At 61.6% G+C, this 47,260-nt stretch carries 42 protein-coding genes and 2 tRNA genes; 19 read left to right on the top strand and 25 right to left on the bottom strand.

The features are described 5' to 3' along the window. Nucleotides 1-233: 233 nt before the first annotated feature. Nucleotides 234-1,433: a tyrosine--tRNA ligase gene (gene tyrS / locus IE061_RS17340; RefSeq protein WP_039181301.1), complete on the bottom strand. Its 1,200-nt coding sequence runs from the start codon at nt 1,431-1,433 to the stop codon at nt 234-236. Nucleotides 1,434-1,548: 115 nt separating this feature from the next. Between tyrS and IE061_RS17335 the strand changes: the two genes are divergently transcribed. Next, entirely contained in the window at nt 1,549-2,691 is a 1,143-nt protein-coding gene (locus tag IE061_RS17335; RefSeq protein WP_193462162.1) for an anhydro-N-acetylmuramic acid kinase, read from the top strand. Between the two features lie 10 nt (nt 2,692-2,701). On the opposite strand, the gene IE061_RS17330 is transcribed toward IE061_RS17335, so the two are convergent. Next, nucleotides 2,702-3,742 carry a type IV pilus twitching motility protein PilT gene (locus IE061_RS17330; RefSeq protein ID WP_193462161.1) on the bottom strand — a complete coding sequence of 347 codons (1,041 nt, stop codon included), beginning with the start codon at nt 3,740-3,742 and terminating at the stop codon, nt 2,702-2,704. 34 nt (nt 3,743-3,776) lie between these two features. Here IE061_RS17330 and IE061_RS17325 point away from each other — a divergent pair, with 34 nt between their 5' ends. The 6 genes from IE061_RS17325 to IE061_RS17300 all read left to right on the top strand — a co-directional run bounded on the left by IE061_RS17325 (nt 3,777) and on the right by IE061_RS17300 (nt 8,376). Continuing rightward, the gene (locus IE061_RS17325) at nt 3,777-4,475 is read left to right on the top strand and encodes a YggS family pyridoxal phosphate-dependent enzyme (RefSeq protein ID WP_193462160.1); all 699 of its coding nucleotides are present in this window, start codon (nt 3,777-3,779) and stop codon (nt 4,473-4,475) included. A gap of 67 nt (nt 4,476-4,542) precedes the next feature. Next, nucleotides 4,543-5,370, top strand: a complete 828-nt coding sequence (gene proC, locus IE061_RS17320; protein ID WP_193462159.1) for a pyrroline-5-carboxylate reductase — start codon at nt 4,543-4,545, stop codon at nt 5,368-5,370. 87 nt (nt 5,371-5,457) lie between these two features. After that, nucleotides 5,458-6,051, top strand: coding sequence for a YggT family protein (locus tag IE061_RS17315; protein WP_144984243.1), 594 nt, complete (start codon nt 5,458-5,460; stop codon nt 6,049-6,051). 55 nt (nt 6,052-6,106) lie between these two features. Then, the gene (metX, locus tag IE061_RS17310; protein WP_039181315.1) at nt 6,107-7,303 is read left to right on the top strand and encodes a homoserine O-succinyltransferase MetX; all 1,197 of its coding nucleotides are present in this window, start codon (nt 6,107-6,109) and stop codon (nt 7,301-7,303) included. After that, on the top strand, nt 7,303-7,902 hold the full coding sequence (gene metW, locus IE061_RS17305; protein WP_016915945.1) for a methionine biosynthesis protein MetW: 600 nt from the start codon (nt 7,303-7,305) through the stop codon (nt 7,900-7,902). Before metX ends, metW begins: the two co-directional genes overlap by 1 nt. A 12-nt stretch (nt 7,903-7,914) precedes the next feature. Next, nucleotides 7,915-8,376 carry a DUF4426 domain-containing protein gene (locus IE061_RS17300; protein ID WP_193462158.1) on the top strand — a complete coding sequence of 154 codons (462 nt, stop codon included), beginning with the start codon at nt 7,915-7,917 and terminating at the stop codon, nt 8,374-8,376. On the opposite strand, the gene sfsA is transcribed toward IE061_RS17300, so the two are convergent. Beyond that, on the bottom strand, nt 8,373-9,101 hold the full coding sequence (sfsA, locus tag IE061_RS17295) for a DNA/RNA nuclease SfsA (protein ID WP_193462157.1): 729 nt from the start codon (nt 9,099-9,101) through the stop codon (nt 8,373-8,375). The two genes, IE061_RS17300 and sfsA, sit on opposite strands and share 4 nt — an antisense overlap. After that, nucleotides 9,098-10,258: an aminotransferase class I/II-fold pyridoxal phosphate-dependent enzyme gene (locus IE061_RS17290; RefSeq protein WP_144984255.1), complete on the bottom strand. Its 1,161-nt coding sequence runs from the start codon at nt 10,256-10,258 to the stop codon at nt 9,098-9,100. The genes sfsA and IE061_RS17290 overlap by 4 nt, the downstream gene beginning before the upstream one ends. 201 nt (nt 10,259-10,459) lie before the next feature. Here IE061_RS17290 and dksA point away from each other — a divergent pair, with 201 nt between their 5' ends. From dksA to IE061_RS17235, 11 genes are all read left to right on the top strand, one after another. Next, on the top strand, nt 10,460-10,897 hold the full coding sequence (gene dksA / locus IE061_RS17285) for an RNA polymerase-binding protein DksA (protein WP_016915941.1): 438 nt from the start codon (nt 10,460-10,462) through the stop codon (nt 10,895-10,897). Between the two features lie 120 nt (nt 10,898-11,017). Beyond that, a complete protein-coding gene (gene gluQRS / locus IE061_RS17280; protein WP_193462156.1) occupies nt 11,018-11,917 on the top strand; it encodes a tRNA glutamyl-Q(34) synthetase GluQRS in 900 nt (299 codons plus the stop codon). Nucleotide 11,918: 1 nt separating this feature from the next. Then, on the top strand, nt 11,919-12,095 hold the full coding sequence (locus IE061_RS17275) for a hypothetical protein (RefSeq protein WP_016915939.1): 177 nt from the start codon (nt 11,919-11,921) through the stop codon (nt 12,093-12,095). Further along, on the top strand, nt 12,085-15,030 hold the full coding sequence (locus IE061_RS17270) for an ATP-binding protein (RefSeq protein ID WP_193462155.1): 2,946 nt from the start codon (nt 12,085-12,087) through the stop codon (nt 15,028-15,030). Before IE061_RS17275 ends, IE061_RS17270 begins: the two co-directional genes overlap by 11 nt. After that, nucleotides 15,008-16,393 (top strand): sigma-54-dependent transcriptional regulator, encoded by a 1,386-nt coding sequence (locus IE061_RS17265; protein ID WP_193462154.1) that lies wholly within the window; start codon nt 15,008-15,010, stop codon nt 16,391-16,393. Before IE061_RS17270 ends, IE061_RS17265 begins: the two co-directional genes overlap by 23 nt. Before the next feature lie 820 nt (nt 16,394-17,213). Further along, a complete protein-coding gene (gene pcnB / locus IE061_RS17260) occupies nt 17,214-18,599 on the top strand; it encodes a polynucleotide adenylyltransferase PcnB (RefSeq protein WP_193462153.1) in 1,386 nt (461 codons plus the stop codon). Further along, nucleotides 18,596-19,120 (top strand): 2-amino-4-hydroxy-6-hydroxymethyldihydropteridine diphosphokinase, encoded by a 525-nt coding sequence (gene folK / locus IE061_RS17255; RefSeq protein ID WP_193462152.1) that lies wholly within the window; start codon nt 18,596-18,598, stop codon nt 19,118-19,120. The genes pcnB and folK overlap by 4 nt, the downstream gene beginning before the upstream one ends. Nucleotides 19,121-19,267: 147 nt before the next feature. Next, complete coding sequence (panB, locus tag IE061_RS17250; protein ID WP_096923345.1) at nt 19,268-20,059, top strand: 3-methyl-2-oxobutanoate hydroxymethyltransferase; 792 nt, start codon at nt 19,268-19,270, stop codon at nt 20,057-20,059. Between the two features lie 21 nt (nt 20,060-20,080). Further along, a complete protein-coding gene (gene panC / locus IE061_RS17245) occupies nt 20,081-20,941 on the top strand; it encodes a pantoate--beta-alanine ligase (protein WP_193462151.1) in 861 nt (286 codons plus the stop codon). Between the two features lie 32 nt (nt 20,942-20,973). Next, entirely contained in the window at nt 20,974-21,354 is a 381-nt protein-coding gene (panD, locus tag IE061_RS17240) for an aspartate 1-decarboxylase (protein WP_016915932.1), read from the top strand. A 255-nt stretch (nt 21,355-21,609) separates the two neighbouring features. After that, complete coding sequence (locus IE061_RS17235) at nt 21,610-22,788, top strand: acetyl-CoA C-acetyltransferase (protein ID WP_016915931.1); 1,179 nt, start codon at nt 21,610-21,612, stop codon at nt 22,786-22,788. Between the two features lie 63 nt (nt 22,789-22,851). On the opposite strand, the gene IE061_RS17230 is transcribed toward IE061_RS17235, so the two are convergent. From IE061_RS17230 to rlmE, 16 genes are all read right to left on the bottom strand, one after another. Continuing rightward, nucleotides 22,852-24,021: an MFS transporter gene (locus IE061_RS17230; protein ID WP_193462150.1), complete on the bottom strand. Its 1,170-nt coding sequence runs from the start codon at nt 24,019-24,021 to the stop codon at nt 22,852-22,854. Nucleotides 24,022-24,140: 119 nt separating this feature from the next. Continuing rightward, nucleotides 24,141-26,303 (bottom strand): polyribonucleotide nucleotidyltransferase, encoded by a 2,163-nt coding sequence (pnp, locus tag IE061_RS17225; protein ID WP_081193556.1) that lies wholly within the window; start codon nt 26,301-26,303, stop codon nt 24,141-24,143. Between the two features lie 137 nt (nt 26,304-26,440). After that, entirely contained in the window at nt 26,441-26,710 is a 270-nt protein-coding gene (gene rpsO, locus IE061_RS17220; protein WP_016915928.1) for a 30S ribosomal protein S15, read from the bottom strand. A 118-nt stretch (nt 26,711-26,828) separates the two neighbouring features. Next, nucleotides 26,829-27,749 (bottom strand): tRNA pseudouridine(55) synthase TruB, encoded by a 921-nt coding sequence (gene truB, locus IE061_RS17215; RefSeq protein WP_016915927.1) that lies wholly within the window; start codon nt 27,747-27,749, stop codon nt 26,829-26,831. Beyond that, the gene (gene rbfA / locus IE061_RS17210) at nt 27,749-28,162 is read right to left on the bottom strand and encodes a 30S ribosome-binding factor RbfA (protein WP_016915926.1); all 414 of its coding nucleotides are present in this window, start codon (nt 28,160-28,162) and stop codon (nt 27,749-27,751) included. Before rbfA ends, truB begins: the two co-directional genes overlap by 1 nt. Nucleotides 28,163-28,179: 17 nt before the next feature. After that, nucleotides 28,180-30,720, bottom strand: coding sequence for a translation initiation factor IF-2 (infB, locus tag IE061_RS17205; protein ID WP_193462149.1), 2,541 nt, complete (start codon nt 30,718-30,720; stop codon nt 28,180-28,182). 27 nt (nt 30,721-30,747) lie between these two features. Further along, nucleotides 30,748-32,262, bottom strand: coding sequence for a transcription termination factor NusA (nusA, locus tag IE061_RS17200; protein ID WP_039181366.1), 1,515 nt, complete (start codon nt 32,260-32,262; stop codon nt 30,748-30,750). A 68-nt stretch (nt 32,263-32,330) separates the two neighbouring features. After that, nucleotides 32,331-32,792, bottom strand: coding sequence for a ribosome maturation factor RimP (gene rimP / locus IE061_RS17195; protein WP_081138051.1), 462 nt, complete (start codon nt 32,790-32,792; stop codon nt 32,331-32,333). Between the two features lie 283 nt (nt 32,793-33,075). Further along, a tRNA-Met gene (locus tag IE061_RS17190) sits at nt 33,076-33,152 on the bottom strand. Between the two features lie 123 nt (nt 33,153-33,275). Beyond that, a tRNA-Leu gene (locus tag IE061_RS17185) sits at nt 33,276-33,362 on the bottom strand. A 30-nt stretch (nt 33,363-33,392) separates the two neighbouring features. Continuing rightward, nucleotides 33,393-33,752: a preprotein translocase subunit SecG gene (gene secG, locus IE061_RS17180; protein WP_016915922.1), complete on the bottom strand. Its 360-nt coding sequence runs from the start codon at nt 33,750-33,752 to the stop codon at nt 33,393-33,395. Between the two features lie 4 nt (nt 33,753-33,756). Then, the gene (gene tpiA, locus IE061_RS17175; protein WP_193462148.1) at nt 33,757-34,506 is read right to left on the bottom strand and encodes a triose-phosphate isomerase; all 750 of its coding nucleotides are present in this window, start codon (nt 34,504-34,506) and stop codon (nt 33,757-33,759) included. A 77-nt stretch (nt 34,507-34,583) separates the two neighbouring features. Further along, nucleotides 34,584-35,948: a phosphoglucosamine mutase gene (glmM, locus tag IE061_RS17170; protein ID WP_193462147.1), complete on the bottom strand. Its 1,365-nt coding sequence runs from the start codon at nt 35,946-35,948 to the stop codon at nt 34,584-34,586. A gap of 1 nt (nt 35,949) precedes the next feature. Then, nucleotides 35,950-36,861, bottom strand: coding sequence for a dihydropteroate synthase (gene folP / locus IE061_RS17165; protein WP_189464100.1), 912 nt, complete (start codon nt 36,859-36,861; stop codon nt 35,950-35,952). Between the two features lie 99 nt (nt 36,862-36,960). Continuing rightward, on the bottom strand, nt 36,961-38,955 hold the full coding sequence (gene ftsH, locus IE061_RS17160; protein ID WP_193462146.1) for an ATP-dependent zinc metalloprotease FtsH: 1,995 nt from the start codon (nt 38,953-38,955) through the stop codon (nt 36,961-36,963). A gap of 213 nt (nt 38,956-39,168) precedes the next feature. After that, nucleotides 39,169-39,816 carry a 23S rRNA (uridine(2552)-2'-O)-methyltransferase RlmE gene (gene rlmE, locus IE061_RS17155; protein ID WP_016915917.1) on the bottom strand — a complete coding sequence of 216 codons (648 nt, stop codon included), beginning with the start codon at nt 39,814-39,816 and terminating at the stop codon, nt 39,169-39,171. 114 nt (nt 39,817-39,930) lie between these two features. Between rlmE and yhbY the strand changes: the two genes are divergently transcribed. Then, nucleotides 39,931-40,257, top strand: a complete 327-nt coding sequence (gene yhbY / locus IE061_RS17150) for a ribosome assembly RNA-binding protein YhbY (protein WP_016915916.1) — start codon at nt 39,931-39,933, stop codon at nt 40,255-40,257. A gap of 145 nt (nt 40,258-40,402) precedes the next feature. Here yhbY and greA read toward each other — a convergent pair whose 3' ends face one another. The 5 genes from greA to IE061_RS17125 form a co-directional block, all read right to left on the bottom strand. Further along, the gene (greA, locus tag IE061_RS17145) at nt 40,403-40,879 is read right to left on the bottom strand and encodes a transcription elongation factor GreA (protein ID WP_039181387.1); all 477 of its coding nucleotides are present in this window, start codon (nt 40,877-40,879) and stop codon (nt 40,403-40,405) included. Beyond that, a complete protein-coding gene (gene carB / locus IE061_RS17140) occupies nt 40,876-44,106 on the bottom strand; it encodes a carbamoyl-phosphate synthase large subunit (RefSeq protein ID WP_193462145.1) in 3,231 nt (1,076 codons plus the stop codon). The genes greA and carB overlap by 4 nt, the downstream gene beginning before the upstream one ends. 75 nt (nt 44,107-44,181) lie before the next feature. Next, the gene (carA, locus tag IE061_RS17135; RefSeq protein WP_193462163.1) at nt 44,182-45,327 is read right to left on the bottom strand and encodes a glutamine-hydrolyzing carbamoyl-phosphate synthase small subunit; all 1,146 of its coding nucleotides are present in this window, start codon (nt 45,325-45,327) and stop codon (nt 44,182-44,184) included. 387 nt (nt 45,328-45,714) lie between these two features. Further along, entirely contained in the window at nt 45,715-46,521 is an 807-nt protein-coding gene (gene dapB, locus IE061_RS17130; RefSeq protein WP_193462144.1) for a 4-hydroxy-tetrahydrodipicolinate reductase, read from the bottom strand. A gap of 113 nt (nt 46,522-46,634) precedes the next feature. Further along, nucleotides 46,635-46,916 carry a DUF2218 domain-containing protein gene (locus tag IE061_RS17125; protein ID WP_193462143.1) on the bottom strand — a complete coding sequence of 94 codons (282 nt, stop codon included), beginning with the start codon at nt 46,914-46,916 and terminating at the stop codon, nt 46,635-46,637. Between the last annotated feature and the right edge of the window lie 344 nt (nt 46,917-47,260).

Raw genomic sequence — 47,260 nt, 5'->3', positions numbered from 1 at the left:
CCTCAGCGAGGAAGGCGTATTCTACGCATTCCGTGGTGTTTGTCAAGGGCTGTTTTCAGCGAGTGAAGCGAGCGATCAATCCAGCCAACAGATGACGCTAACTTCCTGACAAACCGAAGGTTTTTCAACCTTCTTCACCGCTGGTAACGCTTAGCGTCCCCGGCAGCGGATGCGTACTTTACGGATTCGCTGCCGGGTTGGCAAGGGCTATTTTGAAAAAGTTTTCAAAAAGTTCAAGCAAGCGTCACACGGGCGTAACGTTTCTTGCCGGCCTGGATGACGTACACCTTACCGGTGGCCAGCATGGCATCTTGAGCAACGACCTCGCCATCGACCTTGACGCTGCCATTTTTCAGCATGTCCTTGGCCTGGGCGCTGTTCTTTGTCAGGCCGGAGCGATTCAGAACAGCGGCGATGGGCGCTTGCTCGCTGCCTTCGAAATCCACCGTCACTTCCGGAAGGTCTTCCGGCAGCTCACCCTCGGCCAGCTGGTTGCCCGCCGACTTGTGCGCATTCGCGGCTGCTTCATCACCGTGGTAACGGGCGATGAGCTCACGCGCCAGCTCCATCTTCACATCCCGAGGATTGGCACCCTGCTCCACGCTGAGCTTCAGCGCGGCGATCTCTTCGTTGGTTTTCAACGAGAGCAATTCAAAGTAGCGCCACATCAAGCTGTCAGGCATGGAGACCAGCTTGTTGAACATCGACCCAGGCGCTTCGTCCACGCCGACGTAGTTGCCCAGCGATTTGGACATCTTCTGGACGCCGTCCAGCCCTTCCAGCAGCGGCATGGTAATGACGACCTGTGGCTCCTGGCCAAAATGCTTCTGGATTTCACGCCCCATCAGCAAGTTGAACTTCTGGTCGGTACCGCCCAGCTCGATGTCGGCTTCCAGCGCAACCGAATCGTAGCCCTGCACCAGCGGGTAGAGAAACTCATGGATGGCGATGGGCTGATTGGCCTTGTAACGCTTCTCGAAGTCGTCACGCTCCAGCATGCGGGCCACGGTGCTTTGGGCGGCCAGCTCGATCATCTTCGCGGCGGTCAGCTCACCGAACCATTCAGCATTGAAACGGACTTCGGTCTTTTCAGGATCGAGGATCTTGAAAACCTGCTCTTTATAGGTTTCCGCATTCGCTTTGACATCGGCTTCGGTCAGCGGCTTGCGGGTGACGTTCTTGCCGGTGGGATCACCGATCCGACCGGTGAAGTCACCAATCAGGAAGATCACCGTGTGCCCCAGGTCCTGGAACTGGCGCATTTTGGTGAGCAGCACGCTGTGGCCGAGGTGCAGGTCGGGGGCGGTAGGATCGAATCCAGCCTTGATGCGCAGCTTGCGGCCCGACGCCAGTTTCTTGCGCAGCTCGTCTTCTACCAGGATTTCATGCGTACCTCGCGACAGCAGCGCTAACGCCTGATCCACCTCACTCATTGCCTCTCTCCATGTACTATATGCCGTATATAGGCGATTAACCGTGATAGCGGGCGATATTACCACGCCCCAAGGCACTGGTTGAGCCTTCACCCCGTTTTGGATGCATGGCGATATGAAAACTTCACCTCTCGCGTTACCGACCTTGTATGTCGGGCTGATGTCGGGCACCAGCCTGGACGGCATCGATGCCGCCCTCGTCGAAATAACGCCCCATACCCCTCCGACCCTGATCGGCACCACGGCGGTTGCCATGCCCGATGCGCTGCATGGGCAGCTGCTGCATTTATGCCACTCGTCGTCGGTGACGTTTGCCGAGCTGGCCGCTGCCGAAGATGCCTTCTGCCGCTTGCAAGCACGGGCCGTCAACACCCTGTTGGCAGAGCATGGCGTCGCTCACCACCAGATAGCGGCCATCGGCAGCCACGGCCAGACCATCGAACATGCCCCCGAGGGGCACCAGGGCGGGCCACGCTATACCTGGCAACTGGACAACCCGAGCCTGCTGGCAGAACTGACCGGCTGCGCCGTCGTGGCGGATTTTCGCCGTCGTGACCTGGCCGCAGGAGGCCAGGCGGCGCCCCTGGCTCCGGCGTTTCATCAGGCACTGTTCGGAGCACGGGCAGGTGAACAGCTGGTGCTCAACCTGGGCGGCTTTGCCAACCTTACCTGGCTATCGAGCCAACCGGGGCAGGCGGTGGTGGGGTTCGATACGGGGCCGGCCAATGTGCTGCTGGATGCCTGGTTTGGCCAGCATCATGTCGGCCGATTTGACCAACAGGGTGCCTGGGCAGCCAGTGGCTGCGTGGACACCGCCCTGCTGGAGCGACTGCTGCAAGAGCCCTTCTTTCAGCAGCCACCGCCACGCAGCACGGGCCGTGAGCTCTTTCACCTGGATTGGCTACAGCGCCACCTCACCGGCCACGAAGCGCCCTGTGACATTCAGGCAACGCTGGCGGAACTCACGGTGGCCAGTATCGCGCAAGGCATCGCCCAACTGCCGCTGGGCGATCAAAAAGCGACCCTGCTGGTCTGCGGAGGAGGCGCCCATAACGGCCATTTGATGGAGAGGCTGGCGGCTCGCCTACCGCACATGGCGCTGGTATCACCGGCCACGCTGGGCTGGCCAGAAGACTGGATCGAAGCGGGTGCCTTTGCCTGGCTGGCCCATCAGCGCCTGCATGGGCTCCCCGGCAACCTGCCTTCCGTGACGGGTGCCAGCGGCCCGCGTGTACTGGGCGGTATTTACGCCGCCTGATTCCGCGCCGCTACTCCTTGACCGACAGCGTTCCCTTGGCTCGGGCCTGAGCATCGCCCAGTGTGACCACCCCCTCCTTGACCAACCGCGCCAAGGAGGCATCCAGCGTTTGCATGCCCAGCGCGCCACCGGTCTGAATGGCGGAGTAGATCTGAGCCACCTTGTCTTCGCGGATCAGGTTGCGCACCGCTGCCGTGGCAATCAGAATTTCGTGAGCGGCCACACGTCCGCCCCCCTGTCGCTTGAGGAGCGTCTGCGAGATGACCGCCTGCAGCGACTCGGACAGCATCGAGCGCACCATGGACTTCTCTTCCCCGGGGAACACGTCGATGATCCGGTCGATGGTCTTGGCCGCCGACGTGGTATGCAGGGTGCCAAACACCAGATGGCCGGTTTCGGCGGCGGTCAGCGCCAGCCGAATCGTCTCCAGGTCCCGCAGCTCGCCCACCAGAATCACGTCCGGGTCTTCCCGCAGCGCACTGCGCAGTGCGCCAGCAAAGCTGTGGGTGTCACGATGCACCTCGCGCTGATTGATCAGGCAGCGCTTGCTGGTATGCACAAACTCCACCGGGTCTTCGATGGTCAGGATATGCTCGAAGCGGTGGTCATTGATGTAATCGATCATGGCCGCCAGCGTCGTGCTCTTGCCCGACCCCGTTGGCCCTGTCACCAGCACCAATCCCCGCGGCAGCATGGCAAGACGCTCGAACACCTCACCCATGCCCAGGGTCTGCATCGACAGCACTTCATTGGGAATGGTACGGAACACCGCCCCGGCCCCCCGCGCCTGATTGAAGGCATTGACCCTGAAACGCGCAACGCCGGGCACCTCGTAAGAGAAGTCGGCTTCCAGATGCTCTTCATAGTCGCGGCGCTGACGATCGTTCATGATGTCGTAGATCAATCGCCGAACGTCACTGTTTTCCATGGCGGGCACATTAAGCCGACGGATATCGCCATCAACACGTATCATGGGAGGCAAGCCTGCAGAAAGATGCAGGTCGGACGCATTCTGCTTTGCCGAGAATGCCAGCAGTTCGGTAATATCCATCTCTCTTTTCCCAGCTGCGGTAAGGTGTTTGAGTATGACAGACAACGCGCTTCCCGAGTCACTGGCCGCTGCGCGCGAACGCCTGGGCCAGGCGCTCGTCCAGGCCGGGCGACCCGCGAACGGTGCAACGCTGCTGGCGGTGAGCAAAACCAAGCCCGCCAGCAGCGTGCGCCTGGCCTGGCAGCACGGCCAGCGGGCGTTTGGCGAAAACTACCTGCAGGAAGCGCTGGACAAGCAGGCGCAGTTGGCCGACCTGGAAGACATTGTCTGGCACTTCATTGGCCCGTTGCAATCCAACAAGACCCGGCCCGTGGCGGAACAGTTTGCTTGGGTGCACAGCGTCGACCGCCTCAAGATTGCCAAGCGCCTGAGCGAACAGCGCCCGGCCCACCTGCCACCGCTGAATGTCTGCCTGCAGGTCAATATCAGTCGCGAAGCCAGCAAATCCGGGGTACTGCCGGAAGATGCGCTGGCCCTGGCCCGGGAAATCGCGCCCCTGCCCAGCCTCGCCTTGCGGGGCCTCATGGCGATTCCTGCCCCGGCGGAAACGCAGGAAGCGCAGCGCAAACCGTTGGCTGAGCTACGGGCGCTGCTGGAAACGCTGCAGGCAGCCCTGCCCGACGCCCCTCTGGATACGCTCTCGATGGGCATGAGCGATGACCTCGAAGCCGCGATTCTGGAAGGTGCCACGCTGGTACGGCTGGGCACCGCCATTTTTGGCGCTCGGAGTTGACGGCAACCACCCGAACACGGCTTATTTTCTGCTGCACGTCGCAGCCATTTGCGAAAAAGGATCCCCCATGGCGAACAAGATCACCTTCATTGGCGCAGGCAACATGGCCAGCGCCATTATCGGCGGCCTGATCGACAGCGGTGTCGCGCCTGGCGACATCACCGCCACGGCCCCCAACGAGAGCGAGCTTTCAGCCCTGGCCTCGCGCCTGGGCATTCATACCCATACCGATAACAACGCGGCGGTGAGTGGCGCTGACGTGGTCGTCCTGGCCGTCAAGCCGCAAATCATGCGCGGCGTTTGTGAGGCCCTGCGCGATAGCGTCCAGCAGCAGGCACCGCTGGTCGTCTCGATTGCGGCAGGTCTGGACGCTGACACCATCGACCAGTGGCTCGGGGGTGGTAACGCCCTGGTACGCTGCATGCCCAACACGCCGTCCCTGGTCGGCATGGGCGCCAGCGGCCTCTACGCCAATCAGGCCGTCAGCGAGGCCCAGCGCGAACTGGCCACACAGATGATGGAAGCCGTGGGTATCGTCGAGTGGGTCGAAGAAGAGCACCTGCTGAATGCCGTCACCGCCGTGTCCGGCAGTGCACCGGCCTATTTCTTCCTGATGTTCGAAGCCATGGAAGCAGCCGCCGTGGCACAGGGGCTTTCGGCCGCCACGGCGCGCCGGCTGGCCATCCAGACCGCGCTGGGTGCCGCCACCATGGCCAAGCGCAGCGATAAAGACCCCGCCACGCTGAAAAAGAACGTGATGTCGCCGGGCGGCACCACCGAGCGAGCCATTGCCCACATGGAAGAGGCCGAACTGAGAACCATCATCGCCGATGCCATGCAAGCGTGCGCTCAGCGTGCCGATGCCATGGCCAAAGAGCTCAGCCAACACACATAATGCCTGCGTTACACACAGGATGACGTGCCTGATACGCCTTTAGCGTTTATTTTGCACACCAATACCAAGATCGAAGGAGAGGCAGCAATGGGAAGCCAACTGGGCAGCGCGGGGCTGATGCTCGTCAACACACTGATCAATATCTATCTGTTTCTGTTGATGCTGCGTTTCTTGCTGCAGGCGTCACGGGCCGATTACTACAACCCCCTGAGCCAGTCGGTGGTCAAGATCACCCAGCCGGTGGTAGGGCTGTTCCAGGGCTTCCTGGGCCCCGTGGCAGGTCGCTTCGACCTGGCCACCCTTGCGGCAGGGTTCGTCTTGAAGGTCGTCAGCATCGTGGCCATCTTCATGGTCATTGGTCTGGGCATGCCGCCGATTCCCGGCCTGTTGATTGCTGGGGTAGCGGCCCTGGCCAATGCCATCCTGAAGATTTACTTCTTTGCCATGATCGTCATGATCATCCTGAGCTGGGTGGCTCCCAATGCCAGTCATCCAGGCGCACTGCTGGTCATGCAGCTGGTAGAGCCCATCATGGCTCCCGTGCGCAAGGTCATCCCGCCGCTGGGCATGATCGACCTGTCGCCCATCGTGGTGTTCATCGCCATCAACCTGGTCGATGGGCTGGTGGTTGGCGCGCTGATCCGCGCGGCGGGAATCTCGGGCGCGCTGGTCGGCCTCTGAGGCTGGTCGTCGCGTCTTTTTGAGCAGGATTCATTTTGCAGGACTAGCGCTTTCGATGCCTGATTCAGACACTCTTGCTTTTGCTGACCGACCAGCGGACTCCGTGGGTCTGGTCACACCACACGTTGCTAAATTTGACACGCCGCTGCCGCTCGCCTGCGGCAAGACGCTGCCGGAATACGAGCTGATCTATGAAACCTACGGCACGCTCAACGCCGAGCGCTCCAACGCGGTACTGATCTGTCACGCGCTCTCCGGCCACCACCATGCGGCGGGCTACCACTCTGCCGAGGACCGCAAGCCCGGCTGGTGGGATGCCCATATCGGCCCGGGCAAATCCATCGACACCAACCGTTTCTTCGTGGTGTCGCTGAACAACCTAGGCGGCTGCCACGGCAGTACCGGCCCCGTCAGCCATAACCCAGACACCGGTCGCCAGTGGGGGCCTGACTTCCCCGTGATCACGGTCAACGACTGGGTGGCCAGTCAGGCGCGCCTGGCCGACCACCTGGGCATCGAGCGCTGGGCCGCGGCCGTGGGTGGCAGCCTGGGCGGCATGCAGGTGCTGCAGTGGAGCATCACGTACCCGGAGCGGGTGGCCAATGCGGTTATCATTGCCGCCACGCCCCGCCTGTCGGCCCAGAACATCGCCTTCAACGAGGTGGCTCGTCAGGCCATTCGCTCCGACCCGGAGTTCTTCGATGGCTGGTACGCAGAGCACGACACGGTGCCCAGGCGGGGCCTGAAGCTGGCGCGGATGGTCGGTCATATCACTTACCTCTCCGAAGACGCCATGGGCAGCAAGTTTGGCCGCGACCTGCGCAGCGACGACCTGAATTTCGGCTTCGATGTCGAGTTCCAGGTGGAGTCCTACCTGCGTTATCAGGGCGATACCTTCTCCACCGCCTTCGATGCCAATACCTATCTGCTGATGACCAAGGCGCTGGACTACTTCGACCCTGCCGCCCGCCACGGGGGCGACCTTGCCCAGGCGCTGGCCCCGGCCCAATGCCCTTTCCTGATCGTCAGCTTCACCACCGACTGGCGCTTCCCGCCCTCGCGTTCCCGTGAGCTGGTGGATGCCCTGACCCAGGCGGGCAAATCGGTCAGCTATGCCAATATCGACTCCCCTCACGGCCACGACGCCTTCCTGCTGCCTGAACCCCGCTACCACGCGCTGTTCAGTGCCTTCATGGGTCGCGTCGCTCGCGAGCTGAAGATCGACGCCGTCGCCAAGAAGGAGGCTCGTTAATGCGTACCGATCTGGAATTGATCTATGACTGGGTGCCCCACGGCGCCCGTATCCTCGACCTGGCCTGCGGCGACGGCACGCTGCTGGAGCGGCTGGCCAACGAGAAACAGGTCTCCGGTTACGGGCTGGAGATCGACCCGGAGGGCATCACCCAGTGTGTGGCCAAGGGGGTCAGCGTGATCGAACACAACCTGGACGACGGCCTGGCCAGCTTCGGCGACAACAGCTACGACCAGGTCATCATGACGCAGGCCTTGCAGGCACTGCGCCGCCCGGACAAGATGCTCGATGAGATGCTGCGGGTGGCGGAGGAAGGCATCATTACCTTCCCCAACTTTGCCTACTGGCGTCACCGCGTCCACCTAGGGGTGCGCGGTTACATGCCGGTATCGAAGTCGCTGCCCCACGCCTGGTACGACACGCCCAACATTCACCTGTCGACCTTCAATGACTTCGAGCATCTCTGTGGCGAGAAGGGGCTGGTGATCGTGGACCGCGCCGTGGGCGTAGGCGACCACAAAGGGCACTGGACATCCAAATGGTGGCCGAATCTGTTTGGCGAAATTGCCATTTTCAGGGTTCGCCGCCGCCCATCGTAGAGGAGAACCGCCATGGCGATGGCAAGACTGCGCCGCAGCCTCGCGCTGCTGACACTATCGGGTCTGCTGCTGATGTCGACCCAGGCCACGGCAGAACAGTGGGTCGAAGTGGGCGATTATGAAATTCACTACAGCGCCATCGCCACGCGGCACCTGAGCCCTGAAGTCGCTCAAGCCCACCGTATCCAGCGCAGCGCCGGGCACGGGCTGGTCAACGTGGCCGTGCGCCAGCGCCAGCCCGATGGCACGACGCGCCCAATCATGGCCAACGTCCAGGGCAGCGTCGGAGGACTGAATGACGCCGGGGAGTCTCTCGGCTTTCGCAATGTCCGCGACGGCGATGCCACCTACCACATTGCGCTGTTCACCCTGCGCCATGACGAACCCATGCGCTTCGACCTGGAAGTGCGCCACGACCGCAATGCGCCCCCGCAGCCGGTCAGCTTTATCCAGCGTTTCTACATCGAGCGTTAGGCCCGCACCGTCAGCGCCCGGTTCAAACGTGCAGTGAACGGCGCTGCGTCGCGCCACTCGAGACGAATGCCGTAGGCCAGCACATCGACGCCCGCCGCCATGGCCTCGGCCAGCGCGGTCGCATAAACGGAGTCGATGTGGGCCGCGGGAGCCACGTCCTCGATCCCTTCATGGGCGACGCAAAACAGCAGCACCGCCCGTTCGCCCTGCTGGGCCAGCGCCGTCAGGTGATGCAAATGCCGCGTGCCACGCTCACTGACCGAATCCGGGAAATAGCCGTGGCCATCGTCCTCCTTGAGCGTTACCTGCTTGACCTCGACATAGGCCGCCCCCTTCACCGGGTCGTCGAGGCGAAAATCGAGCCGCGCATCGGCTACTTTTACCTCACGCGTCAGCGTGGCGTAGCCTGCCAGAGGGGGGATGTCTCCCGCCTGTATGGCCGACTCGACCAACCGATTGGCCCGCCCGGTGTGCACCGAGGCCAGCGCCAGCGCGCCGTCCGGCTGGGGCAGCGCAATCCACTCCCAGGTCCAGGCCAGCTTGCGTTTGGGGTTGTCGCTGGGCGATAGCCATACCCGAGCCCCCGGCACGTTGACCGCCTTCATCGAACCGGTATTGGGGCAGTGCGCCACCACCTCTTCGCCGCTGTCCAGCCGCACATCGGCCAGAAAACGCTTGTAGCGGCGCAGCAGCGTACCCGGCACCAGCGTGGGGTAGTGCATCATAAGCGACCTACGAAGCGGGCCAGGCGCTCCATGGCTTCCTGAAGCCTGGGCACTTCATTGGTGAACGCGATTCGCACATGGTGCTCTCCGCCCTGGACGGCAAAGTCGATCCCCGGAGTGATGGCCACGTTCTCCTCTTGCAGCAGGCGTTCGCAAAAGGCCTGGCTGTCGCGGCTGTAGCGAGAAATATCCAACCATACATAAAACGCCCCCTGGGGTGGCAGGTCCGGCGCCAGCCCCAGCGCCGCCAGGCCATCCAGCAACACCTGACGCCGCTGCTTGAGGGTGGCCCGACGGGTTTCGAGAATATCGCGACACTCCGGCGTGAAGGCCGCCAGCGCCGCATACTGGGAGGGCGTCGGCGCAGCCAGAAACACGTTCTGCGCCAGCCGCGTGAGTGGCTCGACCGCCTGCTCGGGCGCCACCAGCCACCCCAGCCGCCAGCCCGTCATGCCGAAGTACTTGGAAAAGCTGTTCACCACAAACGCATTCTCCGACAGCGACAGAGCCGACAGCGGGGCATCGTCGTAATTCAGCCCCTGATAGATTTCGTCGACGATGAGATCGCCGCCCTTGGCGGCCACCGTCTGCATGACCTCCCTTAGCGCGGTAGCGCTGAGCGTATGCCCGGTGGGGTTGGAAGGCGTGGCCAGCATCGCCAGCCGCGTATCGGGCTGCCAGTGACGTTCGACCAGCGGTGCGGTCAGTTGCCAGCCGCTGTCACGGCCCACCGGTACGCTGTCGATGTGGGCACCGGCCAGCGCCATGAAGTGGCGATTGCACGGGTAATTGGGGTCGGCCATCAGCACGCGCTGACCGCTTTCCACCAGCAGCTGGCTGGCCAGCAGCAGAGCACCGGACGCGCCGGGGGTCACCAGAATCCGCGCCGGGTCCACCGTTGCCCCAAAGTGCTGGGCATAATGGTCGGCAATCGCTTCACGCAGTGAGGCCAGCCCCGCCGCCGGTGTATAGCGTGTACGGCCTTCCGCCAGCGCCTGCTGCCCTGCCGCCACGATGGGGGCTGGCGTGGCAAAATCGGGCTCTCCTACCTCCAGGTGGATGACATCATGACCCGCCGCCTCACGCGCCTGCGCCATTTCCAATAAGTGCATCACGCGAAAAGGTGCGACGTGTTCCACACGCGTATTCCAGGCCATAACGGTTCCTTTTCCTAGCAGTAGTCAAAACATGACCCATGGCGTACAAGATGTAGGACCATGGTCGAAAACGGACTATTATGCTTGCATCGCATCTAATTTTCAGCTAAACAAGCACCCCTTTGGCGTGCGATCGTGACACACGCACATGGTCGATCAGCAGTCACAACGTTCAGTAGTCACAACGTAAGGGGCACTCCCATGCCAGTAGCGGAAAAGAAATCGGAAGCGTCCAAGTCCTTCATCCCGTACGAGCCGGCACCGGGTGAAGAGTATATGAACGAGAAGCAGCTCGCGCACTTCCGCCAGCTGCTTCTGGACTGGAAACAGGACCTCATGGAAGAGGTGGATCGTACCGTACGCCACCTGCAGGAAGACGCCAATAACTACGCCGACCCCGCCGACCGCGCGACCCAGGAAGAAGGCTTCAGCCTGGAATTGCGCACTCGGGATCGTGAGCGCAAGTTGCTAAAAAAGATCAACGAAACCATCGAAAAGATCGATGAAGACGACTATGGCTTCTGCGAGGCCTGCGGGGTCGAGATCGGTATTCGCCGCCTCGAAGCACGCCCGACGGCCACGCTGTGCGTCGACTGCAAAACGCTGGCCGAGCTGAAAGAGAAGCAGCTGGGCGGTTGACACCGCGGCCACCGCAACATGAGTGACGGCCGCTGACGGGCACCCTTGAGGTGCCCGTTTTTGTTTGTCATCTTGTGTCTTTCCACGCTTGTGCTCTTTGATTGCCAGAAACGGGTTGCCATGACCGCTACCGCTTCCTATCGCGGGCGTTTTGCCCCTACGCCCTCCGGCCCTTTGCATCTTGGCTCACTGGTGGCCGCCCTGGGTAGCTATCTGGACGCCCGTGCCGCCGGTGGCCAGTGGCTGGTGCGCATAGAAGACATCGACCCGCCACGCTGCCCAGACGGCGCCGACCTCACTATCCTGCAGCAGCTGGAAAGGTTCGGCTTGTATTGGGACGAAGCGGTCTGCTGGCAGCACACCCGCTCAGACGCCTATCAGCGGGCGCTGGAGCAGCTGATCACCCAGCGCCTCGCCTACCCCTGCAGCTGTTCGAGAAAGCAGTGGCAGGATTTCGACGTCTATCCTGGCTGGTGCCGAGACGGCGTGCGCGACGCAACCAAACCTATTGCCTGGCGGCTGCGCAGCGACCTCGGCCAGCGCCCTGTCGTCTGGCAGGACCGCCTGTTTGGTCGCCAGCAGTTCGACCCGGCGGCGCTGGGCGACGTGGTGCTCAAGCGCAAGGATGCCTTGTGGGCCTATCAGCTGGCGGTCGTGGTCGATGATGCAGACCAGGCCATCACCGATATCGTGCGCGGCTACGACCTGCTCGACAACACCCCCTGGCAGCGCCAGCTGCAAGCGGCACTGGGCTATGCCACGCCGCGCTACTTGCACCTGCCGCTGGTGGTATCTGCGGATGGTCAGAAGCTCTCCAAGCAGAACCTGGCCCCGCCGCTGGCCGATGCACCAGACGCCGTGCGCCGCCAGCTGCACCAGGCGCTCACGCTGCTCGACCAGGCGCCCCCGGCAACCCTGGCAAGCGAGCCAGTCGACACTCAGCTGCAGTGGGCCATTGCCCACTGGTCGCCCGAGCGCCTGACGCCCCACGCCCATCGGCCCACGCCCGAGGAGCCCTGACATGTACGTTTACCGCATCATGCTGTTTCTGGTGTTTGGCGGCTATCTGCTATCGCCTCTGTTCATGAACGGCTGGGGCGACCCGGACACGGCCTGGTATCGCCCTTTCGCCATCTGGGGTGGCCTGATCGCCCTGACCCTATGGCTCGAACAGAAGAGGAAGCTGGATGAGCGTTGAGCTAGCGGGGGTTACCCTGCTGGGCCTGGGCTATCTTGGCCTGCTGCTGGCCTGCGGCATGGCCGTCGAGCGCGGCTGGGTCCCTATCCGGGTCACGCGTCACCCCATGGTCTACACCCTGGCGCTAGGGGTCTATGCCAGCGCCTGGGCGGTCTACGGCAGCGTCGAGATGGCTTCCAAAGCCGGTTTCGGCTACCTGGCCTACTACCTGGGCGCAGCCGGTGCCTTCTTGCTGGCACCGGTACTGCTGGTGCCCATCCAGCGCATCACCCGCACTTACCAGCTCTCCTCTCTGGCCGACCTGTTTGCGTTCCGCTATCGGTCACGCTGGGCCGGTACGCTGGTCACGCTGCTGAGCCTGGCGGCCGTCCTGCCCTTGCTGGGCATTCAGGTGCAGACCCTCAGCGACACCATTGCGCTGCTCTCGGGCAGCCATTACAGCGGGGCCGTCACGCTGCTGCTCTGTGCCGCTATCGCTGCCTGCGCGGTGCGGTTTGGCGCCCGCCACAGCCACCGCCAGCGCCACGATACGCTGCTGACCGTGATTGCCTTCGAATCGGTGATCAAGCTGCTGGCCATGCTGGGGCTTGGCGTGATTGCGCTGTGGTGGGTGTTCGATGGCCCCCAGGACCTGCAGCGCTGGCTGGAAGGCCCGGGGGCCGCCGTGCAGGCCGCTACCCCGCAGCTGGACGCGCCCCAATGGAGAACCCTGCTGCTGCTGTTTTTTGCCGCCGCCTTCCTGATGCCGCACCTGTTTCAGATCACCTTCGCCGAAAGCCTCTCACGGCACACCCTGCTTCAGGCCAGCTGGTCATTGCCGCTGTTTCTGCTGCTGATGGCGCTGCCCGTCCCGCTGATCTTATGGGCAGCCCAATCGACTCAGCCCGACGTTCCCGTCGCGGCCTACGCCGCCTATCTGATGACCGAGCACTGGTGGGTCGGTGCGCTGGCTTTCATCGGCGGCCTGGCCGCAGCCAGCGGTACCATGATGATGATTGCGCTGGCGCTGTCAGGCATGGTGCTGAATCACCTGGTGCTCGTAGCCCGGCCGCCGGAAGCGCGCAGCGACCTCTATGGCTGGCTGCTGTGGCTACGTCGCGCGCTGGTGGTCGCGGTGATTGCCGGAGGCTGGCTGTTCGCCGAAAGCCTGGGCCGCTATCACTCCCTCACCAGCCTGGGGCTGGCCGCCTTCGTGGGCATGGCCCAGTGCCTGCCGGGCATGCTGGCACTGCTCTACTGGCCCGGCGCCAATCGCAAGGGCACCCTGGCGGGATTGGTCGGCGGCATCGTCATCTGGCTGTGGGGGCTGTGGCTGCCCCTGCTGCTCAACACCCCGCTGCCCGCCCTGCCCTTCACCCCGCTGATGAGCGCCGATGACCCTGCCTGGTTCAGCGTCACGCTGATCTCGCTGGCCATCAATATCGTTCTGCTGATGGTGGTATCGCTGTTCACGCGCATGTCCGAAGGCGAAAGCTCGTCTGCCGAGGCCTGCTCGGTGGACGCGGTCATCCGTTCCAAGCGCCTGCCGCTGGAGGCCGCCACCGCCGGTGATTTCACCGCACACCTGGCCCAGGCGCTGGGCGAGGAAGCCGCTGGCCGTGAGGTCAGTCGCGCCCTGAAGGCGCTCAACCTGACACATCAGGAGCGCCGCCCCTACGCACTGCGCCGCCTGCGTGATCGTATCCAGGCCAACTTGTCCGGGCTCATGGGGCCTTCGGTGGCGCGCGACATCGTGGACCGCTACCTGCCCTATCGCCACGACGATGCGCCGGTCACCGACGACATTCACTTCGTCGAAAGCCGCCTGGAAGCCTACCGTTCACGGCTGACCGGGCTGGCCCGCGAACTGGACGGTTTGCGCCGCCACCACCGCCAGACGCTGGCGTATCTCCCCGTCGGGCTTTGCGTACTGGGTGACGACGACGAACTCCTGATGTGGAATCAGGCGCTGTCGCAGCTCTCGGGTATCAGTGGAGACAGCGTGATCGGCTCACGCCGCGACAGCCTGCCCGCACCCTGGCCGGAACTGCTGGGCAGCGTACTGGAAGCAGACCAGACCCCGCTTTACAAACAGGCCGTCTCACTGCACGGCAAGGATTACTTTCTCACCCTGCATAAAGCGGTTCTGAGTGGCCATGACAGCCGTGGCGGCAGCGTAGTGCTGGTCGAAGACCACACCGAAATGAAGTGGCTGGAAGAGGAACTCGTGCACGCCGCGCGCCTGGCCTCGATTGGCCAACTGGCTGCCGGCGTGGCCCATGAGATCGGCAATCCGATTACCGGCATCTCATCGTTGGCCCAAAACCTGCGCTACGACACCGAAGACCCAGCACTGCTGGAAACCGCCGACCAGATCCAACAGCTGACCCAACGCGTAACCCGCATCGTCAACTCGCTGGTCGGCTTTGCCCATGGCGGCCGAGCGGCCCTGCCCCAGCCCGCCGCTCCGGTCGCCCTGGCCAGCGTCAGCGACGATGCCTTGCACTTGATCCATCTGGCCCGCTCAGGGGAGGATGTGCGCTTTACCAATGCGTGCGCGGATGACATTGTGGTGCGTGGTGACGCCCAGCGACTGACCCAGGTGATGGTCAACCTGCTGAGCAATGCCAAGGATGCCTGTGCCCCGCAAGGCAGCGTGGTGATCGAGGCTGGCCACCAGGCCAACCACGCCTGGTGGCGCGTGACCGACGACGGTCACGGCATCGACGACAGCGTCAAACACCGGTTGTTCGAACCGTTCACCACCACGAAACCGGCAGGCGAAGGTACCGGGCTTGGGTTATCGTTGGCGTATCAAATCATCAATGAACACCAAGGCAACATAGAAGTGGCTTCGCCACCTCCCGGACAGCCTCGCGGCACGGCCATCACGCTATGGCTCCCGCTTTACCGACAGGATGATCACTTGCCCCATGCCCCGGATACTGATTGTTGAAGATGAAGCGATTATTCGCAGCGCCCTCAAGCGCCTGCTGGAGCGGCATGACTATCGCGTCAGCGAGGCCGCCAGCGTCGAGGAAGCCCGCGAGCTCCCCCCCAGCGACTTCGATCTGGTGATCAGCGATCTGCGCCTGCCAGGGGAACCGGGCACGGCGCTGATCGCCCTGGCCGCCCCGGCCCCGGTGCTCATCATGACCAGCTATGCCAGCATGCGCTCGGCGGTGGATGCCTTGAAGCAGGGCGCCGTGGATTACGTGGCCAAGCCCTTTGACCATACCGAACTGCTGGAAACCGTCGAGCGCATTCTGCACAAGCAATCCATGCAGCAAGGTACTCCCCCGGACATTACCGACGATGGCGGTGGCAGGCAGACGATGATCGGTGATTGCAGCGCCATGCAGCAGGTCTATACGCGCATTCGCAAAACGGCGCCCGCCGATGTCACCGTGCTGATCCAGGGCGAGTCCGGCACCGGCAAGGAGCTGGTCGCCCGCGCCATTCATCAACAAAGCAAGCGTGCCAAGGCACCGTTGATCTGCGTGAACTGCGCGGCGATCCCCGAAACGCTGATCGAGTCCGAGCTGTTTGGCCATGAAAAGGGAGCCTTTACCGGCGCCAGCGCCGCCCGCACCGGGTTGGTGGAAGCCGCGGACGGCGGGACGCTGTTTCTGGATGAAATTGGTGAACTGCCGCTGGACGCCCAGGCCAGGCTCTTGCGGGTGCTGCAAGAGGGCGAAATCCGCAAGATTGGCTCGGTCGAAACACGCCACGTGGATGTGCGCCTGATTGCCGCCACCCACCGGGACCTGCGTGCCCTCTCCAAGAGCGGCGAATTCCGGCTCGACCTCTACTACCGCCTGAACGTCATGCAGATTGCGCTGCCGCCGCTGCGGGAGCGCGAGGATGACGTGCTGAAGATTGCCGACATTCTGCTGGAGAAAGCTTGCAAGCGACATGAGCGGCCGGGGCTGCGGCTTTCACGGGCGGCACGCCAGGACCTGCGCGACTACCCATGGCCCGGTAACGTGCGCGAGCTGGAAAATGCTCTGGAGCGCGGTGTCATTCTGGCCGAGGGGCATCTGATCCACCCTGACGACCTGGGCCTTGGTCCAGTGACCAATCGCCCGGTGCCGCCCCCCACCGCCAGCGTCACACCCACGGGTCCTGCCAGCGACGGCGAACCGGAACCCAACGAGGACGACCTCTCTCTGGAGGACTATTTTCAGCACTTCGTGCTGGAGCATCAGGACCAGATGAGCGAAACGGAGCTGGCCCAGAAGCTGGGCATCAGCCGCAAGAACCTCTGGGAAAGGCGTCAACGGCTAGGGATTCCCCGTAAAAAAACGACACGCCGATAAACTTAAGTCGATAATAAGACTAACGTCCAATAGATTGATTTGCATAAGAATTATCCAAAAACCGTTACCCCTTCACTGTTACCTTCCCACACAACGACTCGGCAAAAAGGGCAATTTCGGGGTAACACTTCCTGTGCGGATAAGTTCCCCGATCCGCCTGAAAATTGCCAAGCGTATGAAAACTAAAAGTTATCTGATAGGTGGCACAGCGAGTGCAATATTACTCAGCAAGAAGAACAAACTGGGCCACGCGGCAGTCGCCAACAAAAACAACATGACGCCGCCCCGACCTGAGCCACAACAAGAACAACAGGGCCAGGCAGAGATAACGGTACTAACAAGAACAACAGGCTTGAGTCTCACTACTTGTAAGCACAGGGTTTGCAAACACGGCGCAGCCCCTGATGCGACAACAAAAACAACAGCAATCTACAAGTGCCCAAAAAGGACGCGACGTACACAACAAGCTGCACCCAAACAACAATAACAGCAGCATAGGTGTACACCCCCGGAGCCAATAACAATTCGCCGGGAGAGAAAAGTTCGCGGTTGGATTATTGTTTTGAATACGAGGCGGTCGGAATCAGAGTGGTTCTTACGCCTACCGACTGCGGTGCGTATTCAGGGCGATGTGCCATCATGAATAAAAACAGCAGCATGGATGCTGATTGTCTGCTTAGTAGGGGGAGGCTCATGTAGCCTCCCCTTTCCGCATTTGTCACCTGTTACCGTCCAAACGCCGCCTCGGCGCTTTGCAAGCTATCGGGGGTCGGATACACTCAACGCCTTGATCGATACCCCTGCGAGTCGATATCGCCGCATGTTTAAAGGATTTACCCGTTTATTACATAGTCCGGGAGAGCACTTGAAATCACTGCTCGATTCCCCAGAGAGCGCTGACAACGCGCTCAGCCCACGCATTATTCCGCGCTCCGAGCACCCCGTTTCTCGTAAGCAAATCAGTGAAGCCGCGCTGAAGGTGCTCTATCGCCTCAATGGTGCTGGCTACGATGCCTACCTGGTGGGTGGCTGCATTCGTGATGCGCTGCTGGGCAAGATGCCCAAGGATTTCGACGTGGCCACCAACGCCACGCCGGAGCAAGTGCGTGACCTGTTTCGCAACTCACGTCTGATCGGCCGTCGCTTCCGTATCGTGCATGTGCGCTTTGGTCGTGAGGTCATCGAGGTGACTACCTTCCGCGGCAAGCCGCAGGACGAGCACGGCGATCACATTGCCCATCAGTCCGACGATGGCTTGCTGCTGCGCGACAACGTATGGGGCAGTATCGAGGAGGATGCGCTACGGCGTGACTTCACGGTCAATGCGCTCTATTACAACATTGCCGACTTCACCATTCACGACTTCGCCAACGGCGCGCAGGACATCGATTCACGCACTCTGCGCCTGATCGGAGACCCTGCCACGCGCTATCGGGAAGACCCGGTGCGCATGCTGCGGGCGGTCCGCTTTGCTGCCAAGCTCGACTTCACCATCGAATCGGCCACCGAAGCGCCGATGTACGACCTGGCGCCGCTGCTGCTGAACATTCCTCCGGCACGCTTGTTCGACGAAGTACTCAAGCTGTTCATGTCCGGCCATGGGCTGATTACCTTCCGCCTGCTGAGCCACTACAACCTGTTCGGCATGCTCTTCCCGGAAGCCGAAGAGGCCATGGCCGATGCCGCCTGGGCAGAGGAGTTGATCGAGCAGGCGCTGATCAATACCGACAAACGCATTGCCGAAGACCGCCCGGTCACACCGGCCTTTTTGCTGGCGGCGTTTCTCTGGGCACCGGCGGTACATCGCCAGGCTGAGCTCGAACGCGAGGGCATGCCTTCAGTACCCGCACTGCAAACCGCCGCCCAGCAGGTCGTTTCTCGTCAGTTGCAGCATACGTCGATTCCCAAGCGCTTCGGTATTCCCATGCGGGAAATCTGGGAGCTGCAATCGCGCCTGCCCATGCGGCGGGGCAAGCGCGCCTTCCAGACCCGCGAGCACCCACGTTTTCGGGCAGCCTACGACCTGCTGTTGCTCCGTGAGCAGGCGGGCGAGATCCCGCGTGGCCTGGGCGACTGGTGGACGGCCTTCCAAAAAGGGGACGAGCACGAACAGCTGCGCCTGCTGCAAAAAGTCGGCAGCGACCCGGCAAGCCAGGGCGACCGGCGGCGCAAGAAAAAGCGTAAATCTCGCAAGGGCGAAGCGTGAGCCCGGTACGCGCCTATATTGGCCTGGGCAGCAATCTGGACGACCCCAAGGGGCAGCTCACTCGGGCCCTGGAGGCGCTGGCAACGCTGCCCCTGTGCCAGATGCTGGGCCACTCTTCGCTCTACGCCACCCCGCCGATAGGCCCCCAGGACCAGCCTGACTTCATCAATGCCGTGGCCTGCCTGGAAACCCGCCTCTCGCCGCTGGCTCTGCTGGATCAGCTACAGGCGCTCGAGCAGCGCCATCGGCGGCGGCGCTTGCGCCACTGGGGCCCCCGCACCCTGGACCTGGACCTGCTGCTCTACGGGTCGCAGCACTGCCAGTGGCCGCGCTTGACCGTGCCCCATGCACAGATGCATCTGCGCGCCTTCGTACTGGTGCCACTGGCGGAGCTTGCCGGCACGCTGGATCAACCACTCACCTTGCATGGGCAGCCGCTCGATCACTGGGCATCGACCCTCCCGCTGGACGACATCCGCCGCTTACCCAACACGGCCACCCTCTCGACTGCTACCGTCTGACACAAATCTCGACACCATGCCCGCATTCAGGTAACAATTGCCGGTTACACCCCTTCGCACACGCAGGGATGCCGCGATAATAATGGTCGAGCAGCGCTGACGTTCAGCCATGCCATCGACCCCATGAAGAAACAACGAGAGCACGCCATGAAAACCGTTACCCTGAGCACGCTGCAAGCCTATAAGCGCGCCGGCGAAACGTTCAGTTGCCTGACCGCCTACGATGCCTCTTTTGCCCATGCCGCCAGCGCCGCTGGTGTCGATGTGCTGCTGGTCGGTGATTCGTTGGGCATGGTGCTGCAAGGTCACAGCAGCACGCTCCCCGTCACCATCGACGACATCTGTTACCACACCCGCTGTGCCGCGCGGGGCAAGGGTCACAGCCTGCTCATGGTCGACCTGCCCTTCATGAGCAATGCCACCACCACGCAACTGCTGCAGGATGGCGCGGCGCTGATGCGCGCCGGTGCCGAGCTGGTCAAGGTGGAAGGCGAAGCCTGGATGGCCGACGGCATTCGCGAGCTGACACGCCGGGGCGTTCCGGTATGCGCCCACCTGGGCCTGACCCCGCAAACCGTCTATCAGTTGGGCGGCTACAAGGTGCAGGGCCGCGAAGCCGAACAGGCGGCGCAGATCATCGAGGATGCCAAGGTGCTGGTAGAGGCCGGTGCCTCGGTCATTTTGCTCGAGTGTGTGCCTGCCAGCCTTGGCAAAGCCGTCACCGAGGCGCTGGATGTGCCCGTCATCGGCATTGGCGCAGGGCCGGACACCGATGGTCAGATTCTGGTGATGCACGATGTACTGGGGGTTACCCATGGCCGCACGCCGCGTTTCGTGAAGAATTTCATGAGCGAGGCCAGCTCCATTCAAGGGGCCTTCGAAGCGTACCATCAGGCGGTCAAGCACCGCACCTTCCCCGCCACGGAACACTGCTTCTAAGCGAGTCATTGCGAATTTCCTATGCGCACTTTGCGAGATATCAACGAACTACGCGCCATGCTGCGCGAATATCGGCGCCAGGGGCAGCGTATTGCGCTAGTGCCCACCATGGGCAACCTGCATGCCGGTCACCTGGCCCTGGTGGCCACTGCCCGGCAGCACGCGGACGTGGTGGTCTCCAGCCTGTTCGTCAACCCGATGCAGTTTGGCCCGGGTGAAGACCTGGATGCCTACCCGCGCACCTTCGAGGCGGACCAGGCCCAGCTCACCGAGGCAGGCTGCCATGTTCTGTTCGCCCCCACGGTGAGTGCGCTCTACCCCAATGGCCTGACGGCACAAACCCGTGTCCACGTACCGGTGGTAGGCGAAGGACTATGCGGCGGGTCACGCCCTGGGCACTTCGATGGCGTCTCGACGGTGGTCAGCATGCTGTTCAACCTGGTTCAGCCCGATGTCGCCTGCTTTGGCGAAAAGGACTATCAGCAGCTGGCGGTGATCCGCAAGCTGGTCGCCGACCTGCACATGCCCATCGAGATTCTGGGCGTGCCCATCGTGCGTGCCGAGGACGGTCTGGCCCTGTCATCACGCAATGGCTACCTCAGTGCCGAAGAGCGCGCCCAGGCACCTGCGCTATATCGCACGCTGTGCGCATTACGCGAGGCGCTGGTGCAAGGCGAGCCTATCGAACAGGTACTACAACGCGGCAAGGCTGCGCTGTATGATGCCGGCTTTACGCCCGACTATCTGGAGCTGCGTGACCCCGAACTCGGCCCGGTCACGCCGTCCACCCACCAGGCCGTTCTGCTGGCAGCTGCCAAACTCGGCCCGGCAAGGCTTATCGACAACATCAGTGTGCAGCTACCCAAAGCTGCCCAGGGCTAGCCGTCGGGCTGGCTCGTCATCCAGGAGTTTTCATGCACACCATCATGCTCAAGGCCAAGCTGCACATGGCCCGCGTCACCCACGCCGTGCTCAACTACGAAGGCTCCTGTGCCATCGACGGCGAGCTGCTGGACATGGCCGGGATCCGCGAAAACGAACAGATCCAGATCTACAACGTGGAGAACGGCGAGCGCTTCACCACCTACGCCATTCGCGGCGAGGAAGGCTCACGGCTGATCTCCATCAACGGCGCGGCGGCGCATCTGGCCTCGCCTGGGCACCGCATCATAATCTGCAGCTACGCCCACTACTCCGAAGCCGAAGTGGAGCAGCACCAGCCCGCGCTGGTCTACCTGCAGGAAGGCAACCACGTCAGCCACACCAGCAATGCCATTCCGGTACAGCTGGCGTAAGACGCAAGCGTTGCAAACACGCCGTTTCCAGCGGGCCGTTGATCGGCCCGTTTTTATTTGCAAAAAAAGCGTATTGCCGCAACGCACAACCTTCCCCTATGCTGGTAGCCAAGCCTGACACGACACGCAGTAACGACGCTAACAACAAGAGATAGGCGGCTCGTCTATCTGCGATGCATCTATCTGCGATGAATTTACCTGCGATGAATTTATCTGCGATAGAAACGATGCAACACTCACTCAAGGAGTCAATGTATGCAAGACGTGGTCATTGTGGCGGCTCGCCGCACTGCTGTAGGCTCATTTGGCGGTTCACTTGCCGGTATTCCTGCCAGCGACCTGGGCGCGCTGGTCATCAAAGACATCATGGCATCGACGGGCGTGGCTCCTGAACAGATCGATGAAGTGCTGCTGGGTCAGGTACTGACCGCAGGCGTCGGCCAAAACCCCGCTCGCCAGGCCGCCATCAAGGCAGGCCTGCCAGAGAGCGTGCCAGCCATGACCATCAACAAGGTCTGTGGCTCCGGCCTCAAGGCGCTGCACCTGGCCACTCAGGCCATTCGCTGTGGCGATGCCGAGATCATTCTGGCAGGCGGCCAGGAAAACATGTCGGCCTCCCCGCACATCCTGCCGAATTCGCGTAACGGCCAGCGCATGGGCGACTGGAAAGCCATCGACTCCATGGTCCACGACGGCCTGTGGGACGCGTTCAACAACTACCACATGGGCATCACTGCCGAAAACCTGGCCGAAAAATACGCCATCACCCGGGAAGAGATGGACGAATTTGCCGCCGCTTCGCAGCAAAAAGCCGCGGCTGCCATCAAAGAGGGCAAGTTCAAAGGCCAGATCGTGCCGGTGGAAGTCCCCCAGCGCAAAGGCGACCCGGTGGTTTTTGATACTGACGAAAACCCGCGCGAAGTGTCTGCCGAAAAGCTGGGTGGCATGCGCCCTGCCTTCAAGAAAGATGGCACCGTGACAGCAGGCAACGCTTCATCGCTCAACGACGGTGCTGCCGTGGTCATGCTGTGCTCCGCTGAAAAAGCCAAAGAGCTGGGCCTGGAGCCGCTGGCACGCATTGCCGCATATGCCAATGCAGGGGTCGACCCGGCCATCATGGGCATTGGCCCGGCACCGGCCACCCGCCGCTGCCTGGAAAAAGCGGGCTGGAGCCTGGATGACCTGGACCTGGTCGAAGCCAACGAAGCCTTCGCGGCTCAGGCGCTGTCGGTCAACAAGGAGCTGGGCTGGGATACCTCGAAGGTCAACGTGAACGGCGGCGCCATTGCCATTGGCCACCCCATTGGTGCCTCCGGCTGCCGCGTGCTGGTCACGCTGCTCCACGAAATGATCGCCCGCGATGCCAAGAAAGGCTTGGCCACGCTATGTATCGGTGGTGGGCAAGGGGTGGCGCTGGCCATCGAGCGCCCCTGATACCGCGCTCTCGCGCCGTGATGACTGCCCCCGCACACGCGGGGGCATTTTTTTGCCTGACGGCTAGCGGTGCTTTTCCCCCACGATGCGCGCGGGGGTGCGCCATACCAGCAGCATCCCCAGCAGGAACAGCCCTGCCGATGCCCACATGGTCACCGGCAGGCTGGTGCTGTCCACCACCTGACCGCCAACCATGGCGCCCAGGCCAATCGACATATTGAAGACAAACGCCATCAGCGCCGTGGCGGCTTCGGTATTGGGAGCCGTGCGCAGAATCCAGGTCTGGATACTGACCGAGACACTGCCAAACACGGCGCCCCACAGCATCAGCAGCAGCACACCGCTGGTCGGTTGCACGCCCAGCAGCGGAAACAGCCCGACTACCACCAGCAGCAGGCTGGGGATGACCAACACCGCCCGATAAGGATGGCGCCCGGCAAAGGCTCCAGCGGCGATATTGCCCAGAATGCCTGCCGCCCCATAGAGCAGCAGCAGGCTGCCTACATGCCGCTGGGCCACGCCGCTGATCTCCTGCAGGATCGGACTGATAAAGGTGTACGCCACGAAGTGCCCGACCACCACCAGCCCAGTGGTCAGCACGGCGACCCGAACGCCTCGGTTTTGCAGCTGCTGCGCCAGCATGCGCAAGCGCACCGGCTCCCGGGGTGGAAGCGGCGGCAACCACACCCATAGCGCCACGGCGGTGAGCAGGCTCAAGCCGCCAAGGGCACCGAAGGCCACCCGCCAGTGGCTGGCATCCCCCAGCAGTGTCCCCAAAGGCACGCCCAGCACCGAGGCTGCCGCCACGCCCCCGAAGATGATGGTCATGGCACGGGCCACCTGATGCGCTGGCACCAGGCGCGGCGCAATGCTGCCAGCAATGGCCCAGAAACCGCCAATACTCATCCCCACCAGCACCCTGGCGGCCAGGAGAAAGATAAAGGTCGTGGCCAAGGCCGACAGCAGGCTGCCAATGACCATCACCACCATCATCAGCGTCAGCATGATGCGGCGGTCCAGACGGCCGACGGCCACCGGCAGCAAGGGGGCAGAAAACGCCGCTATCACTCCCGGCACGGTCACCATCAGCCCGGCCATGCCGGGGGTCACGCCCATGTCTGCGGCAACCTGCGAGAGCAGCCCAATGGGCAGCTGCTCGGCGGTTACCAGTAAAAAGATGCCGATCATCACGGCGACCACCGCCCACCAGCGCGGTGACTCCTGCTGCTCCATGCTGCTTCCTCTGTATGGGTCTATCAAAATACGTGGGGCTTCAAATATGCGGGGCTACCAAACGACACCGCCCCCACAGCCAGGGGCTGCAGGGGCGGTGGTCATACGCGGGTGGCCGATTAGCCTGCGATATCCGCCTCGGCAGCGGCAAACGCGGCCTTCTCTTCCTCGGTGATCTCTTTGATCGAGAGCTTCACGCGGTTGCGGTTGTCGATATCCAGCACCTTCACGACGACGTCGTCACCTTCGTTGAGGAAATCGCGCACGTTGTTGACGCGCTCGGCGACGATTTGCGAGATATGCACCAGGCCATCGGTACCCGGCATGATGTTCACGAAAGCACCGAAGTCGGCGATGCGCACGACCTTGCCCTGATAGAGCTTGCCGATTTCCGCTTCTGCCGTGATGGCCAGTACGGTATCGATGGCCTTCTTGGCCGCAGCCTTGTCTTCGGCATAGATGCGCACGGTGCCGTCGTCATCGAGGTCAATGGACGCGCCGGTGTCTTCGCAAATCTTGCGGATGGTAGCGCCGCCCTTGCCGATGACGTCACGGATCTTGTCCGGATCGATCTTGATGGTGGCCATGGAAGGCGCATTCTCGGAGACGTCGGTACGGCTTTGGCTGATCACGGCGTTCATCTGCGCCAGGATACCGATACGCGCATCGTGAGCCTGCTGCAGCGCGGTTTCCATGATCTCTTCGTTGATGCCTTCAATCTTGATGTCCATCTGCAGGGCAGTAACACCCTCTTCAGAACCCGCTACCTTGAAGTCCATGTCGCCCAGATGGTCTTCGTCACCCAGGATGTCGGTCAGGACCGCGTAGCCGTCTTCGTCCTTGACGAGACCCATGGCAATACCCGCCACCGGGGCTTTCAGCGGAACGCCTGCATCCATCAGCGCCAGCGAGGAGCCACAGACCGAGGCCATGGAGCTGGAACCATTGGATTCGGTGATTTCCGACACCACGCGAATGGTGTAGGGGAAATCTTCTTCGGAGGGCAGCATGGCCTGGACGCCACGACGAGCCAAACGGCCGTGACCGATTTCACGACGCTTCGGGCCACCCATGAAGCCTGCTTCACCCACCGAGTAGGGAGGGAAGTTGTAGTGCAGCATGAAGCGGTCTTTCCGCTCGCCTTCCAGCGACTCGATCAGCTGCGAGTCGCGCAGCGTGCCCAGTGTCGCCACGGCGATGGCCTGGGTTTCACCACGGGTGAAGATGGCCGAGCCGTGAGTCTTGGGCAGCACGCCGACTTCAATGGCCAGCGGGCGCACGGTGACGTTGTCGCGGCCATCTATGCGCGGCTCGCCCTTGACGACGCGAGAGCGCACCACGCGCTTCTCCAGCGCCGCAAAGGCCCCCTTGACGTCATCGGCACTGAACTTGCCTTCCGAGGAGTCGCCTTCTTCAGCCACCAGCTGGGCCAAAGCAGCCTCTTTCAGCTCGGCCAGCGCATCCTGACGCGCCATCTTGTCGGTAATGCGGTACGCATCGCCCACTTTGGCTTCGAATGCATCGGCCATGGCGGTTTTCAGCGCCACGTTTTCGGCGGGCGGCTGCCAGTCCCAGCGCGGCTTGCCTGCTTCAGCGGCCAGTTCCTTGATGGCGTTGACCGCCACCTGCATCTCCTGGTGGCCGAACAGTACGGCACCCAGCATTTCGTCTTCCAGCAGCTCCTGAGCTTCCGACTCCACCATCAGCACGGCGTTTTCGGTACCGGCCACCACCATGTCCAGCTCGGAGGTGGTCAGCTCTTCGACGGTGGGGTTCAGGAAGTAGCCCTGCTCTTCGTTGAAGCCAACGCGCGCAGCGCCAATCGGGCCATTGAACGGAACGCCTGAGATGCTCAGCGCTGCCGAGGTGCCCAGCATGGCCGCAATATCCGGGTCATGGTTGCGGTCAGTCGACAGAACGGTACAGATCACCTGCACTTCGTTCATGAAGCCCTTGGGGAACAGCGGGCGAATGGGGCGGTCGATCAGCCGTGACGTGAGGGTCTCTTTCTCGGTGGGGCGACCTTCACGCTTGAAGAAGCCGCCAGGAATCTTGCCGACCGCGTAGGTCTTTTCCTGGTAGTGCACCGAAAGCGGGAAGAAGGATTGGGCGGGATTGACGTCTTTCTTCGCCACCACCGTACACAGTACGACGGTCTCGTCCATGGTGACCATGACGGCACCAGTGGCCTGGCGAGCGATACGCCCAGTTTCGAGGGTGACGGTGCTACGACCGTATTGGAACGTTTTTTTGACCGGATTCACGGCGACTTCCTTTAACATTAATAGCTACTTGTCTTTTCGCTTGGGTCGTTTTGACTCGCCACCATTCTAGGCGTTGACGCGGCTGACGGCTACCTCAAACAAAAAAACGGGCAGCTCGCAAGGAGCTGCCCGTTTTGAATCGTTGCCGTTACTGCTTAGCGACGCAGACCCAGTTTCTGGATCAGAGACTGATAGCGCTCGAAATCCTTACGCTTCAGGTAGTCCAGCAGCTTACGACGCTGGTTTACCATGCGGATCAGACCACGACGAGAGTGGTGATCCTGCTTGTTGGTCTTGAAGTGGTCCTGCAGGCCATTGATGTTGGCGCTCAGCAGTGCAACCTGCACTTCAGGGGAACCGGTGTCGTTGTCGCCGCGGCCGTATTCGTTGACGATTTCGGCCTTTTTCTCAGCGGTTAATGCCATCTGTCTCTCCAGTAAGCAATATGCCTAAAAATGAATGGGTGAGACCACGCATATTTGCAGTCTCAAGCTGCTATTTTCGCGCAAATCGCCGCATCCTTGCAACGTTTTCACGGCGAAATTACGAACGAGCGACCGTACTCAACAGTCGCTTGGGAGCCACTTCCTGCGGCCCTTTTACAACGCCAAGGCCGATAAAGGTCTCGGCGTGATAAAGTCGTGCCAGCGCATCCGCTGCCAACTCGCCACTGGCCAGCTGCACCGACTGCCCGTGAGCCAGCCTGTCATAGGCAGCATCGTCCACGCTGAGCGATGGCAGATGATCCACCAGCACATCGACGGGCATCAGTTCCGCCTCGCGATGGGCCTGACTTGCCAGCGCTTCCAGCGCCTCCAGGGTCCACATGGCGTCGCCACCGAAGGGGCCGGTCTTGAGCCTGCGCAGTTGACTGATGTGGGCACCACACCCCAGCGCCAGGCCAATGTCTTCGGCCAGGGTTCGGATGTAGGTTCCCTTGCTGCAACTGACTTCCAGCTCGAAGGCATGACCCTCGAACGCCAGCAGGCGCGCATCATACACGCTAACCCGCCGTGCTGCACGTTCAACCTGCTTGCCCTCGCGCGCCAGCTCGTAGAGCTTCTTGCCCTGGTGCTTCAACGCCGAATACATGGGCGGCACCTGGTCGATCTCGCCACGAAAGCGGACCAGCACGGCCTCCACATCCTCGGCGGTGAGGCTTGGCACCTCACGCCGCTCGATGACGTTACCCTCGGCATCGCCGGTGTCGGTGATCACGCCCAGTTCGACCCGGGTGCGATACATCTTGTCGGCTTCCAGCAGGTGTGCGGAAAACTTGGTGGCCTCCCCCAGGCAAATGGGCAGCAAGCCAGTTGCCATGGGGTCCAGCGTGCCGGTATGCCCGGCTTTCTGCGCCTCGAACAGACGGCGCACACGCTGGAGTGCATGGTTGCTGGAAATACCCTTGGGCTTGTCCAGCAGCACCACGCCATTCACCGGTAATCCGCGACGGCGACGAGCCATTAGCGCGTCTCCTCACCCTGGGCGTCGGTGTCGTCCTCGTCATCTGATTGGCGGGCACGGTCGGTAGAGACCGCCTCGTCGATCAGCGATGAGAGGTGCTGGCCACGCACCACGCTTTCATCGTAATGAAAACGCAGCTCAGGCACGTGGCGCAGCTTGATGCGCTTGGCAATCTGGCTTCTCAGAAACCCAGAGGCGCGCTTGAGCACCTGCAGGTTTTCCTTGATACGCTCGGGCTCCTGTTCACCCAGCAGGGTGACATAGATATCGGCGTAGCCCAGGTCACGGCTGACGGCAGCGCCGCTCACCGTGATCATGCCAAGACGCGGGTCTTTTACTTCCCGCTGGATCAGTACCGCCAGCTCCTTCTGGAGCTGGTCGGCTACCCGGTCGGTACGCTTGAATTCGCGCATGTTGACTCCTCGCTGCCTTACAGGCTGCGCTCGACCTTCACTTGGTCAAAGACTTCGATCTTGTCGCCGACCTGAACATCGTTGTAGTTCTTCACGCCGATGCCACACTCCATGCCGTTACGCACTTCCTGTACGTCGTCCTTGAAGCGGCGCAGCGATTCGAGTTCGCCTTCGTAGATGACCACGTTGTCACGCAGAACGCGGATACGCTTGCTGCGGGAAACCGTGCCTTCGACGACCATACAGCCGGCCACCGCACCGATCTTCGGCGCGCGGAAGACATCGCGTACTTCGGCCACACCCACGATCTCTTCTTTCCACTCGGGGGCAAGCATACCGCTCATCGCCTGCTTGACCTCGTCGATCAGCTGGTAGATGACGCTGTAGTAGCGCAGATCCAGACCTTCACGCTCGATGATCTCACGGGCTGCGGCATCGGCACGTACGTTGAAGCCGACCACGATGGCTTCAGACGCCAGCGCCAGGTTGGCGTCGGTTCCGGTGATACCACCCACGCCGGAGGAGACCACCGCCACTTGCACTTCGTCGGTGGAGAGCTCTTCCAGAGCGCCCTTGATGGCTTCCAGTGACCCCTGAACGTCGGCTTTGAGGACGATGTTGACCTTGGCCACTTCGTCCTGGCCCATCTGGCTGAACATGTTCTCCAGCTTGGCTTTCTGCTGACGCGCCAGGCGCACTTCGCGGTATTTGCCCTGACGGAAGTTGGCCACTTCACGGGCTTTCTTCTCGTCGGCCACGACCATGAAGTCGTCACCCGCATCCGGCGTGCCGTCGAGACCCTGGATCTCGACCGGCATGGCGGGGCCAGCGGTATCGACCTGTTGACCCAGCTCATTGGTCAGCGCACGAACGCGACCATAGTGCAGGCCTGCCAGCACGATATCACCCTTCTTCAGCGTACCGTTCTGAACCAGCACGGTAGCCACCGGGCCACGGCCTTTGTCCAGGCGAGACTCGACAACGACACCTTTGCCAGGCGCCGACGGAACGGCCGTCAGCTCAAGCACTTCGGAGGCCAGCTGGATCGCTTCCAGCAGGTCTTCCATGCCTTCGCCGGTTTTGGCGGACACGTGAACAAACTGCGTGTCACCGCCCCACTCTTCGGAGATCACGCCGTGCTGTGACAGCTCGTTACGAATGCGGTCGAAGTCCGCGCCCGTTTTATCGATCTTGTTCACCGCCACGACCATGGGCACTTCAGCCGCTTTGGAGTGCTCGATCGCTTCAACGGTTTGCGGCATCACGCCATCGTCGGCGGCCACGACCAGGATGACCACGTCGGTGGCTTTGGCACCACGAGCACGCATGGCGGTAAACGCCGCGTGACCAGGGGTATCCAGGAAGGTGACGCCGCCGTGGTTGTCTTCCACGTGGTAAGCACCGATGTGCTGGGTAATACCGCCCGCTTCGCCAGTGGCGACCTTGGCACGACGGATGTAGTCCAGCAGCGAGGTCTTGCCGTGGTCAACGTGACCCATGACCGTCACCACGGGTGAGCGGGTGATCTCTTCGCCTTCGTAGGAGATGCCTTCCAGCATTTCCGTTTCCAGCGCGTCGTCCTTCACCAGCTTGACCTTGTGGCCCATCTCTTCCACGACGATCGCCGCAGTATCCTGGTCGATGGTCTGGTTGATGGTCACCGCCGCGCCCATGGTGAACATGGCCTTGATGACTTCGTTGGCCTTGATCGACATCTTGTCGGCCAGCTCGGCAACGCTGATCGATTCAGGGATCGAGACTTCACGCACGATCGGCTGAGTCGGCTTCTGGAAGCCGTGCTTGCCGTTGCCGCTCTGGCTTGCGCCGCCACGACGGCCACCACGGCGCTCGGCACGCTTGACCTTCTTGCCGCCACCGCCACGCTTGCGCTCTTCGCGATCACCGCGATCGTCGTCATCGTCGCGGCCTTTTTTCTTGGCAGCCGTCTTCTTGGGCGGTGCCGTGCGACGGTCGGTACGGCCTTCCTTCGGCGGTGCAGGCGGCAGGTCTTCACCCGTCGGTGCATCGTCGATTTCCAGGTCAGGCACGTCGATGTCCGGCACTTCTGCCGCCTTGGCCTTGGCTTGCTCTTCCGCTGCCTTGCGTGCAGCGTCTTCAGCCACCTTGGCTTTTGCGGCTACGGCTTTCTCTTCCGCCGCCTGGGCTTCCTGCGCCTTGCGCTCGGCTTCCGCTTCGGCCATGTCGCCTACCAGCTGGCGCGGGCCAGAGTGCTGGGGCTCGGCAGCCTTGGGCTTCTCTTCTTCACGCTTGACGTAGGTCTTCTTCTTGCGCACCTGAACTTCGATGGTTTTACCGCGCTCGCCGGTCTTGATGCGGCTACGGGTTTTACGCGTCAGGGTGATGCGGTTCTTGCTCGGCTCGTTGTCGCTGCCGCCGTGGCTCTTCTTCAGAAAGCTCAGCAGCGTCTGCTTGTCTTCTTCAGATACGGCGTCGCTTTCCGAGGCGTGCTGCAAACCGGCTTCTTTCATCTGTTCCAATAGGCGGGGCACATCGCGGCCCACCTTCACTGCAAAATCTTTAACTGTCATATCCGACATAGTGACCCTCCTCAGCCCGTGACCTGTTTACTGTGTGTTCGAATCCGATGTGTCGTCGGTTTCGAACCAGGGCGCACGGGCAGTCATGATCAGTGCCGCTGCGCGCGCTTCGTCCAACTCCTCGATATCGACCAGATCGTCGACAGACTGCTCGGCGAGATCTTCCATTGTGACAATGCCGCGGCTGGCGAGAATGAAGGCCAGGTGGCGCTCCATACCGTCCATTTCCAGCAGGTCATCCGCTGGCTGGGCACCGTCCAGCGCTTCTTCCGAGGCAATCGCCATCGTCAGCAGCTCGTCTTTTGCGCGTGCACGCAGCTCTTCCACCAGCTCTTCGTCGAACTCTTCGATTTCGAGCATCTCTTCCAGCGGCACGTAAGCAACTTCTTCCAGGGTGGTGAACCCTTCTTCTACCAGCAGGCGGGCAACGTCTTCGTCCACTTCCAGGTGCTGAACGAAAGAGTCCACCAGGCTGTCGATCTCCTGCTCGCGCTTGGATTCCGCCTCGTCTTCGGTCATGACGTTGATACGCCAGCCAGTCAACTCGGACGCCAGGCGCACGTTCTGGCCGCTGCGACCAATGGCCTGGGCCAGGTTGTCCTGGGCGACCGCCACGTCCATCGCGTGGGCGTCTTCGTCCACCAGAATAGACGCCACATCGGCAGGCGCCATGGCATTGATGACCAGTTGCGCCGGGTTGTCATCCCACAGCACGATATCGACGCGCTCGTTCTGCAGCTCGGAAGAGACCGCCTGCACCCGAGAACCACGCATACCCACACAAGCGCCCACCGGGTCGATACGGCGGTCGTTGGTTTTCACCGCGATCTTGGCCCGAGAGCCGGGGTCGCGAGCCGCCCCCTTGATTTCGATCAGCTGCTCGGCAATTTCCGGCACCTCGATCTTGAACAGTTCGATGATGAACTCCGGGCAGGTACGCGACAGCTGCAGCTGTGCACCACGGGCATCCGGGTCCACCTTGACCAGCAGCGCACGCACTCGCTCGTTCATGCGGTAGCGCTCGCCGTGAATCATCTCGTTGCGCGGCAGGAACGCTTCGGCGTTCTCGCCCAGGTCGATGATCAGGCCGTCACGGGTGGTCTTCTTGACGATACCGGCCACCAGCTCGCCTTCACGGTCTGCGTATTGACGCACGACTTCAGCGCGCTCGGCTTCGCGCACTTTCTGGACGATGACCTGTTTGGCGGTTTGTGCGGCAATGCGGCCGAACATGGCGTTTTCGATCTTCTGCTCGACCACATCGCCCAACGCCAGCGGCGGATCCCGCTGCTCGGCGATGCTCTGCTTGATTTCGTAGTCGGGCGTCTCGAACTCGTCGTCTTCCACGACGGTCCAGTAGCGGAAGGTGTCGTAGTCGCCGGTTTTACGGTCGATACGCACCCGCACATTGGCTTCTTCGTGCTCGAAACGCTTGCGCGACGCGCTGGCCAGCGCGGCTTCAACCGCTTCGAAAATTACATCACGGGGGACGCCTTTTTCGTTGGAGATCGCGTCCACGACCATTAAGATTTCTTTACTCATGCGTATGCCTCGCCAGAAAACCTGTCCTTTTGTGCGTCGACCCGGCATCTACCGGAAGCCGCCACCCGTTATTCTTCGAACTGCGGGACAACGTGCGCAGCATCAATACTTTCAATGGGAAAGCAGTACTCTTCGCCTTCCATTTGCAGCAGCACTTCGTCTCCTTCGACCCCAGCCAACAACCCCTGGAACTTGCGTCGGCCATCGAAAGCGAGGCGTAGCTTCAGCGCCACCTGATGGCCCTGGTAGCGAGTGAAGTGATCCAGAGAATAAAGGGGGCGTGCCATACCGGGTGACGAGACCTCCAGGCGATACTCGCCAGGAATCGGATCTTCCACATCCATCACGGCACTGACTTGACGGCTGATATCGGCGCAGTCTTCCACGCTGACGCCGCTCTCACGCTCGATATAAATGACCAGCCGCGAATGCTTGCCCTGGGAAACATGCTCGATGCCCCAAAGCTCGAAGCCCATGGCGGCAACGATGGGTTCGATCAGCGCATGAAGCGCAGCGTGTTTTGTGGCCACAGACAAAGCTCCTATAGCCGTTGCATCAGGCGCCTGGCCAGGAGTCTTGATAAAAGCCAGGAGGCTGATTGGCATTACCTGGGAATGTGTCTCTGGCTACTGAACAACGTCCGCGCGTGAGACACTCTTGGCTCGCAAAAAAGCTACTAACAAAAAGCCCCTTCACAGGAAGGGGCTTTTCGAAAGAAACCTGTAATACCATTTTAGCAACATGTTGCGATCTTTTCGCTGCCTTGAAACAAATTGCGAACTGCTTCACGACACTGCAATGTTGCTAAATAAATGGTAGCGGGGACCGGATTTGAACCGATGACCTTCGGGTTATGAGCCCGACGAGCTACCAGACTGCTCCACCCCGCATCAATCTAGGTCGACGATAATAGACACTTAAACTACTTACGTCAAGTGCTGTTTTCGTCTCAGGTGCCAACCCTGACTTTCTTTGGCAAATACTCTGGGAAGCTGGCGAGCCAGCGAAACAGATGGTGCCGAAGGCGGGACTTGAACCCGCACGACCATACGGTCACTACCCCCTCAAGATAGCGTGTCTACCAATTCCACCACTTCGGCATCAGGGGAGGCCAAAGAAAACGCGGCTGATTACTCTCCGCTTTCCTCAAGCACTGGCGCGGTATTATCCATACTTGCAGGGCTGTCGTCAAGCGTAGGAATGCTGCGCTGCTGCTCGATCAAGCGTGCGTCGGGAATGCCCGCTTCCGGTGCCTGGCCTGCCTGGGTAGCAAAGTACGCCAGCGCCATGGAGGTGACGAAAAAGCCCGCCGCCAGCACACCCGTGGTGCGAGAAAGGAAGTTACCGCTACCCCGCGAACCAAACACCGTTTGCGATGCGCCGCCACCGAAGGCAGCCCCCGCTTCAGCGCCTTTACCCTGCTGAAGCAGGATGAGTACCACCAGGGCGACCGCAATCACCACATGAACCATAAGAATTGCAACTTGCATGGCGTTATCCTGCTGACTGACAAATGGCGTAGAAATCGTCGGTTTTAAGCGAGGCACCGCCCACCAAACCGCCGTCGATATCCGGCTGAGCAAGCAGCTCTGCCGCATTACTTGCATTCATGCTGCCGCCGTAAAGCAGTTTCAACTGCTCCGCCAGCGACGCATCGAACCCTGCCTGGTAGGCACGAATACCTGCCATGACTTCCTGAGCCTGCTCCGGCGAGGCCGTGCGCCCGGTACCAATGGCCCAAACAGGCTCGTAGGCAATCACCACCTGACGACGCTGTTCTGGTTCCAGTCGCGCCATGGCGTAGCCTACCTGGCGCAAGACCACGTCCATGGTCTGGCCGGCATCACGCTCCTCGAGGGTCTCGCCGACACACAGAATCGGCGTCAAGCCGACATCCAGAGCGGCCACCAGGCGATTGAATACCTGCTCGTCGCTTTCACGGTAGAGCTGACGGCGCTCGGAGTGGCCCACCAGCACGTAGCCAACGCCAAATTCCTTGAGCATGCGACCACTGACTTCACCGGTATGCGCCCCGGCGTGCTGAGGATTGAGCGTTTGCGCCCCCAGCTTCAGCGGCGTATCACCAAACGCCTGACGCGCCATGTCCAGGTAAGGAAAGGGCGGAATAATCACCACCTCGACACCTTCCGGTAGCGTGGCAGAAGCAAACGTTTTACCAAACGACTCGATCAATGCCGCCGAACCGTTCATTTTCCAGTTACCGGCAATCAAGGGCGTGCGCATGGGTGATCCTCAATCCAGGTGGAGCGAAATGGTATAGGAGCCGCCTTGTCAAGACAACCGCTGTGACGCGTCCTGCGTTATTTGCTGGCGTCGTCACCGAGCAGCGCCTGGACCTGCTGGGCCAGCCGATTGGCCAGGCGGTCGACATCCAGATGGGCACGGCCTTCCACCATGACCCGAATCAGCGGTTCCGTCCCCGAGGCGCGCAGCAGCACGCGTCCCTGGTCGCCCAACTCGGCTTCCAGCGCCGCCACGGCTTCCTGCAAGGGTGGAGCTGCCATCACCTGGCGAGCATCGGAGCCGGCCGGTAGCCGCACGTTGACCAGCGACTGGGGGACTTTTTCGAGCCCCTTGAGCAGGGCCGGCAGCGGCTTCTGCTCGCGAACCATCAAGGCCAGCACCTGCAGCGCGGACACGATGCCGTCGCCGGTGCTCTGCACATGACCACACACGATATGCCCCGAAGCCTCGCCCCCCAGTTCCCAACCGTTGGCGGCCATCATCTCCATGACGAAGCGGTCGCCCACTTTGGCGCGCTGGAAGGGAATACCCAGCCGCTCCAGCGCCATGGCCAGCCCAAAATTGCTCATCAGGGTGCCCACCACGCCACCTTCCAGCAGGCCACGCTCGAAACGGTCACGGGCGATCAGATAGAGAATGTCATCGCCATCCACTTCTCGGCCATCGGCATCCACCAGCAGCACACGGTCGCCGTCGCCATCGAAGGCGACGCCCAGGTCGGCCCCCTGCTGAATGACCGCGGCGCGTAGCGCAGCGGGATGGGTGGACCCCACCTGTTGGTTGATATTCAATCCGTCGGGAGACGCCCCAATCACGCTGACATCGGCCCCCAGCTCGCGGAATACGCTGGGGGCGATATGGTAAGTGGCCCCATGAGCGCAATCCAGCACTACTTTCAGGCCATGCAGGCTCAGCCTGTCCGGCAGCGTAGATTTACAGAACTCGATATAGCGGCCCGCCGCATCGTCGATCCGCGTCGCCTTGCCCAGTTGCACGGCCTCGGCCGTGGTCAGCGGCGCTTCCAGCATGGCTTCGATACGGTCTTCGATCTCATCGGGCAACTTCTTGCCTTCGGCAGAGAAAAACTTGATGCCGTTGTCATCGAAGGGGTTGTGCGAGGCTGAAATGACGATCCCGGCATCCGCGCGGAAGGTGCGCGTCAGGTAGGCAATACCCGGCGTGGGCATCGGCCCCAACAGCGCCACATCCACCCCAGCAGCAGACAGCCCCGCTTCCAGCGCCGACTCGAACATATAGCCGGAAATACGCGTATCCTTGCCGATCAACACCCGGGTGCGGCCCTTTTCGCGACGCAACACCTGCCCGGCGGCCCAACCCAGTTTGAGCATGAAATCAGCCGTAATCGGCGCCTGTCCTACCGTGCCACGAATACCATCGGTACCAAAATAACGACGCGTCATGTCAAGACTCCTTCTTCACGAGCGGCTCACAGCCTTCTTGCAGCACGGCCCAGGCCATATTCACGGCATCCACCGTGGGCCCTACATCGTGCACCCGAATCACTTTGGCTCCGCGCTCCACCGCCATGGCAGCTAGCGCCAGCCCTCCCGCCAGGCGCTCTTCCACAGGACGGCCCAGCACCTTACCAATCATGCTCTTGCGCGACATGCCCACCAGCAGCGGCAAGCCCAGCTCGTTCAGCGAGGCCATGTGCTTCAACAGCTGCAGGTTATGCTCGACGGTTTTGCCAAAGCCAAAACCGGGGTCCAGCAGCAGCCGATGACGACGCAGCCCCACCGCTTCGCAGGCCGCGATCCGCTCCGCCAGGTAGGCCGCCACGGCCTGCTCCACCGGCACATCGTAGCCAGGCGAGTGCTGCATATCCTGCGGCTCACCCTGGCGATGCATCAGACATACCGGCAGGCCACTACTGGCCGCCGCCATCAGAGCGCCATCGCGCTCCAGGGCACGCACATCGTTGATCATGCCCGCTCCCAGCGCGCTCACCTCACGCATGACCAGGGCGCTGCTGGTGTCCACCGACACCAGCGCATCCAGCTCACGCACCAGCGCCTCTACCACCGGAGCCACCCGGTCCAGCTCCTGCTGTTCGGTGACCGGCGTGGCACCTGGGCGGGTCGACTCTCCCCCCACATCGATCATCGCCGCGCCTTCCGCCAGCATGCGCTCGGCATGGCGCAGCGCATCATCGAGGGCCACATGCTGCCCACCGTCGGAAAACGAGTCCGGGGTAACGTTCAATATGCCCATCACCCGTGGAAACGAGAGATCGAGCGAATGGCGACCACAGCGCAGGTGAAACGCATCTTCCGGGACGTGCGGAGCCGAGATAGGGTCAACGATCGGGTTCATCTTGCCGCCTGAAATCAAAAAAATTCACTGTCATTGGCCACAGGATAACAAAAAGGCGCCCCGCTGGGGCGCCTTTGCTGGTTGGCGTGATGGCCTGGCTCAAGAGCCCGCCGACCCACCCAACGGGTCCGAAGGGCGACGACGCGGCTCGTCATCGTCTTCTTCGCTATCGCCTTCCGAGGCGGCTTCAGGCTCTTCTGGTTTCGCTTCCGGCTTGTCGCCACCTACCGGAGAGCCGCCACCCGAAGAGTCGCCGTCACCCCAGCCTTCCGGCGGGCGGGGGTCACGCCCTTCCATGATGTCTTTCAGCTGATGCGCATCGATGGTCTCGTACTTCATCAGCGCTTCGGCCATGGCATCCAGCTTGTCGCGGTTGTCATGCAAAATCTGGCGAGCCTGTTCGTAGCACTCGTCGATGATCTTGCGCACTTCCTTATCGAGGCGCGTGGTGGTTTCGCCGGACCTCAGCTTGCCGCCACCCTGACCCGGGCCACCAAGGAACTGGTGAGACTCGTCCTCGTCGTACATGATCGGACCCATTTCGTCCGAAAGCCCCCACTTGGCCACCATGTTATGGGCCAGCTCCGTGGCGCGCTTGATGTCGTTGGAAGCACCCGTGGTGACACCGTTGGGCCCAAGCGTCATCTCTTCGGCAATACGACCACCGAACAGTGAGCAGAGCTGGCTGATGATCTGCTGGCGCGACAGGCTGTAACGATCCTCTTCCGGCAGGAACATCGTCACACCCAGAGCGCGGCCACGGGGAATAATCGTGACCTTGTAGACCGGGTCGTGCTCGGGCATGACCAGACCAATGATCGCGTGACCTGCCTCGTGGTAAGCGGTATTGAGCTTCTCTTTATCGGACATGACCATGGATTTGCGCTCGGCGCCCATCATGATCTTGTCCTTGGCCAGCTCAAGCTCTTCCATGCCTACCAGGCGCTTGTTACGACGCGCCGCAAACAGGGCAGCCTCGTTCACCAGGTTGGCCAGGTCGGCACCGGAGAAACCAGGCGTACCACGGGCAATCAGCTGCGGCTTCACGTCATCTGCCAGCGGCACCTTGCGCAGGTGAACGCCCAGAATATGCTCACGGCCACGGATATCCGGCAAGCCCACGGTTACCTGACGGTCGAAGCGGCCCGGGCGCAGCAGCGCGGGGTCGAGTACGTCCGGACGGTTGGTGGCCGCAATCACGATGATGCCTTCGTTGGCCTCGAAGCCGTCCATCTCGACCAGCAGCTGGTTCAGCGTCTGCTCGCGCTCATCGTTACCGCCACCCATGCCGGTGCCACGCGAGCGACCCACGGCATCGATCTCGTCGATGAAGATGATGCAGGGCGCCTGCTTCTTGGCCTGCTCGAACATATCGCGCACGCGGGACGCACCCACGCCCACGAACATCTCGACGAAGTCGGAACCCGAGATGGAGAAGAACGGTACCTTGGCCTCACCGGCAATGGACTTGGCCAACAGCGTCTTACCGGTACCGGGAGGACCGACCATCAGCACACCACGGGGAATGGTGCCCCCCAGACGCTGGAATTTGCTAGGGTCGCGCAGGAAGTCGACCAGCTCTTCCACCTCTTCCTTGGCCTCGTCACAGCCCGCCACGTCAGCAAAGGTGGTCTTGATCTGGTCTTGTGAGAGCAGCTTGGCCTTCGACTTGCCGAAGCTCATCGGGCCACCCTTGCCGCCACCGGCACCGCCTTGCATCTGGCGCATGAAGAACATGAAGATCGCCAGGATCAGCAGGATCGGGAAACTGGCAATCAGCAGCCGTGTCCAGATGCTTTGCTGCTCCGGCGCCTTGCCGACCACCGTGACATTGTTGCTCAGCAGGTCGTCGATCAGCTTGGGATCTTCTGCGGCAGGGCGGATGGTCTGAAACTGCGAACCATCGGTCCGCTCACCGGTGATGGTATACCCATCGATGGTGACGCTGCGGATCTGCTGATTTTGCACCTGCTGCACAAACTGGGAGTAGTTGGTGCTTTGCGGCGCGCTTTCCGTACTGAAATTGTTGAACACTGTCAGCAGAACGGCCGCGATGACCAACCACAGAATCAGGTTCTTCGCCATATCGTTCAAGGGGCTACCCTCATTACAAGAATCCGTCAGTTAACCGTTAATACTCAGACCTTACACTAGAGTTTAACGTTCAACCATTGCCAAAGCGCATAACGCCCTGGGCCATCTGTGTCACGCTCGTCCAATGTGCATAATGTGACACACCTTACGCCTGCCTGTCTGGCAATCGTGGTGATAAATCGTCGCTATCGTGGCCATGCACGCGGTCACTTGCTAACCGCGAAAGCCTTCGGCCAGAAAATAGACTTCTCGTGAACGGGCCCGTGAAGCATCCGGCTTACGGGTCACGACGCGCTGAAAGCTGCCGCGCAGCTCCTTCAAATAGGTGTCGAAGCCCTCCCCCTGAAATACTTTGACCAGAAAACGCCCCTTGGGCGAGAGCGTTTCACGCGCCAGCTCCAGAGCAAGCTCGACAAGGTACATGGCCTGTGGCTGGTCGATGGCGGCCATCCCACTCATATTGGGGGCCATGTCGGACATAACAAGGTCTACCGGTCGATTTCCCAACCGCTCGAGAATCGCATTGAGTACACGCTCTTCGGTGAAATCGCCCTGAATGAAGTCGACCCCTGCCAGGGCGTCCATCTCCAGAATGTCGGAGGCGATCACGACACCTTCCGGGCCAACCTTTTCGGCGGCGATCTGACTCCATCCGCCGGGCGCTGCCCCCAGGTCGATCACCGTCATGCCATTGCGAAACAGCTTGTCCTTCTCATCCAGCTCCAGCAGTTTGTAGCTTGCCCGGGAGCGGTAGCCATCCTGCCAGCTCTGTTTCACGTACTGGTCGTCGAAATGTTCTTTCTTCCAGTTGTTGCTGGTTTTGCTCACTGAATGTTTACGGCTTGGAGGCTTTTGCTGCATAGGGGCATCTGACGCTGGAATAAGAGATGGGCGCATTGACGGGATTGCTTTCACTTGACGGCATTTCACCGTAAGATGGAACGTTAAGCGCTAACCGGGATACCGCAAGATACCATGAGCTTGTCACAGGCACAAAAGAAAGCATTTCGTAGCATTGGCCACCATTTGAACCCCGTGGTCACCGTTTCTGAGAACGGCGTCTCCGAAAACCTGCTCGCAGAACTCAGCCGCGCGCTCAACGACCACGAGCTGATCAAAGTGAAGCTCGCCCTGCCCGAGCGGGATGATCGCGCCGCGATGATCAACGAGCTGCTGGCTGACAGCAAGGCCGAACTGGTGCAAACCATCGGCAAGATGGCGCTGCTGTACCGTCGCAACCCCAAGGCCAACCCCAAGCTCTCCAACGTGACCCGCTTCGAGAACCACCACGGGCGGCACTGACGCAGGAGCGTTTGGCTGAGCGGACGCTTGGCTGAGCGGACGCTTGGCTGAACGGATCTGGCGCCCATCATAAAACAGCGCCAGACGAAAAGGCCCGATGCAGGAAACTGCACCGGGCCTTTTTCATGGCGCTAGCGGAACGTGATCAGAGGTGCTCGACACTCTCGATTTCGTACTCCACGTCGCCACCGGGGGTTTTCACCACCACCACGTCGCCCTCTTCCTTGCCGATCAGCGCGCGGGCAATGGGCGATGTCACGGAAATGCGCCCGGCCTTGATGTCCGCTTCGTCTTCACCCACGATGCGGTACGTCACGCTGGCGTCGCTGTCCAGGTTCAGCAGTGACACGGTGACGCCAAAGATCACCTTGCCGGTTTTCGGCAGCTTGGTGACGTCGATCACCTGGGCACCGGAGAGTTTGCTCTCGATTTCCTGAATACGGCCTTCGATGAAGCCTTGCTGTTCGCGCGCAGCGTGGTACTCGGCGTTCTCCTTGAGATCGCCGTGCTCACGCGCTTCGGCGATGGCGGCAATCACCTGAGGGCGAGCTTCGCTCTTCAGATGGTTGAGCTCATCGCGAAGGCTCTTCTCTCCCGCAACCGTCATCGGGACCTTGTTCATTGCGTTGCTCCTGCGTGCAGATCCTGAAGGCGCCGCACCGTAATCTCCCTACCGTACTCCACCGCCATGCAAACAGCATTAGCGCCCGCCAAGGTGGTCGCATAGGGCACCTTGCGCGCGAGAGCAGTACGGCGAATGATCGAAGAGTCGTTGATTGCCTGACGACCTTCGGTGGTATTCACGATGTAGGCGATTTCGTCGTTCTTCAGCAGATCGACGATATGGGGACGGCCTTCATTGACTTTGTTGACGCGCTCCACGGGCAGCCCGGCGGCTTCGAGGGCCGCTGCGGTACCGCGTGTTGCACATAGCGTGAAGCCCAATGTTAGCAGAGAACGGGCCACTTCGATAATCCCCTGCTTGTCCGGCTCGCGCACCGACAGGAATGCCTTGCGGTCGCCTTCCAGCGCCGGAATCGCCTCACCCGCGCCCAGCTGCGCCTTGAAGAAGGCTTCGGCGAAGGTATCGCCGGAGCCCATGACTTCACCGGTGGACTTCATTTCCGGCGAGAGGATCGGGTCCACGCCCTGGAACTTGTTGAACGGGAAAACGGCTTCCTTGACGCTATAGAAGTGCGGCACGATTTCACGCTCGAAGCCCTGTTCCGCCAGAGTCTTGCCGGCCATGCAGCGGGCGGCAATCTGGGCCAGCGAGGTGCCGATGCACTTGGAAACGAAAGGCACGGTACGCGAAGCACGCGGGTTGACCTCGATCACGTAGATCTCGCCATCCTGCCAGGCCAGCTGTACGTTCATCAGGCCTTTCACGCCCAGCTCGACGGCCATTTTCTTGACCTGTGCGCGCATCTCGTCCTGCACGTCGGCGGGCAGCGAGTAGGGTGGCAGCGCACAGGCAGAGTCGCCAGAGTGAACGCCTGCCTGCTCGACGTGCTGCATGATGCCGCCGATGACCACCTGCTGACCATCGGAGACCGCGTCGATGTCTACTTCCACTGCCGCACTGAGGAAGTGATCCAGCAGCACCGGCGAGTCGTTGGAGACCTTGACCGCGTTGGTCATGTAGTTTTCGAGCTCGGAGGCGTCGTAGACGATCTCCATGGCACGGCCACCCAGCACATAGCTGGGACGCACGACCAGCGGGTAGCCGATCTTCTCGGCCCTGGTGAAGGCTTCTTCGAAGCTGCGGGCCGTGGCGTTGGGCGGCTGCTTCAGGCCGAGTTTGTCGATCATCACCTGGAAGCGCTCGCGGTCTTCGGCGCGGTCGATGGCATCCGGCGTGGTACCGATGATCGGCACGCCTGCCGCTTCCAGCTCACGAGCCAGCTTCAGCGGCGTTTGGCCGCCGAACTGGACGATGACGCCCACCGGCTTCTCCTTGTCGGCGATTTCCAGCACGTCTTCCAGCGTCACCGGCTCGAAGTAGAGGCGGTCGGAGGTGTCGTAGTCGGTGGAGACGGTTTCCGGGTTGCAGTTGACCATGATGGTTTCATAGCCGTCGTCGCGCATGGCGAAGGCGGCGTGCACGCAGCAGTAGTCGAACTCGATACCCTGGCCGATACGGTTCGGGCCACCGCCCAGCACCATGATCTTCTGGCGATCCGACACGTCCGCTTCGCACTCCTCTTCATAGGTGGAGTACATGTAGGCGGTATCGGAAGCAAACTCGGCGGCACAGGTGTCGACGCGCTTGTAGACCGGGCGAATGCCTGCTGCCTGGCGCGTTTTGCGGAACTCCTTCTCGGAGACGCCCAGCAGCTTCGCCAGCCGCGCATCGGAGAAGCCCTTGCGCTTGAGCTGGAACAGCTCACGTGCCGAGAACTCTGCCAGGGCGCGCTTGGATACGGCGGCTTCGGTGAGAATCAGGTCTTCCATTTGCACCAGGAACCAACGGTCGATGTTGGTCAGCGCAAAGATCTCATCCACGCTCATGCCCGCCCGCATGGCGTCGGCGACGAAGAAGATGCGCTCGGCACCCGCTGCCTGCAGCTCGCCCTTGATCTGGGCCATGGCTTCGTCGGTGAACTCGGTGATGATCGGATCGAGGCCGTCGTTGCCGGTTTCCATGCCGCGCAGCGCTTTCTGCAGCGACTCCTGGAAGGTACGCCCAATGGCCATCACCTCGCCCACCGACTTCATCTGGGTGGTCAGGCGGTCGTTGGCCTGGGGGAACTTCTCGAAGGTGAAACGCGGAATCTTGGTGACCACGTAATCGATGGAGGGCTCGAACGAGGCCGGGGTCTGGCCGCCGGTGATGTCGTTCTGCAGCTCGTCCAGGGTGTAGCCCACCGCCAGCTTGGCAGCTATCTTGGCAATCGGGAAACCGGTGGCCTTGGACGCCAGCGCCGAGGAGCGCGACACCCGCGGGTTCATCTCGATCACCACCATGCGACCGGTTTTCGGGTCCATACCGAACTGCACGTTCGAGCCCCCGGTTTCCACGCCGATCTCGCGCAGCACGGCCAGAGAGGCGTCGCGCATGATCTGGTACTCTTTATCGGTCAGCGTCTGGGCAGGCGCGACGGTAATCGAGTCACCGGTGTGCACGCCCATGGGGTCGAAGTTTTCGATGGCGCAGACGATGATGCAGTTGTCGTTGCGGTCACGCACCACTTCCATCTCGTACTCTTTCCAGCCCAGCAGCGACTCGTCGATGAGCAGCTCGTGGTTGTTGGAAAGCTCGAACCCACGGGTACAGATCTCTTCGAACTCTTCCTTGTTGTACGCCACGCCGCCGCCGGAGCCGCCCATGGTGTAGGAAGGACGAATGATGGTCGGAAAGCCCAGCTCCGCCTGAATCTCCCAGGCCTCGTCCATGGTGTGCGCCACTTTGGCCTTGGGGCACTCCAGGCCGATGTTCTTCATCGCCTTGTCGAACAGGTCGCGGTCTTCGGCCTTGTTGATGGCATCGGCGTTGGCACCGATCATCTCGACGCCGTACTTGGCCAGCACGCCGTGCTTGTCGAGGTCCAGCGCGCAGTTCAGCGCCGTCTGGCCGCCCATGGTGGGCAGAATCACATCCGGGCGCTCGGCTTCGATGATCTTCTCTACCGCCTGCCAGGTGATCGGCTCGATGTAGGTGGCATCGGCCATGGCCGGGTCGGTCATGATGGTGGCCGGGTTGGAGTTCACCAGAATGACCCGGTAGCCCTCCTCGCGCAGCGCTTTACAAGCCTGGGCGCCGGAGTAGTCGAATTCGCAGGCCTGGCCGATGACGATCGGACCAGCGCCAATGATGAGAATGCTGTTGATATCGGTACGCTTAGGCATAACGGTTCCCGCAAAAAGTGGTGACGATGAGCATCGAGGCGACGTAACTGGGCAATGAGCGGCAGCGCGGCTGACTTAGCGGCGCGCCTGCATCATCGCGATGAAGCGATCGAACAGCGGCGCTACATCGCGCGGGCCGGGGCTGGCTTCCGGGTGCCCCTGGAAGCTGAAGGCCGGGCGGTCGGTGCGCTCGATTCCCTGCAAGGTGCCGTCGAACAGCGAACGGTGCGTGGCGCGCACGTTGCTGGGCAGGGAAGCTTCATCGGCGGCAAAGCCATGGTTCTGGCTGGTGATCATCACCGTACCGGTGTCCAGGTCTTGAACCGGGTGGTTGGCGCCGTGGTGGCCGTGGCCCATCTTGACGGTTTTCGCGCCAGAGGCCAGCGCCAGCAGCTGGTGGCCCAGGCAGATACCAAACACCGGGGTGTCGGTTTCCAGCACTTCCTGGATCGCCTTGATGGCGTAATCGCAGGGCTCGGGGTCGCCGGGGCCGTTGGCCAGGAAGACACCGTCCGGGTTCATGGCCAGCACGTCTGCTGCAGGGGTTTGCGCAGGCACCACCGTCAAGCGGCAGCCACGGGCCGCCAGCATGCGCAGGATGTTGAATTTCACGCCGTAATCGAAGGCCACCACATGGTAGGGGCGCTCACCCTGGCTGGCATCCGCGTAACCTTCGCCCAGGGTCCACTCGCCTTCCGACCACTCATAGGCCTCCTTGCAGGAGACTTCTTTCGCCAGATCCATGCCCTTCAGGCCCGGAAACGCCTTCGCCGCCGCCAGCGCACGCTCGACGGCATCATCACATTCGGCCTCGGCACCTGCCAGAATCGCCCCGTTCTGGGCGCCCTTGTCACGCAGAATGCGCGTCAGGCGGCGGGTATCGATATCGGCAATGCCCAGCACATTCTGGCTGACCAGATAATCGGCAAGGCTCTGTTCGGAACGGAAGCTGCTGGCCAGCAGGGGGAGATCACGAATCACCAGGCCCGCCGCCGCAATGGACGCGGACTCGATGTCTTCGGAATTGATGCCGGTATTGCCGATATGCGGGTAGGTCAGGGTGACGATCTGGCGGGTATAAGAGGGGTCGGTGAGAATTTCCTGATAGCCGGTCATGGCTGTATTGAACACCACCTCACCGCTCGTGATTCCCTCCGCGCCGATGGCCGTTCCATGAAACACACTGCCATCTTCCAGGGCCAATATCGCGGGTTTGCTCAATGCGGGGTTATTCAAAACACGTTCTCCCATGCTGGTGGGAGCCTGTGGGCGCAGGCTCGGCGATCCGGTTACGGCGTTTGCGCACAAACGTCGGGTCGTAAAAAAGCGGGACGAAGCCGACAATAAAAAAATCGGTTTCATCCCGCTTGTTGTTCTCTTTCCGTGGCCTTCATAACGGTGTTGGCCATGGCGCAGCATGTCGCTGACTACTTTTCCCACTTGACGACCAGTGCAACAAGCGCGGTGCTCTCTCGACAGCCGTGTGTTCGACTGCCGATATGGTGCTGCTTTTTGCAGCCACTGGGCCAAAATTTTTGGAATGTTACAGCATTTAGCGCACCAGAGCCAGCGTTTTATGCCGACCTTGGTCTAACAAAAGCCCACGGCTCAGCTCAGCGCCAGCACGTCCTGCATGTCATAACGGCCATGCGGCTGAGCGGCTACCCAGCGTGCCGCCCGCACGGCCCCTTTGGCGAAGGTCATGCGGCTGGACGCCTTGTGGGTAATTTCGATGCGCTCGCCTTCGGTGGCGAACATCACCGTGTGCTCACCGACGATATCGCCTGCCCGCACGGTAGCAAAACCGATCTCTTTATCGGTACGCGGGCCGCACTGCCCCACGCGCTCGAAAACGCCGTGCTCCTTCAAGGTGCGCCCCAGGCTCTCCGCCACCACTTCGCCCATCTTGATGGCCGTTCCGGACGGCGCATCGACCTTATGGCGGTGGTGAGACTCGATCACTTCGATGTCGTAGCCTTCGTCGCCCAACGCCTTGGCCGCCGTTTCCAGCAGCTTCAGGGTCAGGTTCACGCCGACGCTCATGTTGGGTGCAAATACCATCGCTACGCGGTCGCGGTAGCTGTCCAGCGCGGCCAGCTCGTCATCGTTCATGCCGGTCGTGCCGATCACGATGCGCTTGCCGTGCTCGGCACAAAACGCCAGGTTCGCCAGCGTCACCTGGGGTGCCGTGAAGTCGATCAGCACGTCGAAGTCGTCCACGATGGCCGCCAACGAGTCCACCGCCACCACTCCCCGCTTGCCTACGCCTGCCAGCTCACCGATATCCGCCCCCGCCAGCGAACTGCCCGGCTCGACGATTCCCCCGGCCAGTTGGGCACCGGCATCCTGTTCTATGGCGTTGACTAACGTGCGGCCCATACGGCCAGCTACGCCCACAATGGCAATTCGGGTCATGGGAACTCCTGTGCGTGTGCCGTTCGGCATCAGCGAGAAACAAAAAAGGTGGCCGCGATTATAGCAGACCACCTGACGGGATGCGGTGCTGACGGAAGCACGGCAGATGGCGCTCAGTTCTCCCAGACGATCTCCAGCGGCTCATCTTTCGCCATGCGCACCAGATGGCTTTCCACCACGCCTTCCAGCTGGTCCAGATGCTCTTCTTCGAGGGTTTCGATGGCGACGATCAGGCGCTCGGGCTCCGCGTGCATCAGGCAGGTGCCGCTGGCAAACACGATCCTGGCATGCTGCTCGCCCTGCTCCACCTCCAGCTTGTGGGCCCAGTGCTTGCACAACCGGTTGATCAATCGTGCCCCGGACGGGGTGGCAATCTCGGCGCGAGATAACGGCATACGCTCTACTCCTGTTCGATGACGGCTCAGCTCCCAAGCCTAAAGCCCGCCCTGCCAACCGCCAAGTGACCAATGAGAATTTGCTGCAACGATACGTTCGCTTTCCTGCAAGCGCTGCCGACGCTTCGCGCCTCGGCGACCCATGGCCTCCGTGGTCATCCGGCTATATTCCTTTTTCGTTAGGCTGGCGGCAAACATCTTCGTTTGAGCCATTCTGACCCAACCCACCATTAGCTGCCTATTGACGTCCTCCCCGCCCTAAAGGACGGGGATTCCAACTTCTTGAGGGCAACGTCCTGCCCCGAGGCTGAGGATATTCCGGGCCGCATTCACGTCCCGGTCGT

Source organism: Vreelandella hamiltonii, from assembly GCF_014651795.1.
In the GTDB taxonomy this organism is placed as follows: Bacteria; Pseudomonadota; Gammaproteobacteria; order Pseudomonadales; family Halomonadaceae; genus Vreelandella; species Vreelandella hamiltonii.
The sequence above is the reverse complement of the archived record's forward strand: the minus strand, read 5'-3'. Positions and strand labels throughout refer to the sequence as shown.

Bases quoted from the DNA above. Each gene is read 5' to 3' on its own strand.
- tyrS (WP_039181301.1), bottom strand. From the start codon at position 1,433: ATGAGTGAGGTGGATCAGGCGTTAGCGCTGCTGTCGCGAGGTACGCAT.
- IE061_RS17335 (WP_193462162.1), top strand. From the start codon at position 1,549: ATGAAAACTTCACCTCTCGCGTTACCGACCTTGTATGTCGGGCTGATG.
- IE061_RS17330 (WP_193462161.1), bottom strand. From the start codon at position 3,742: ATGGATATTACCGAACTGCTGGCATTCTCGGCAAAGCAGAATGCGTCC.
- IE061_RS17325 (WP_193462160.1), top strand. From the start codon at position 3,777: ATGACAGACAACGCGCTTCCCGAGTCACTGGCCGCTGCGCGCGAACGC.
- proC (WP_193462159.1), top strand. From the start codon at position 4,543: ATGGCGAACAAGATCACCTTCATTGGCGCAGGCAACATGGCCAGCGCC.
- IE061_RS17315 (WP_144984243.1), top strand. From the start codon at position 5,458: ATGGGAAGCCAACTGGGCAGCGCGGGGCTGATGCTCGTCAACACACTG.
- metX (WP_039181315.1), top strand. From the start codon at position 6,107: ATGCCTGATTCAGACACTCTTGCTTTTGCTGACCGACCAGCGGACTCC.
- metW (WP_016915945.1), top strand. From the start codon at position 7,303: ATGCGTACCGATCTGGAATTGATCTATGACTGGGTGCCCCACGGCGCC.
- IE061_RS17300 (WP_193462158.1), top strand. From the start codon at position 7,915: ATGGCGATGGCAAGACTGCGCCGCAGCCTCGCGCTGCTGACACTATCG.
- sfsA (WP_193462157.1), bottom strand. From the start codon at position 9,101: ATGATGCACTACCCCACGCTGGTGCCGGGTACGCTGCTGCGCCGCTAC.
- IE061_RS17290 (WP_144984255.1), bottom strand. From the start codon at position 10,258: ATGGCCTGGAATACGCGTGTGGAACACGTCGCACCTTTTCGCGTGATG.
- dksA (WP_016915941.1), top strand. From the start codon at position 10,460: ATGCCAGTAGCGGAAAAGAAATCGGAAGCGTCCAAGTCCTTCATCCCG.
- gluQRS (WP_193462156.1), top strand. From the start codon at position 11,018: ATGACCGCTACCGCTTCCTATCGCGGGCGTTTTGCCCCTACGCCCTCC.
- IE061_RS17275 (WP_016915939.1), top strand. From the start codon at position 11,919: ATGTACGTTTACCGCATCATGCTGTTTCTGGTGTTTGGCGGCTATCTG.
- IE061_RS17270 (WP_193462155.1), top strand. From the start codon at position 12,085: ATGAGCGTTGAGCTAGCGGGGGTTACCCTGCTGGGCCTGGGCTATCTT.
- IE061_RS17265 (WP_193462154.1), top strand. From the start codon at position 15,008: ATGCCCCGGATACTGATTGTTGAAGATGAAGCGATTATTCGCAGCGCC.
- pcnB (WP_193462153.1), top strand. From the start codon at position 17,214: ATGTTTAAAGGATTTACCCGTTTATTACATAGTCCGGGAGAGCACTTG.
- panB (WP_096923345.1), top strand. From the start codon at position 19,268: ATGAAAACCGTTACCCTGAGCACGCTGCAAGCCTATAAGCGCGCCGGC.
- panC (WP_193462151.1), top strand. From the start codon at position 20,081: ATGCGCACTTTGCGAGATATCAACGAACTACGCGCCATGCTGCGCGAA.
- panD (WP_016915932.1), top strand. From the start codon at position 20,974: ATGCACACCATCATGCTCAAGGCCAAGCTGCACATGGCCCGCGTCACC.
- IE061_RS17235 (WP_016915931.1), top strand. From the start codon at position 21,610: ATGCAAGACGTGGTCATTGTGGCGGCTCGCCGCACTGCTGTAGGCTCA.
- IE061_RS17230 (WP_193462150.1), bottom strand. From the start codon at position 24,021: ATGGAGCAGCAGGAGTCACCGCGCTGGTGGGCGGTGGTCGCCGTGATG.
- pnp (WP_081193556.1), bottom strand. From the start codon at position 26,303: ATGTTAAAGGAAGTCGCCGTGAATCCGGTCAAAAAAACGTTCCAATAC.
- rpsO (WP_016915928.1), bottom strand. From the start codon at position 26,710: ATGGCATTAACCGCTGAGAAAAAGGCCGAAATCGTCAACGAATACGGC.
- truB (WP_016915927.1), bottom strand. From the start codon at position 27,749: ATGGCTCGTCGCCGTCGCGGATTACCGGTGAATGGCGTGGTGCTGCTG.
- rbfA (WP_016915926.1), bottom strand. From the start codon at position 28,162: ATGCGCGAATTCAAGCGTACCGACCGGGTAGCCGACCAGCTCCAGAAG.
- infB (WP_193462149.1), bottom strand. From the start codon at position 30,720: ATGTCGGATATGACAGTTAAAGATTTTGCAGTGAAGGTGGGCCGCGAT.
- nusA (WP_039181366.1), bottom strand. From the start codon at position 32,262: ATGAGTAAAGAAATCTTAATGGTCGTGGACGCGATCTCCAACGAAAAA.
- secG (WP_016915922.1), bottom strand. From the start codon at position 33,752: ATGCAAGTTGCAATTCTTATGGTTCATGTGGTGATTGCGGTCGCCCTG.
- tpiA (WP_193462148.1), bottom strand. From the start codon at position 34,506: ATGCGCACGCCCTTGATTGCCGGTAACTGGAAAATGAACGGTTCGGCG.
- glmM (WP_193462147.1), bottom strand. From the start codon at position 35,948: ATGACGCGTCGTTATTTTGGTACCGATGGTATTCGTGGCACGGTAGGA.
- folP (WP_189464100.1), bottom strand. From the start codon at position 36,861: ATGAACCCGATCGTTGACCCTATCTCGGCTCCGCACGTCCCGGAAGAT.
- rlmE (WP_016915917.1), bottom strand. From the start codon at position 39,816: ATGCAGCAAAAGCCTCCAAGCCGTAAACATTCAGTGAGCAAAACCAGC.
- yhbY (WP_016915916.1), top strand. From the start codon at position 39,931: ATGAGCTTGTCACAGGCACAAAAGAAAGCATTTCGTAGCATTGGCCAC.
- greA (WP_039181387.1), bottom strand. From the start codon at position 40,879: ATGAACAAGGTCCCGATGACGGTTGCGGGAGAGAAGAGCCTTCGCGAT.
- carB (WP_193462145.1), bottom strand. From the start codon at position 44,106: ATGCCTAAGCGTACCGATATCAACAGCATTCTCATCATTGGCGCTGGT.
- dapB (WP_193462144.1), bottom strand. From the start codon at position 46,521: ATGACCCGAATTGCCATTGTGGGCGTAGCTGGCCGTATGGGCCGCACG.
- IE061_RS17125 (WP_193462143.1), bottom strand. From the start codon at position 46,916: ATGCCGTTATCTCGCGCCGAGATTGCCACCCCGTCCGGGGCACGATTG.